Here is a 57,671-nt window from a genome sequence, read left to right as displayed (position 1 = left end):
TCGGGCAACCCCTGACACCCCGATTCCAGCGCTACCTGCCGGACGGGCGCGAGTACTATTTCTGGATCGATCGCTCGCTGCCCGACATCGAACACAGGGGCGGCCACTACCACATCCACAGACAGACGATCACGGTCCGCGTGCAGTGGCGCCGCAACACCGAGGACGACCTGCCGCGCGTCCTGTCCGCGCCAGGCCCCACCGAACCCCGGCCGGACGACCTGCTCACGCCCGACTTCGAACGGACCGGACAGCCCGGGTGGGCCGACGAACGGACCTATCCGGCCGACGGTGGTGGGACTGTCAGGATCCGCTCACAACGCCACTGCCGCCCCCACCCACCATGACGCCACCACAGGACACCGGGTGGCCCGTCAGAGCGACAGGGCGGCCATCCACCAGCACCGTGGAACCGCCCGGAGCAATGTTGCGGGTGTGGGTGGACTTGCCGGATTTCTTGTGCGGGGCCAGCGGGTCGCCCTCGCGCGCAACCGGGCGTCCGTTGACGAAGACCGTGGGACTGCCCGAGATCACGGGCGTTGGCGGGTAGCCGTCATGCCCGGTATCCAGGTCTCCCACGACCATGATCGTTTTGGACATGGTTCCTTCTCCCTTGTATTGGCTATCCAGACTGCATAGCCCCCGGCACCACGAGAGTCCATCGGCGGCCATGACAGCGTTTGATTCGAGGGTCGAGGCCGCCCTTCCGGGCGGCCTCGATCCGGATCAGGACTCCTCGGGCGAACGCCAGTCGTCGGTACCGGAGGTACCGGCCACTGTGTGCTCCCAGTCGACCTTGCGATAGGCCAGGCTGACGTTCACGAGCTGGGTGAACTCGGCCTTGGATGCGTCCTGCGCGTGCGGCATGCTGAGATCGATGTCCACGATGGTGGCGTCGGTCAGCGTGGTGGTGAAGAAATGCTCCTGCTTGCCGTCCGTGGAGGTGCGGTACCAGCGCAGGTCCACGGACGGCAGGGATTCACCCGCTGCCAGGGCGTTGTAGAGCAGCGGCACGGCCTTGTTCAGGGCGACGGTGACGATCAGCGGCTTGTGCGCGCGCTGACCGGAGGGCTGACCGGATTGCGGATCGGTCGGGACAGTCACCACGTGCTTGACCTCCTGGACAAGCATTTCGTCCTCGTGCCCTTCCACATAGATGTTGCCGACCGAATCGGGGGTGAACGCGCCAGCGGTGATGTTGCCCTGGGTTTGTCCCTGGATGCTGATGTAGCAAGGTGTTGGCATTGTCAGTTCCTTGTGACGTTGGTTGGTGAATGTCCCGGAGGACACCAAACGAAAAGCAGCTTCCGTGCCAATGCTGCCCCGTTCTTTGTGCGGCCTGAAAAACAATAAGTTGTCGCCCCAGTCAACCGAGTCTCCCCTCCCGTGGGCGAAGTCTTGCCCGGCATGGCGAGCAGGATGTTGCCTGCGGGCAACTTGTTACCCGGGCGCCGCACGGCCCCGGACCGTCCGCCCCGCCCCTTGCGCACCGAGGGACGGGGACGGAAACGGCAACAGGTGGAAGCCGGCCGTGCAGCCTGATGCCCCCGACCGGGACAAACCCGTCAGGGTCCCCAGTAGGCCGGTGCTTCGTAATGCATTACGTCCTTTGCATCCGTCCCCTGGCGCTCGAAGCCGGCACCTTCCAGACAACGGGCCGCTGCTTCGCAGACGACAGGCAGACGCGCGACACAGGGTTCCCCCCGAAAGGCCTCCCGGGTCTGTCTTAACAACCGACGGCCATAACCCCGCCCCCGCCACTGCTCGGGCACGCCGAAGAACCGTAGCTGCCACGCCGCTTCCGGTTGCGGCCGGCAGGCGAGCACGAACCCCAGCGGCTCGGTCGGGCGTGGGCACAGGCTCATCAGGCGCCCATCCCAGTGTTCGACCCCCTCATCGGCAACCTGCAGCCAAACGCCACTCTGGACCAGATGCTCCAACGCACGCCGAAACGTTGCGAGCTGTTGCTCTTCACGCAGCACCCAGGGAGAACAGCCTTGGTAATCGGCAAGCCGAACGGTCTCCAGAAACGCGTCCAGCATTTCCGCGGGCACGGGGCGCAGGCCCAACCCGGCCGCAGTGTCCCCGGCAGCCGCCGCGGGCGTTGCATCGCCCTGGCCACGACGCCGGAACCACCCCTCAACGCGTTTCAGCATTCCGGCTTCCCCCGTCGTGGTAAAGCGCTGTCGGCAAGTCGTAGTTCCGTGTCAGAGGCCGGGTGAAGGGGTTCCGGGAGCCCTTGGCGGTGAGCTCGTAGGTCATGTGCCCCCCATCAACGCCGAAGCGAAGTTTCAGCTCCCTTTCCCCGGCGGAGACGATCTCGGCGTGGTCCACCAGACGGAACCATGCCCATGCCCCGCGGAACGACACACTGCGTGGCGAGCGGTTGACCTGTCCCGGTACCAGGGTGATCCGGCTTTCGTTGGTATCGCGAAGGTTGTTGGGCCAGATCATGCGAACCCCTTCCGGCGCACCGTGGCGGTATTCCAGGAGTTGTCCGTCAACGTTGAGAATGCTTCGCCGCTTGTCGCTGCTCAGTGTTACGGGCTCTACAGTGAATTCCACGTCCAGGAGGCCATCACGACCGAAATAGGCTTCGCGAATCCATTGGGCCTGCTCGACCGACCGCAGCACGGCGGGGTTCAGCAGCGAAGCGCCATCCGCATCCTCGAGCAGTTCCGGCCCCTCGTCGATGAACGGCTGCAGCTTGTCCTGGAAGAAACCATCGATCACCCCGCCTTCCGCAAAGAATGCCTCGAAGTCCTCGAGTGCCGCCTCGCGGTCGGCCTCCGGATCGAGGGGATAACGTCCCGCCAGACCGCTCTCGAAAGGGGCCACCACTTCGTCCAGCCATTGCCGCTCGAGATAACGAATCGCCTCGGCGGTGATCAGCTGCCAGCTCTGTTGCGCCAGGTCGTCAAGGAATCGATCAACGGGGGCCGGCAGATCCCCCGCCAGACGCTCGACCGCCTCCACCGGGTCACCGCTCGACAGCAACAGACGGTCGCGTGCGTGCCGGAAGGCCGTACGCCCGGGCTCGCTGGACTGCTCGATCGCCCGAAGGTGATCCCGCAGCTCTGCCACCGCGGCCATCGCGCTTTCCAGGTCACTCGGGTCGTCCTCGTCGGCGCGGCCGACGGCGTGCAGGGCCTCGAAATGCCGGGCAACCTCGCCGGCCAGCTGGTAACGCGGCGAAGTCTTGAGCGCCTCGCGGGCGGCTTCGTCGTCCACCGGCAGGCGCGGGTAGAGATCGGTATGGCGCCCCGCCTCGAGCAACAGCCGATCCAGAGGACGACTCGCCCCCAATAGTGCATCCATCACCACAACGGCGTGGGACACATGCTCGAAATCGACCAGCCGGATGTTGTCCAGGGCCTGACGCCAGGTGACATGGTAATCGGCCACGTAGCGCTCGCGAAGCGCGTCGCGGAGCCGCTCCTCATCCCGGTCGCTGAAGGCGATATCGTCACGTCGGCCCAGAACCCACAGGTCCACCAGCGCCAGTTCGGTGGCCTCCTCGATGTCCTCCAGAAATACTTCCTCGAAGCCCTGCCGGGTCAGCAGCCCGGGGAGCCGAATGCTGGAGACGTCGCCATCCCGCGCCCGAAAGACCGTACTCCACCCGGGTCCGACCCGACGGTCGAGACGCAGCGCCCCGTCGCCACGGGCCTCGCCCTGCTTGCGCAGCAGGGAATAGACCCGTTCGTCAAGCGGCTGACGCGCGAGCACCTGCTGGGCCTCCCGAATACTGCCCTCCACCGGCTCCATCGCCGCCTGCGCACGGGGGTTGCCCTGCGACCACTCCGAGAGGAGATCCGTATGGGCCATGGCGTAATCCATGTGGGCCAGCAGCCGGCGCTGCAGCTCACCCTGGTTGGGGAACTGTCTCTGCCAGCGATCCGCCATGTAGGCATGCACGCGCTCCGGCTGGCGGCCGCTGGCATCGGAGATCATCCGGAGAATCCGCAATCGGGTGAGCTGTTCGTTGCTGCCGGGCGCCGCGGTGTTCATCTCGTCCGCAATACCGATCATCACCGCGGGCAGGAAGTGGTACTGCAACATGTCCAGATAGGCCTGATCGACCATCCGGCCCACGGTATACCCCTGATACAGGCCCATATCCGCCACGGCCGGCCAGCGCTGTCGATAGTCACCGAAAACCGCAGTCGCATCGCGCATCCGGTCCAGCAGATCAACCATGCTTTGCCCGGTGGGGTCGTCACGCTGCATCACCGAGGGCTGTACGTCCATCAGCCCATGGGCCTTGGCTTCCACCGCCTGCAGGGCAAGGGCGTTCTTCTGGTAGAAATGACCCCAGCCCAGCACCAGCGCCAGACCGCCGCCCAGGCACAGCGCAATCGTTGCCCGGTGCACCGTACGACGCTTCGCGACAGCATCGGCCGTTTCTCCGACCAACCCCGCCTCGGGAAACACCACGCGCTGGAGAAGCTGTTCGGAAAAATACGCGACCGAGCGCGCCGCCCTGTATGCCGGACGCGCTTCGCCCTTCATGCGATAACGCGCGCTTGCCGTTTCCGCAAAGGGGTCCACCGGCACGCCCTGTTGATACACGGACGTGAAATACACTCCGCGTACCTGCGGTTCCGTGGCGTATCGTCGGGCGCTGAGTGCTTCCTGGAGGGTCTCGCGCAGCACCTCGCCCAGCCCCGCCAGCTGGCGGGAGAAACGGAACACCGCCTCCCGTTCGGAACGGTCCCGCGACTCCGCCAGCCAGTTCAGAAGCCTTCGGTCGATGCGCTGGACCATCCCTTCGTACTCTTTGGCGAAGGCCTGCTCCCAGTGATCGGGCTGGTCCGCGACTCCGGGCTCGAAGGAGAAGCCCAGTGGCTCGCTGCGGGCATCCCGGCCGTAATGACGGAAGAATTCGTCAAACCCGAAAAGACCGTCCATCTTGGTCAGGACCACGTAGACCGGCACCCGGCTCCGATAGCGGGTTGTCAGATCCTGCAAGCGTCCGCGGACCATCTCGGCCTGTTGACGGCGCTTTGAAGGGTTGGCCGACGCCAGCCACGAAAGATCCAGCACCAGCAGGACCCCGTCCAGGGGGCGCCGGGGCCGCTGGACCCGGATCCAGTCAACCAGGTTGGACCAGAGCCCTTGGGACACCGCGTCCATCGCGTTTTCATCCCTTCCGGAATCGTGTTCGAGCAGGCCCTCTCCAGGCTCGACCAGCACCGCCTGATCACTCACCCACCAGTCCACACGCCGACCGCTGCCTTCATCCTCCTCCGGCTGCAGCACCGTCCGGGTCAGCGCGAAACGCAATCCCGACCGATTGATCAGGCTGGTCTTTCCGCTGTCGTCCGGGCCCAGCACCATGTACCAGGGGAGAGAATACATGGCCCGGCGGCGCCGCCCGAGGTGTCCGCGCAGCTGTTTAAGCCAGCGGGCCAGGCCCTGGGTCTGGTGCTCCACCGCAAGGGCTACCGGGTCGGGCTGGTCAGCCTGTCTGCGTTCCTCGTCAACCGCCTTCAAACGGGCGGCCAGACGCACACCCCATATCACGAGCACCGTTGCGACCACGGCCAGAATCACCGCGAGCCGGTTCGGCCAGGGTGCTAGCGGGTGGCTGTCGCCCACCTGCCAGGCCGGCCCCCATATCCAGATCACGGCCAGCACTGCAGCCAGCATCGCCACGAGCAACCAGAACCAGAGCTTGCCGGAGCCGCCCCCCTGACCCGCCGCCTTCCCGGCCCCACCGATGGCGGACGGCTTGAAGATGCTCCGTGCGAAGCGGGAGATGCCTTTCCTTGCGTGATTCCACATGTGTGCTTCCTGCGTGTTTTTCCGATTAGTTCCGACAGCCTGCACCGGCCGCCTTCAGGCGCTGAACGAGCTGGGGTTCCCAGTGTTCCAGTGCGAGGTCCTCGATCACGGCCTGTACCGCCCGGTACTGCTGCCGGGACAGAGCCTCCAGCCCGGCTTCCCCAAGCAGGTCGGCGCTGGCAAGACGCCAATAGGCCTCGTCACGCGGAGACCTGGCTGCCGCCAGCCCGCGGTCGAGAATGGAGAGTGCGGTGTTCAGACCATCGTCCTGGTCCAGGCAGGAGCGCGCCTCTGCAAGGGCCTGCTGCCATGGAGCATCCGCTGCCGGCAGTCCGCTGCTTTCCGTCCCGCCCGCCCGGGCCAGCCACTGGCGCGTGGTTTCATCCGCGAACGCGGTCCCGTCGCTGAACTGCAGTTCCACAAGCCCGGGTAGCCTGGTTACGAATCGGACGGTTTCCTCGTGAATCGCATCGGCGCAGTCATCGAACCCCAGGCGCTGCGCCAGCGTTGCACTGAGACGCTGCCCCTCGAGCCAGAAGGGGCTGACCGCCAGACTTTTCTCCAGTCGCTGCCAGAGGGCGTGGTTGCCACCGCGCTCCGCCCCTTCGCGATACTCCGCCATGCGGTCGGCGGCCACGGCCGCCAGCTCGGTACGTTGACCGTCACGGGTCGCGGGAACACCGTCGATCGGCGCCCACACCGCGTAGCGACGCAGCCGATAGCCGATGGGCTGATCGGGCGCCTGAGCGGCCAGATGATCGGCCATGCGAAGCAGCGCTTCCCGTTGCCCGCGTTCGTCCCCGGTGCGCAGCTCGATTCCGGCCAGCGCGGAGCCTTGATCCGCGGACAATGGGGCCCGCTCGGGAGGCGTTGGTCCGTGCTCCTCCTCCAGCTCCCCTGGGCCCTCGGGCGCTGCCGCCGCGAGACGGGTCAGCGTTTGTTCCAGCTCCTCCAGGGGGTCGACCGGCAATCCCGCCGCCCGCGCCTTCTCCTGCAATTGCTCGAGTATGTCGAGGTGCTCTTTGTACCCGCATTTCGTGCCGGCCGGGAGACCGGCGGCCAAGTGAACGGCGCGCTGCATGATGGTGCCGAACAGTTTCCGGCGCAGAGCCTTGCCGGGCTCGCCGGGTCGCGGGTAGGCGTTTTCCCACCATGTATCCAGTGCCCCGGAGAGCAACCGCAACGAGACTTCGAAGCGGGCCGGGTCACGCTCCTGCTGCAGACAATGAAGCAGATGGGCGAGCACCCGAATGTCCTTGCCCGCTTCACAGAGCAGCCGGATCGCGCGACTTTCCGCGCCGGCCCAGTCAATCTGGCCATGCCGCAGGGAGCCGACCTTCATCAGTTCCTCGTCCAGCCAGGCGTAGTCGGTACTGCCGGCCACTTCCTGACCAACCCCCGAGGGCCCGTCCACCGGCGCCAGCACCGCCTCCACGTGCGCACCGGATTCGACCCGGTCCATGTCTTCTACCAACGACATTTCGCCCTCAAAGGCCGAATCGCTTCGGCCAGGTCGTCGATCTCGAAGCGCAGCCCGTCCAGTGCCGGCAACGCCTCGCTGCCCAGCTCCAGATTCCCGCCCGCCAGCAACTGCCGCAGGGTTGCGATCGCGGGCAGGCCGCGCCCCCCACTCACGACCCGGCCGCCATCGCGCACGCGCCAGGTCTGCTGGATGCGGGTGCCGCCCTGGACGAGCTCCATGTCGACGCGACCCGCCGACGCCGGTAGCGGAAGATGGACCTGGAAATGGGTAATGTCCGAATAGCAGGCGACCACCAGCCGAGGCCGCGGCGGCGGCGTACCCAGTGCCGGGGCTGTGAGCAGCACCACCTCCTCGTATTCCCCGACACTGAGACGATGATCGTCCGTCGCGCGTCGGGCTTCCTGCCGCTCGACCACCTCCCACAGCGGGGGGGCCGGGTGCGACGCGCCGGGGTCGCCCGATTCGGAGCGGAAGAGGTCGTCATAACAGGCCAGACGATCGGCCCTTGCTTCGATCTCCACGCATGCGGAGACGGCTTCCGGGCCAACCGACTCGCTGGCCTGCAGGAGCCCTGCCGCCCAGGCGAGCGGCAGTAACAGAAGCCGTGCAGCATTTCCGTGCCTCATGTGAAATCCTTGTCCAACTCGAATTGCCGGCATTTGTACGCCAGCGTCCTTTTCGGAACGCCCAGGCTCAGCGCAGCCTTGGCGCGGTCTCCCTCGAACTGGCGCAGCTTCTCCCGGATCAGGCGCGCCTCGTAATCGCGCACCGCCTGCCGCAGGTTGACCGGCGCCTGCGCCGGATTGGAGGCTCCCGGGACGACCGGCTCCGTAGCCCTTGCCACCGGCAGCAACTCCGGCCGGATCACTTCGCCTTCGCTCGCCATCGCGCAGGCGTATTCCAGCGTATTGCGCAGCTCGCGCAGGTTCCCGGGGAACTCATACCCCTCCAGACAGGCGAGGGCTTCGTGGCTGATACTGATGCCGTCCCGTCCCTCGCGCGCGGCGAATTCGTCGACGAAATGCCGGGCCAGCTCGTCAATATCCTCCCGACGCTCCCGCAACGGCGGGAGATGGAGGGGGAACTGGTTCAGCCGGTAGTAGAGGTCGGCCCGGAAACGCCGATCGCGGATAAGCTCTACCAGCGGCTGGTGGGTTGCGGATACAAGACGGACATCCACCTCGTGCTCCCGCCCCCCGCCCAGCGGACGATACCGGCCACTCTCCAGCACCCGCAGCAGCTTCGCTTGCAGCGCCGACGGCATGTCGCCGATCTCGTCCAGAAACAGGGTCCCCCCGTCCGCCTCGGCCAGCAGACCGGCGCGATCGTGCGTCGCCCCGGAGTGGGCCCCACGCAGGTGGCCGAACAACTCCGATTCGAGCAGCGCCTCCGGGATGGCAGCGCAATTGATCGCCACAAATGCCTTTTCACGCCGCGCCGAGAATTCGTGGATTGCCCGTGCGACGTGCTCCTTTCCGGTCCCGGTCTCGCCCTGCAGGAGGACCGCGAGCCTGGTTTCCGCCGCGCGGATCACACGGGATCTCAGTTCGGCCATGGCCGGCGACCCCCCGATCAGTCGGCGGCCAAGCGCCTGTTCCAGGGAACGGGCCCGGGAGTCCTGTTGCAGGCGGTTCAGGGAATGGCGCAGATCCTCGTCACGGCGGTGCGCTCGCGCCTGGTTGAGCAGCCTGTACCAGGTGGTGCTGACAAGCCGCTCCAGCGCACCAAGGTCCGGAGCGGCCCGCAGCGCCCGCAAGCGGCCCGTGGGACCCGCGAGCGCCATGACTCCCAGCCAGTCGTTTCCGGCCGCTTCTCCACGCAGCGGCCGGCACTCGATCTCCCAGTCGCCGGGCAGATCCTCGATATCGGCCCGAAACTCCGGGTCATCCATGCGCCCTCGCAGGTCCGCCACGCGTGCTTGCAACGTACGCCCGGACCGGACCACATGCGCATAGGGATGCCGGAAGTCATCGCAGGCGTAGCGCGCCGCGTTGGCGTCGGCAGACATCCACCGCCCGCTGGCATCCAGCGCCAGGAGACGAACCCAGCCGGTCGGCACGGTTTCCTCGAGCAAACGGGCCGTGCGTCGGCGCAACTGTTCGGGTGATCGGCTTTCCACCAGTGGAACCACCGACACAAGCCCGCCGACGACATGGCCGTTCGCCTGCATGTCAGATTCGAGAGTCACGGTTGCGTGCAATCGCGGCGTGTCGTCAGGCGATATCAGCGCGGAATTCACCGCTCTCCGGGTCAATTCCGAGTTCCATGCGCTGGATCGTTTCCTTGCGGGCCAGATGCTCCAGCAGCTTCAACGACACCGGCGGCAACAGCTCGCCTTCGATGACGGATTCGAGCATGCGGGCACCGTTCTCGCTTCGCCGCGCCCGCCGGCAGATGGCCTGCGGCAACGCCGGCGCCACCTCGATTTCGGCACCCGCATGCTGCCGCCGGATACGCGTCACCAGGCCATCGAGTTTCGCCGTAACGATCTCCTCGAGGGTGCTGTCGGACAACGGCCGGTAAGGAACGATCTCCATCCGGGCCAGCAAGGCGGGCTTGAAGAACGCGGCGAGCTCCGGATAAAGCGCCTGCTCCAGGGCCTCCGGTTCCGCGTGATGCCGCACAATCTGTTCATACCCAAGGTTGGAAGTAAGGAAAAACAGAACGTTGCGACAGTCGATACAGCGACCTTCACCGTCACTGAGTTCCCCCTTGTCGAATGCCTGATAGAACAGGTTCAGGACGTCGGGGTGTGCCTTCTCGGCCTCGTCCAGCAGTACCACGGAGTACGGACGCTGGCGGAGGGCCTCGGTAAGCAGCCCGCCTTCGCCGAAACCGACATAGCCCGGCGGCGAACCGATCAGCCGCGCAACACTGTGCTTCTCCTGATACTCCGACAGGTTGATGGTGGTCAGGAACTGTCGCCCCCCGTAAAGCTGCTCGGCGACCTGATGGACCGTCTCGGTCTTCCCGACACCGCTCGGCCCCACCAGCAGGAACGCCCCCAGTGGACGCCCCGGCCGGCGCAGGTCCGCGCGCGCGGTCAACAGGTGCCGGTGAAGCTGTTCGATGGCTGCGTCCTGTCCCTTGATAGGTTCGCCAAGCAGAGCGGGAAGCCGCGTCAGACGGCCGAGCTCGTCGTCGCTCATGCGATCCACCGGAACGCCTGTCCAGTCCTCGATCACTTCTGCAACCCGGGGCGCCTCGACCGTCGCGCTGACCAGGGCATGGCGCGTCTGCAGCGCCTCGAGCCCGCGTTCGAATTGCGCAAGCCTTGCGGCCGCCGCATCGCGCTCGCCGTCCTGCCCCGCCGCTTCGCTCAGCAGCGGGGAGTGCAGGTCCAGGATCGCCCGAACCTTTTCACGCTGTTCCTGCCATGCCGCATCGAGTTCGGTGCGCCTGGCCCGGAGCTCCGCAAGATCCCGCGACAGTTCCGCCTCGCGATCCCCCGCATCCGCACGCCCCAGCAGTCGCTCCCGCTGCACCTGGTCCATCTCCCGCTCCATCGCGAGAACCTCGCTATCCAGGTGAACCAGTCCCCGCGGAGGCGACTGCAACGCCCGGGCCACTCTTGCACAAGCGGTGTCCAGCACCTCGATCGCCTTGTCGGGCAGCTGTCGCCCGGCGAGGTAACGTGCCGACAACTCCGCCGCCGCCCGGAGGGCACTTTCGCCGATGACAACGCCATGGCTCTCTTCGTATACATCCCGCAACCCGCGAAGGATCACCAGCGCCTGCTCCGGAGTCGGCTCGGCCACGCTGACGGGCTGGAAGCGGCGCGCCAGCGCCGGATCCTTCTCGATGTATTTCTTGTATTCGCGCCAGGTGGTAGCGGCGATCGTCCGCAGCTCCCCGCGGGCCAGGGCCGGCTTCAGCAGATTGGCAGCATCTCCCGAACCCTCCGGGTTCCCGGCCCCGATCAGGGTGTGCGCCTCGTCGATGAACAGCAGCACCGGGCACCGTGCCTCCGCCGCTTCCCGTATCACTGCCTTCAGGCGTTTCTCGAACTCGCCCTTCATCGCGGCGCCGGCCTGCAGGGCCCCGAGATCCAGCATCCGCAAATCCACTTCCTGCAGTGACGCGGGCACCTTGCCCTCGACAATGCGAAGGGCGAGTCCTTCAACGAGCGCGCTCTTGCCCACGCCCGCATCACCGACCACCACGGGGTTGTTCTTCCGGCGTCGGACCAGGATGTCGATCATCTGGTCGATTTCGAGATTCCGACAGAGCACCGGATCCAGTTCACCTTCGCGGGCCTGTTCGGTCAGGGAATGGGTAAAACGCCCCAGCGCACTGTCATCCCCGCTGGCGGCAACCGCTTCGGCGCCCTCCTTCCGGGGCTGCTCCGCGGACCCGGCGACAAGCCGGTCGAAATCGCGCAACAGTGCATGGCGATCGACGGCCGCCATCCGATACGCGTTGTCGTGATCGAGGTAGCGGTCCGGGTACTGCAGCAAGGCGAGCAGGATGGCGCCGCTGCGCAGTTGACTATGCTCCAGCTCCGTGCTGGCCATCAGCCAGGCATCCTGCAGAAGGGCGACCAGCGTCGGCGAAAAAGCCGGTGTGCCCTCCTCTTCCGGACGCATGGGCGCCGCTGCGGCCAGCAACCGGCCGCGCAGCTCCGAAACCTCCCCGAGGGCATCGCCCAGCAGGCAGCGGACGTCGCACAAGGGCTGATCGAGGAACGCTGCCAGCACATGCGCAGCACTCACCTCCGGTGCGCGCTGTTCAATACACAAACCGGCCGCGGCCTCCAGGCCCTGCCGTGCGACCGGATGCAGACGCTTGAGAAGTGCGCCGAGCTCTACCTTGAGCATGTCAATTCCCTTTTTGTTCGAACCATTGCGCCACGAGGGCGCTGACTTCACTCGCCTGCTGACCGAGGGACCAGGACATCGCCAGATAAAGGCCCACAGACACCACAGCAAAAAGTCCAACGATCATCCACACGGGAAACTCACCGCGCGAGTTCCAGCGACTTCGCGTCACATGCCGTTCCGGATCCGTCAGTGCTTCTTCACTGGTTTCGTGCAGGGACGACAGCTGATCCCCCAGCGCCTTGACGATACGTTGATACTCGTCGTGTCTTTCAGGCTGAATGCGATAACGCCCCTCGAAGCCCAAACAAAGACATACATAAATGAAAGTCAGCAGTCCTTCGTACCGCTGCGGTTCCTGTTGAAGCCGTGCGAGGATGGAAAAGACCTTCTCCCCTCCCCAGGTCTCGTCATGAAAACGGGCCAGCAGCGAATGTTCCGCCCAGTCGCTCTGCCCGCCCCATGAGGTGCTCATCACCGCCTCGTCGACGAACGAACACAGGACATAGCGATACGCCAGCACGGTTGGTCTGTCGTAGCCCTGCTCCGTGAGCTCGATGTCGATGGAGCGGATCTCCTCCACCACCTGGCGATACAGGGCTTCGCTGTCTCCCAGCCACTCCAGCTGCCGAACCCGGATTACCAGTCCAAAAAGAGGGCTGGCCGCATCGACCAGTGGATTGAGGCTGTATCCGCGCAGGCGGAACACCAATGCCTCGTCGCCATCCAGCATGCCCGGCTTCACCGTGGCTCCGGGGTCTCTCTCGCCGGACACCCTTCCCTGATCCTTCAGACTTTCCGCGATAGCCGTCATCGCTAGCTCCTGATCGCCCAGAACTGGATATCCAGCCCCGGGAATTTCCCGCCGACGTGAAATGCAAAGCCGCTACCGCCGGACAACGTCGACCATGCCTCACTACGCCGGTCGAGCTGGAAGTAGATGTGGCTTGCGTGGTATGGAAGCTGCCGTGGCGCCACGGGCAACGGGACCAGCGGCACGCCCGGCAACTGCAGGCTCACCAGGTCCGTGATGCGTTCAATGCTGGCCACCTTGGTCTGCTGCACGAACAGGCGACGCAGTTCCTCCACCGGCATATCGGCGTGCACGGCAACAATGAACTCCGCCTCCTCCAGCAGCCCCGGGTCGCTCAAGGGCGCAACCATCAGGCCATAGCGGCGATGCTCCAGCGGAATCGACACGGCCCGGGCTTCCAGCACGGTCGACAAGGCCAGGCGCAGTCCCTGCATGAGCGCCCGCAACGAGTCGTCCGGGTGGTCATGGTCGTAGGGTGGATAGGTCCGCGGAAGACGCGACTCGTCCGTGAAGGTCGCCAGTTCGCCGCAGGCCTCCAGCATGCAGGCATACAGCGTTTCCGGATGCAGACGGCGATGCCGGGCCAGGTGCAGGAACCGGGGCTGAAGACGGTTGAGCAGTTGCAGAAGCATGAAATCCGAGACATCGGCAACACCCGCCTGCTCGGGAGCTGCGAGACGCTGCGCGACGTTCCTGGCTCGCTCCTGCATCAGGCCGGCCATCTCGCCGAGAAAGCGCTGCAGGCTCGGGGCCACCCGGGTACTCAGCGCCGTCGGGACAAAATGGGGATCCAGAACCAGCCCGCCATCCGGACGGAGCTCGAGGATCCGGGCCAGCGCCAGGCAGGCATAACCACTGCGATCATCGCGCTCCAACAGCAGCCTTGGGGCCACCCTTGCCACGGACAGTTCCGTGGCATCGCCCCCGCGGGAGTGCAGGTCGCGGATTTCGCGCGGCTCCCGCCGAAACCGACCTTCGTATTCCGGCTGATCGGTGTCCGCCACCTCGGCCACGCTGTCGCGCGCAAGCGGAAGCGCAAGATAGACATGCTGGTTGGCAGCACTCGCCTCCGTGACCTCCAGCGGCTCCGGCTCCAGGTCATCCCCGGGAATGTCGAAGGTTGTCCCGTCCGGCAACACGCCACGTGCCCGGGTCAGTGCCACCCGGCCGAACCCGAGAAACTCCTGGTTGAGCGACAGCTCCACGAACCCGTGGTCATAGGCGCAAGCCGCCTCGAGCCGGAGATTGACCACCCCTTCAAGGCTGCGTTGCTGTTGCTGGAAATGCTGCGGCTTGATGAAGTCGCCTTCACGCCAGACTACTCGATTTCGACACACCATCAGTCCTCGTCCTTAAGGTCGGCTTCGTGCCTGCGCAAATGCACGAGAAGGTTGTAGTCGAGGCCTCGCGGTTCAACGCGCAGGGCCTTTTTCCACTGCGCTTCATCCGGCATCGCGTAATACGCCACCAAACCGATGTAGCGGGCATCCGAGTCCAGTTCATCCAGAAAAAAACTCTTGAACTGGCCTGGCAACAGGGTGAAGTCGTCGTGGTCCAGATAATTGGTCCCGAGCGCGTCTTCGAGCTCTTCCTCGAGCTCCTCATAGCTTGCGGCCATGAGCATTGAGTCATCCTTCAGTTGCATCACGCGAAACATCAGCGGTGTACCTTCGCCTTCGCTGTTGGGATTGACGTCCTCGTCGGCCACCAGGCTCAGGCGTACCGCAGAAGGCTGGTCTTCCGGATGGCCTACCGGAACGGACGGGTCCCAGATCACCTGCCCCAGCTTTCCTGCCGTTTCCAATGGCGTTGCACATCCGCTTACAAAAACTGCAAAAATCACCCACACCAGCAACCGACACCCCCGGCAGGAGATCATTTCGTCTCCCCTTGCCGACTCCGCACCGACTGGTCATACGCCTGTTCGAACACCTCCCAGAACAGCTTTGCAAAGCCCTGTTGCCGATCGGAATTCAACTCCGCGAAATAGTGGCGGTACATGCGCCATGACCAACCGTCGCCACGGGCCTCTGCGTCGTCTCCGGTTCGATATGCCGCGAACCGACGCTGCAGGGTGTCCGGCTCGAACGCCGACAGCAGCGTCTGCAGCCCGGCACTGATTGCGGTTTCCATTGCCTGCTGATGCCGGCTCATGAGCTCCAGCGACTCTGACACCGCCGCCGCCGGCGCGAGATGCACCGGACTCCGATCGGAAGAAAACATCGTCCGGACCGTTTCGTCATAGTCCTGGCCCAAACGCAACGGATTATCTTCAATCGGCTGCAGGCGACGGTCGCGCAACGGATATCGGGACTCATGCCGGGCACGGTGGAGTTCGCACAAGCCGGTCACCGTCGCCTTCACGGTCTCGCCGACGAGCGCCAGAAACTCTCTTTGCTCATCCGCGTCACGGAATTCCAGGTTCACACCCAACGCTCCGAGCAAGGGCTGGATACTCGCGCCACCGGCGGCGCCCGCGGTCGCGGTCGCCGTTTCCGGCCCCGACCATCGTTCCTCCAGGTGGGCCCCCACCGATTGCTCCAGCGCCTTCAGTTCGTCTTCGCGTGCTTCCGTGGACCGGGGTTGCGCCGGACTCATCATGGCACACTCCTCCCTGGACCGAAGGTCGCGGCCGCCGTCCGGCCCCGTCCACTCTCCGTTGACCGAACCACTCTTTTCGTTGCCCTCCATAGCCCCCTGCAATGCCTTGATCGGATCATCCACATGCCGGCCCGGATCGGACTGCCCACCCAACGCGACCAACGGGTCGCCTGCGTCATCCGCCTTCTCCGCCATCAACGGCCCGCCATCCGCCGTCATGACCGCCTCGGGACCTCCGGTCAGCGCCCCGGCCAAAGCGGAGATCCCGACATACTCGTTCCCGCTTCCGGCATGAACACGAACGTGGTAATCGCCGATCACCAGAGTGTCCCCATCGGACAGCGATACCTTCTGATCTCGCCCCAGCGGCTGTCTTCCATTGTTGATGCAGGTGTCGCCACCTTCTGCCTGCAGGATGAACCTGCCGTCCTCGTATCCGACAAAGGCATGTACTCCGCTGACTCGCCCCGCCGTGTCGGGCAGCCACCAATCACAGGCACCCTCATCGCTGCCAATGCAACCGCCATCCGTACCGAAGACATGGCTACTGCTGCACTGACCATCGAGCACTTCCGGATTGGTTACTACCATGGTCAGTTCCGTCGGTCGTTCCGCCACCACATCACTCCCTTGTCTGTATACGGACACGCCGCCTCTGGCGCATCGCTTCCGTTCGTGGAGAGAGAAAACTGGTCCATCCCAATTGACTCGTTTTCGGGCAGGAAAGCCGCATGCCATCGACCTCCTCTGGCTGCAGTTCCAGCTCCAGGTCATACGCGAGCGGTTCACGCAGGAGGAAATCCACCAGCGACTTCAATACGCGGAACTCCCTGCCACTGGGGAGAAAATCGCTCATTCGTGTGCGACTCAGTCCGGCAATGCGGATCACAAACTTCCCGTTGATGTCGCGCACCCGCTCTCCGATGGTGAAATCCTGGTTCAGCCGCATACCGGCGACACCACAACGACTACGTTGATCGGGCGATATCTGCACCGATCGGGCACACCAGGGAAGCACCGTCACCTGCTCGAGGTCGAAGTAATGCGCAAGGATTCCCCCCACGACTTCCGGAGCCCGGGAGCGCCCCGCCACCAGGCCGGCATACGCCAGCATCTTGCTCCAGTTGATCGGCGTCTCGCCGCGCATGCCCTCGTCCGCGAGGCCGGTCAGCGCAAACAGCACCGCCGAGAATCCGTCACCTGCACCGTCCTCGTAGCGGATGTGATGGCGGTACTTTCGCCACGAGAAATGGAAAAGTGTCAGCAGGCGGTGATGGAAAAAATCCAGAAGGTCCGCCGCAGCCCCCTCGTCGTGAGCGCGCGCCTGCGCTACCTGTTCCAGGTAGTAACCGGGCAGGGGTGACTGCGCGCCATGCAACCCCATGAACCCCACTTCCAGCGAATAGCCGCGCCGATCGCAATGCCCCAGACGAACGACATCACTTCCGGGAAATCCCAACGAGGGCGAAACACAGAACCGAAGGCCACGGACGACAGGCCGCGTGTCCACCTTCGGGTCGGGGTTCTCCCCGCGCACGCGAAACAACAGCTCCACCAACTGGAAGAAGTCGTAGTGATGCGCGCGGTCCCGAAGGGCCTCGGGCACTACATCAGCGGTTGTTGTCCGGGCTGCCACTTCCATGTGTAGCTCTGCTCGCTTTTCCGATTAATGACCTGCAACTCGTGAAACGAGTTGATGCTCGCGTACAACCCCAGAAACCTGGCCAGAACCGAGCCAAACTGATAAAGGCTCCCTTCATCCCCAAAGGCGTCTTCGTCCAGTTCCACAACCGAACGCAAACCCCGAACCGGCAACCCCTGGAACAGTCGGTCCGCCGCTTCCGTCCGAATCGAACGAATCCCGGCCAGCCGATTTTGCGAGACTCGCTCCGCCTGACGGTCTGCAAACGACCGGAAATCGTAGGCCCGCAATACCGAGCGGAGAGCATCCGTGCTCAGCAACGAGAGATAGTTGAGGGCCAGGTTCGACAGCAGCGTCCACAGCAGGCCGTCATCCAGGCGTGGCTGCAGCCGCGGCGTGGGTGCCGTGATGTTGCTTACCGTGGCCATGGCCGGCGAGTCGTCGGCGTATGTCGTCACGTCCCCGACCGTCAGTGCCTCAGGGAGGCGCCGGTTGGTACAGGTGAGCCGCAACGAGACGGTTTCCCGGTCTCCCAGTCGCTGGACCTCGTCGCCGCGCACAAAGGAGATGTCGTGGTCGAAGCCATCATTTCGCATGCTCTCGCGCGTGCGCACCCGATAGAACAACGATTCCCCGCCGCGATCCCGCTCCAGCTGATGCTGGAAACTTTCGAAGGGGAAATAACGCCTGGGCTTTCCACGAAAGCGCCCGTCCGCCTCGGTCAGCCAGCCCTCCACCTCGTCGACGCTGAACACTTCGTAATGCCCCGGGTTTCGACTGCTGGGCGTTATCCTGTACTCGCTCCGCTGACCGGTCAGATCGACCGGGTCCGCATCCATCTCGAACAGGTTCACGGCCGGCGTACAGTGCAGCTGAAAATTGTCGACCCCCGGACGCACATCGGACGGAAGGCTTCGCGAGAATCGGAACACCAACCTCACCTCCTCTGCCGCCCGGCTCGGGCAACTGGAGCTCACACCTTTCACTGCGACAAACCGGAACGCGTCCGGAAGGCACAGATACTCCTGCAGAATCCGGTAACCCTCGAAACTGTTCCTCGGATACGGCAAGACGGCCTGATCCCGTTCGAACCCCACCGGCCCAATGGCGTCAACGGACAATCTGTGTTGCTCGCCATCGATCCACAGGTGCAGGTCTTCCAGGTAATGCTGGAGCCAGAGGTAGAGCATCCGCGCCGAATATTCGTCGCCACCAAGGTAGAACCGCATGGACTCGGGAGCGACCGCATCCAGCGGCTGGTCTCCATGCACACGCAGGTGGAGGGTCAGCTCCGAGGAATTGCCCGAGTGGAGGTCTTCCACCTCCACCACCTCCAACGGGTTCAGGGTGACGTCATGGCTGGTTCGGAACCGGCACTCGGTACCCTCCACCGGAACACTGGACAGCATGGTGCCCCGCGGGATGCGGTAGGCCCCGGTCAATGCCTGCCACACCGGAGTGAACCGCACGATCGTCATGCTGGGCACCGGCCGCAGGTAGTTCGGCCACAAGGTGTTGATCAGCGAGTGAGTGAGTTCCGGAAACTCGTCCTCGACCTTCTCGCGCATGCGCCCGGTCAGAAAGGCAAAGCCCTCGAGCAAGCGCTCCACGTCCGGATCCGTTCCACGCTCGGAAAGGAAACGGCTCAGCTGAGGGTAGGCCTCGGCGAACTCGCGGCCCTGCTCCCGCAGGAAGTTCAGCTCGTCCCTGTAGTAACGGTTCAGCATCACTCAAACCCGGCCAACGCCGTCATTCGACGAGCCAGTACCGGCGATCGGCCAGCAACAGGTCCAGGGTGGTTTCGTCACGCCGGCCGTCCGACGCCAGCCGGGCACGCACCCGAAACTGAAGCCGTGTCGACTGGCTGCCGTTGTCCTGGACCTCCACGTTCACATCGGTGATGCGCGGTTCAAACCGCTCGATGCACGCCTGAACGGCCTGCCGCACACCAAGCTTGAGGTCCAGCGCGGCGCCCGTGGCATCGTTGAAATCCATCAGTCCGAGTTCCGGCACGCACGGACTGTGGCCCGGGCAGCTATTGAGCAGATCGGTCAAATGCCGCTTGATCGAGTCGACAAGCGCCTGGTCGCCGCCACCCGAAGGGTCCGGGTAACCCGGTGCGGCCAGACGCTCGAACAACCGGGGCCCATTGATGGTCTGAGACACCTCGGTCATCGGCCCTTACTCCTTGTCCAGACGACCGACAAGCGAGAGTTCGAAGTTCGCGCCCATGTACTTGAAGTGTGGCCGAACCGCCAGGGATACCTGATACCAGCCCGGGTCTCCCTCCACATCGGAAACATCGATCGCGGCAGCCCGAAGGGGACGGCGGCTTCGCACATCGGCGGGCGGATTTTCCTGGTCCGCCACATACTGTCGGATCCAGTCGTTGAGCTCCCGCTCAAGATCCTGCCGCTCCTTCCAGGCACCAATCTGCTCGCGTTGCAGCACCTTGATGTAGTGCGCAAGGCGATTGATGATGAACATGTACGGGAGCTGGGTGCCCAGCTTGAAATTGGTCTCGGCCGCCTGACCCTCCGGGGTATTCGGGAAGCGTTTCGGCTTCTGCACCGAGTTGGCGGAGAAAAAAGCCGCGTTGTCGCTGTCCTTGCGCATCGTCAGAGCGATGAAACCCTCTTCCGCGAGCTCGTACTCCCGACGGTCCGTAATCAGCACCTCGGTGGGAATCTTCGCCTGCAGCTGGCCCATGGCCTCGAAGGTGTGGACGGGAAGGTTCTCGACCGCTCCGCCACTTTGCGGGCCAATGATGTTGGGGCACCAGCGGTATTTGGCGAAGCTGTCGGTCAGGCGTTCGGCCAGGAGATAGGCCGTATTCCCCCAGAGATAATGCTCATGGCTTTGGCTTACCGTCTCGCGGTAGCTGAAGGTCTTGATCGGGTTCTCGACCGGATCGTAGGGCATCCGCAGCAGGAAACGGGGCGCGGTCAGCCCCAGGTACCGGGCATCCTCGCTCTCGCGAAGACTGCGCCAGCGCGCATACTGCGGACCTTCGAAGACTGCGGACAAGTCCTTGATATGGGGGAGCTCCTGGAAGCTCTCCACACCAAAGAATTCCGGTGCGACCGACGAAATGAACGGTGCATGCGCCACTGCGCCCACCGCAGCGGTGTACTGCAGCAGCTTGATGTCGGGCGTGCTGGGGTTGAACTCGTAAACCCCAATGACCCCGGCGACCGGGTCACCACCGAACTGGCCGTAGCCGGATGCATACACATGCTGATACAGCCCGCTCTGGGCAAGCTCGGGAGAGAACTCGAAGTCGTCGAGGAGTTCTTCCTTGGTGGCATGCAGCAGACTCAGGCGGATGTTCTCGCGAAAATCGGTGCGGTCCACGAGAAGCTTGAGCCCGCGCCATGCCGATTCGAGCTTCTGGAACCGGGGAAGATGCAGGACTTCGTCCACCTGCGCGCTGATCTTCCGGTCCAGTTCGACGATCATGCGATCCACGACCGCCTTGTTGACCTGAGGCGTTTCTTCGTCATCCCGCAGCAGTTCGCTGATGAAGGCGGCAACTCCCTTGCGCGCGACATCATAGCCTTCGTCCGCCGGCGCCATGCGGGTTTGCGCCATCACCTGATCCAGCAGGGACCCGGTGGCCACGCCGTCGCGGGACTGTTCCTCTACCACTTCATTCATTGCTTGTTACCTCGCTTCCGTTGCAAGCCCCGATTACTCGGTTTCATCCGTGGAGGGGGTGTCCTGTTCGAGTTCTTCCAGCAGCTGGTTTCGCGCCTCTTCGCTCTCCAGAAGCTCCTGCAGGCGTTCGCGAAACGCCGGCACATTGCCCAGCGGCCCCTTGAGGGCAACCAGTGCCTCGCGCAGCTCCACCAGCTTTCGCAGCTCGGGGACCTGCTGGGCGACCTTGTCCGGGGAAAAGTCGTCCAGCGCCTTGAAGGAGAGACTCACCGGAAGATCGCTGTCCTCATCGCCGTCCTGGAGACGGTTGGGCACCGAGGCCTCCAACCCGAGGCCCGCTTCGGCGAGCACGGACTGGAAGTTGTTCTTGTCGACCGAGACGGTGGAGCGTTCCTCGACCGGGGTATCCTCGGTGCCACCCTTGAAATCACCGACGACCAGGAGCTTCAGCGGAAGCTCGGTCTCCGCCTGCTGGTCTCCAGTGGCCGGGACATAACGAATGTTGATGCGCTCCCTGGGCGCAACCGTTCCTTCTTTGGACATGATTCACTCCTTGTGACCAGATGAAGTCTCGGTCAGACACGACAAACGCTCTGGCACCCACAAAGGTGCAGAACACTCGTGACGCTTGACGAGCTGACAAGAGGGAGACGTCGAAGTGGGAAATGCGGTGGCTACCGCGCATTGAGGGGGTCCTTTTCGTCCATGATTGTTGGTCGCCCCAGCGCCGGTGGGGGCAATTCGCTCTCGTCGCTTCGCCCCCCTGCAAGGAGCAAACCGAAAGGCGTTTTGAGCGCCCGATCATCCTGACCGGGAAACACCACTTTTTGTATCACTATGCGGAACCAGCCGTCCACACCAAAATCAGGGTTGTACCGACCTTCCAGAGACGTTAAGCACCGTTTCTGGAAATAGCGCACATTTTTGCGTTCCTCCGGCGCCAGGCTTTGCCCGCGCGGGTTCGCGGATCCAGGCCCCATCCAGGAGCGTCGTTCGGCACGGGGTTCATCCGGCTGACGGACAACGCGCGGGAAAGGTTGCAGGAACCCCTGGCTGCGCGCCTTCTCATTGCAAGTCGGGGGCATCTCGAACCCGGGCCGACAGGCTTCCGTCGTCCCCGCATACCTCCCAGCCAGCATCGACGCAGGCCTCGCACGGGCGTGGTAGTCAGCCGCGAGGCTTTCCAGCTGCAGCGCCTTCGCTACGGCCGGTCATCGCTTCCAGCCGCTCCGTCAACCGCACGTCGATGGCCTCCAGCTCGACGCGCAAGGACTCGAGGGCGTCCTCGTCGCCGCCGGATCGCTCCAGCTCCGCCAGCCGGTTGGCGACGTCGTCCCGTTCCTTCATGGCCTCCTGAATCGCGTCTACCTGGCGGCTTTGTGCCTCCCATTCGGCCTGCTCGACCTCGGCACGCCGGAGCAGACGGTGCCGTTGCCACACCCACAGCACTACCAGCAGCACTAACACGCCGCCGATCAACATGTGGATATTGATGTTCATCGACGCTCCTCCCCGATATCCATATCACACAACCTCTTCCATTACAGGGCTTTCTACCGCAGCCCCCTCCGAACCTCAAGCACCGTCGGCCGCCGCGGAAGATGGCGAGTGACTATGTTGCTGCCGGAGGCGAATCCGACCGAGCGCCTGAACGATCCCCCGGGATTCCCGATTTCGAGTGAGATCACCAAAGGCCGTCAGGCAATATGTCCCCCTCCAAACGGAGGTTTCTCCGTCCGGCTGACATCCGGTTTCATTGGTCGGTCGATGGTGCGGTTCACGCCACGCCCCGACGCACATATTCAGGCCAGCCACAAGGAGAAGCGAAGCCGTGGGTAACCAACTGGTATTCAAGAACTGGGGCACCCCGCTCATGGGGCTCTTCGTGCTCGTGATGAGCGTGATCTTCCTGACCACGTTCGGCCGCAGCACGCATCTCGCCTGCGGGGCGGAGGAGCGCTACTGCGAACTCACCCGATCGGCCCCGTTCGGCATCCATGAATCCACCGAGGGCCGCTACCCCCTGGAAGAGATCCAGCAGGCCACACTGGGCGAGAGTCGGAACAGCGACGGCGACCGCACCTACTCCGCCAACCTGCAGCTGGACGACAGCTCGGTGGATATCCTGGGCTACAGCCGGAGCGGCCGATCGGGCGTTCAATCCATCGTGGACGAGGTCAACACCGGCCTCGACGATGTCCGTCAGGGCGGAGACTTCCACATGAGCCACCAGGTCACGTTCGGCCTGTGGATGCCCCTGGCGATGAGCGTACTGGGTCTCTACCTGCTGCTGTTCCAGCGCAATGTCGTGGCCCTGTGGCTGCCGCCCGGAGTTAACCAGCTACAGGTCGCCGAACGGCGCTGGTGGCAGCCGGGGAGCCCCGGCAAGATCCGCGACATTCCCTTGCAGGACATCAGCCGGGTGGCCGTAGAGACGACCTGGTCGAGGTCACAGCGTTCCGGCCATAGCAAACCCGCCCACAGGCCGGTCATCTATCTGAAATCCGGGGAATCCATCCCCCTCTCCCGCACGCGCAGATCGGGCCAGGGCGCCTTCCGCCGGCAAGAGCAAGTGCGCCGCTTCCTCGAACAGGGCGGCGCATCGCTGGACGACGAGCCCGACGACCCCGCGTAACCGGGGTGAGGATCCGATCGGTGTCCCGGACAGACCCGCTCGGGCAGCTCGGGCAGGAACACCGGGGAGGGCGACGAACCGGCGCCCTCCCGGTGGTATCCGAGACTGCATGAGGGATTGCGAGTTACCCCCTGCGCTCCGCCTAGACTGCGTGCGGGTCACACAACCGGAGTCCCCAATGGAAAATCTTCATCTGCCGATCCGCGTCGACAAGCGCGAAAAGGGCAAGATCATCCAGCGCATCGAAGAGCTGGAGGGCGTGGAACTGGAATTCACCGATCTGGACGTGGGCGATTACGTCTTGCCCAACGGCGTCGTGATCGAACGCAAATCCGCGGCCGACATGGTCCTGAGCGTGGTTGACAAGAGCCTGTGGGAGAACGCCGCGAAGCTGAAGGCCAACTACCGGCAGGTGATCTACATCGTCGAAGGGGACCTGTACGAGCCGCGCTTCTACCAGCAGGCGCTGGACATCCACCGCGCCCTGGCCCACCTGACCATCGCCCTCGGCATCAGCGTGCTGCCCAGCCCGGATGCCGACAACAGCGGCATGCTCATCTACCTGACCGGCCTGAACGCACAGATCGAGCCGGATCCCGTCGACCGTGAGGCCGAGTCCGACAACCGGCGCAAGGTCGCCGAATTCATCCTCAGCGGCCTGCCCGGCGTCGCCGCGGACGAAGCCCGCGACCTGCTGCGCCACGTTGGCAGCGTGCGCGACGTCATCAACGCCGACGCCGCCACCCTTGCCCGGACCGATGTCCTCGACCCCGAACGCGCCGAACGCATCGAGTCCGTCGTCACCTACGGCAGCCGCAAAAGCTGAGCGATCGATGACCGGACCGCAACCCGACGTGCGTGGTCAACGCGACCTGTGCCGCACGAAGGAGCTCAAGGAATCATCGGCTTACAGCATCCTTTGACACACCCGAAAGACGCTGTAGAATACGCGTCTCGGACACGACAGGCGCGTAGCTCAGTTGTGCACCACCTTGACATAGTAGTCCGCATCCCCGCCCCCTCCCCTGAATACCCCATATCCCTCTCTTTTCTGGACATTTAAGGTCATCCCGGATCTTTTTGGGGCTAAAATTACCTCAGATTTTGTCCCAACCGTCTCTCCCCCCGCATGTAACATTGTGGCACTCTGAATGAATACCACTCAGCGTGACCGTCCCCATGCCTCAGACCCGCAAGCCTCAGTGGAAACAGGTGCCTCTCGACAGCGTTGTTGTCCCGCCGAACAGCCCTCAAGCCAGACTCCCCGAGTCAGCCATAAGGATCGCGATCCAGAAGCTTTCTCCACATCTTTCGACACTCGAGATCCTCTACCCGATCATCGTCAGTGACTCTGATTTAAGCCTCTGCGGGGGCCACCGCACGTACCGAATCATCCGTGCTTTAGCGGACCAACCAGGACGCCTTACATGGGTCGTCTCAGCCCCGTTCCCGAATCCCGAGGCGGTAGCGGTACTCGACGAATTGGTCACTCCTCTCCTTGGTTCTCCAACCGACGCGGAAACCATCTCCAGGTACATTAAGGCTGCCGATCAGCACGAAAAGTGGCTCCGATTTCTGTGGATTGACCCTTCGCGCGAGGGAATCGCGGATTTCCTCGGGGTGAGCAGGCAAACCGTTCAGAGAGTGGTGCGCAAAGGGGAAATCGATCCTCATGGGTGACCGACTCCACGAAGCGATCTGCAAACGATTGGGGCCAGAATTGTGTCGGCTCCAGGAAAGTTTGAAGGCCGACCTGCAGATCCCCGATGGCTGCGAAGGCTTGTTACCAATAGCCGGAAATCTGGTGGATCTCGAGCCGAAACTCGCCGATTTGGGACACGTCGTGGGCAACCGCACTGACCAAATCACGCGATGGGCGCGAGCGGTCGACACCCTCAAGGATGACGAACTCATTAGCATCCATTTCGCGGATCGATTCTACGGCCACCACGAGAAGGATCGAATCCGGCCACCATTACATGGCGTGTATACGGACCATGCCATTTGGGCGGCCATGTGGTTCCGCTATTGGAACGCCGATTCACAGCCTCAACGCCATAGCACGTACGGCTGGCTCCAAGCTCAGCTCCTTGTCGCCTCCGTATTGGCCGAAAAGAAATGGCACATGAGGTATATCCTTCCGAATCGCCGGAAAGCCGCCGGCCGGCTGGTCAGGAACCTGCATGACCGAGGAACCGAATGGATCCTTGATCGGCTTCAGGACGTCTGTCAGCGACCGCAAGAGTTGTCAGAATCGTTGACTGAAATGGGGAAACAAGTTAGCCCCGATTGGCAGGATTCGAGGTCTAATGCGCTCGACAGCGGTCGTTTCACGCGAAGATACCGATCGTTGCCATCGGACCTGAAAGCGTTCGGTGATCTCCTTGCGATCGCATACGGAATTTCGGACGACACGCCATTTGGCGATCCGAAACAGGGTCGAAAACGGAGGAACAAAGGCCGACTGCCCGCCCAGTTTTTGTACTCCCACCATGCGATGTACTGGACAATCCTTAAGCGCATGGAGGATGTGCAACTCTGGAAAGAAGCGCACGTTGAGATGGGACTATACGTCCCGGCGACCGAGACCCGTAGCGAGATACTCGATGCAGCCATCGACCCCACCGAGTTCGGTGTGCCCGAAGGCGCGGCCGTCTCATTTGACGATGTGCTCGGGTTTAACCTCGATGTATCTGACCTCGGCTCGTTGCCACACCTATCGACAGTTTTCGCTAAGGCGGCCCACAAAGCCCGCCACATCGCTGTCCAGAACCAGCGATTCCGGATCGCTCGTTCACGACCGAGGCTCCAGGAGATCAAGCGCCTGGTTAGCGGCCTGAACGACATCTACAGGATGGCGAGCTCCGGCCAACTGCCCAACGATATTTCCGATTCTGAGTGCGAAAAACTATGCCGTGCTCTGGAGATCGCCGCGGCGTGCTTGGTCACGGGTACGCCATCTCAAGATGTCAGGAATGCGCGAATCGTCAAGGGCACCGACGACGGGAATCAGCCAACGGACCTCAATATCGACCTGGCCTCTGGGGTGTGGGTTCGTAGTTACGAAGGACCGGAGCGACGCCACGTTCGAGAGGATGTCGCCAGTGAATTAGTACCGAGCAAGAAAGCGGTTGTCATTCCCGATGCCTGGGGCCTTCTTCGAAGGAAAAAGGCGACTGCGATCGGCGGCAAGCCGTTCGCCATACATCAACTGGACACTTACACCGACGTTTGGGACCGCCAGATTCGGCCTTTGCTCGACAGGATGGGCGTGTCCGGGCGTCACCAGACGTTTGACGGCATCGCCTCGGTGCTGCCGGCCTGGTTCAGGGGGCTGGAAGAAGGTGACCACATCAGCCCTGCGATGCTATTCGGACAGAAAGATCCGCTCGCTGCTACGCACCAGTTCTACACCGCCGTTAGCCGCGAGAAACTCGCGCAGAGGTTTCAAGAGGTCATGGATGATCTAGCCGCCGCAATCGATCTTCCATCGCTCGATCAAGGGAATGACACTGTCCTGGCCCGTTGCCCGGTGGGCTCATCCTCGAAGGTCGCAATCAGCTCGATCGAGAAAAGCTGGGTTGGAGATGATCGGACGCCCCGCGTCCTGCCGTTGCGGAAGGTCGTCAAGGACATCCGCGACTCGATCACTGCCACGGATGTTGGCTCATCGTATGCGTTCCACAACCGCCTCGCCCTGTACACAGCACTTGGCCTGGTTCTCGCGACCGGGGCCCGGGCGATACGTACACCCATCCCAGACCTCTCTGCGGTCCATGGGCCTACTCGAACGCTATGCCTGCAGGAGAAGGACCGCGGTGACGGGCTACACGCGCGTCTCGCGCTACTCCCGCAGCGCGTGTACGAACAGGTGCAGATCTATCTCGCGTGGCTGCAACGGAGCTTTCTCTCGGGTTCGTTGGATATGCCGACGGTGCTTCAAGTCAAGGCGACCAAAAGCCGGGACCGGAGCCGGTACGGGTCCGAGGGCTTCCTGCTGGACCTCAGGAAGTCAGTCTATTTTTGGCAAGAAGTGGCCCCAGGCAAGTGGAGTCCGGTGGAGTTGACCGGAAAAAGCCTACAACAGCAGTGCGAACAACTGAGCACGGGTTCCTGGCCCATCGAGAACCAGGCTCGCCATTTTCACCGAACGTATCTGACAGCCTTGGGGGTGGCACCAACCCTGATCAACACGATGATGGGCCATTGGCATTACAGCGAAGAGCCTTGGACTGCTTACTCGTCGATGGACCCGCATCGATTGCGGGGCGAAGTGGAGCCGATTCTGGATCGGATGCTAGACGACCTGCGATTTGAGGTCGTCCGGGTCTGATGTTTGAAGAAGAGACCACCGGTCAGGTCTGTGCGCTCTGGCGGCATCTTGCGGTGCCGATGGAAGACCTGCTGGCGCTGAGGGACCAGGTCTGGTGTGGTCGCCAAGAGCTTTCTTGGGGGCCCCGTTCTGAGCTTGGCGGGGTCATGTCGGCCATCGAAAAGCATCACCCAGACGTGCTTTGGAGAGACCGGATTCCCAAGTCGCCCTGGACCCGAGATCAGTTTGCGGCGTTCATGGACACGGTCCGTCGATCAGCGCCTCGGGGCTCTTCTTTTCGGGCACGCTGGCGGGTTGCCGAAGTGCTCGATGCGGGCAATCGATTGGGTGTGTGGAAAATCCCGCTGTACGACATTCCAGCTCCACTCCCACCCCCCGGAAGACCGGTTTTCCGCCCTGAACGCTTCGAGCGCATGGTTCAATACGAACCGTTGCATGCGCGCTTCGTGGAAGCGGTGGGGGCCGACGTCGGGTACCTCGATGATGGGCGTATGGCGTGGGGACAGATTCTGGGCTCCTTTCTGCTATACGGTGGTTTGGTTCAGCCCGCCTGGCTCGGCGCGGTCCCGCACTCCCTCGGAAACGCGCCGGCGCACCTGCATTGGCTGGATATTGAGAGGTCTTTGCCTGACAACCAACGGCCGGTGATTCGTCGGCATTACCTGGATCCGATCACGCGTTCGGTGGTGAAGTACTGGAAAGAGCGTGGCTGGCCGAAGATGCCGGCCAGTAAGGAGCGGGGTCCAGCGTTCCTCAAGCGACTCATCGGCTCTTACTTCCGGCGTTTGGACCCAAGCCTGCCGTTTCCGGACAACTGGACGGACCTCCGCGACGTCGTCGAAACCCGCTTGGCCTTGTACATTCCGCCGCACCTGATTGGATACGCAACGGGTTTCTATAACCCCGTCTCGTTGCCGCCGGAAGTGATGCAGCGAATCGAATTTCCACCGGCTGCGCTGCCGTACGGAGACGGCCTCGCCGTTACGGAGCCCAAAGGTATCGTTCCTGCTGAGCCCCAAGGGATGGCAGAAGATCGCGACGCAGACGACACTCTCTCAACTCCACCCGTGGGTCCGTGGATCCGCGAACTCGGGCGTTCAATCCGTGGAGGATCAACCGCGGATCCCAAACGCGTGTCGACCTGGCTGGAGCGCCACGCAGATCGTGGCAACGATGTTCATAGCCCGCTGCCACCGAGCATCATCCGAATGGGGGAATGGGCTCAACATTGGCTGCTTGCGAGCCGCGGTGGTTCTGGGCCGATGAAGCCCAAGACGGCCTACGATCGCTTCAATGCACTGGCAATCCCTCTCGCCGGCTTCCTGAGTGACGAGGATCCAGCCACTTTCGAAAGCGCGGATGACTTCATCGAGGTCTATACGGCAGTTCTTGAAACCGCAGATACATTGTCAAAGCGAAAGCGACTGGCAGCGGCGATTGCGAGCTTCCATGAATTCATGCGGAGTGCGCACAAGGCACCCGAGGTTGCATCCGCCGGCCTCTTCACCGTACATGGACGACAGCCACACGCCGTCGATGCCAATTTCATCGAACCGCGGGCCTTTGAATGGGCAGTTCGGTGGCTGGACTATCGTTACGCTGAGGATCCTGCGCTGCGGGAAACGCTCGTTTTGATCCCATGCCTCGGTTATTTCGCGGGATTGCGGCGTTCTGAAGCCGTTGGGCTGCTCATCGACGATCTGGACGGTGAGCCCGCGTGGGATTGCGTGGTGAGCCCCAACCGAAACCGAGGACTCAAGAGCTCAAGCGCTCACCGAGTCATCCCATTGGGTGTGCTTCTGCCCGAGCGCTATCTGGAGCGACTGAAACACTGGTGGGCCACCCGCCGACAAACGGTGATTGCGGATGGCGGTGATCCTGCGCAGATTTCGATGTTCGACCGCCCACGGAAGAAGGAAGCGGACAACGACAATCTTCGGCGTTTCGATCGCGATCTGGAACAAATTACGGACGCGTTAATACGGGTGACGGGAGATGCAGGTCTGCGCTATCACCATCTGCGGCACTCCTTCGCTAATCAGCTCTTGCTCGCACTATGGCGCCACGAACACGCCGACGATGCGCTGGTAGTCGACCGTATTGATCCCCTGATCGGCTTTGAAGACGTCGCGACGTTGCGAACCACCCTTCTCGGCAATTCCCCGGTTCAGCGCCGAAGCCTGCGGCTGATCAGTGCTTTGATGGGGCACTTGACGACCGAGATCACAATGAATCATTACATCCATCTGACGGACCTTCTTTGGGGCCAAGCCGTGCGGGAAGCCCTTCCCAGACTCGAGCTCCAAGATGTGGCTCGTCTACTCGGTGTATCCATCAAACACGTTCAGCGAAGCAAACGGAATTTCGACATAGGGAACCCGGTGGTTTTGTTAGAGAAGATGCTGGACCAACACCTAGGCACCCCCGTCCCTGCGGACACGGATGCAGGAGAGCCCAAGCAATTACTCCCGCCACGTGATCCTCATGCGGCACTCCTGTCGCTCACGGACTATCTAAATTCCCCTTCGGAGGACCACCCGAAGGACGCGCAATTCCTGCCTCCTTGGGATTGCTCTGATATCGAGGCAGTGCGGGAATGGATCGCTGCCTTACCCGAACATTTTCGCCAACCGCCAACAGGCACCACCGAACGCGTTATTGCTCCGCCCCGCACGCAGCAGGGACGTCGCCTATCGAAGGCCACGATCCAGATCCTTCAATTTGGCGAAACACCATGGAGTGCGACACAGCGCGACCAGCTCACACGGCTCTTCCGGTCACACAAGCTAGCTAGCGGCCCCCTGAATGTCGTCGTACCCACGGTATCGATGCTCAAACTCTGGTGGCGATTCCTCCATGAGCTTCAGCTCGACCAGGCATTCGACTTCGTCCACTTCTCCGCCCTGGGGGGTGGCCGTGAGAGCCCCATGGGGCAGTATCAATACTGGGCCCGACACACTCCGGTCGAACTCGAGTCCGGTGACGCTCGACGCGAGGAATTGAAAGGCATTGAACCCACATCAAGGAGAGGACTTGTATTGGTGCGCCATCGGGGCAGTGGAGAAGCCGCACGAAACGCTCGATGGGTTTACGGTGTGTGTTGGGCGCTCACAATGCTCGCCGCGCTTAAAGAGACTCCAAGATGTTCATTGACCATTGAATAGCATTGTCACTCACTTCTCCAAACACGGCGCGGATGAAGACATCCATTCGGTGGCGGCACAGGCAATTGTACAGGATCGGGTCACCGATGAAGAACCTTTGGGGAAGCGTCAACCGCTGAACCCAAAACGGACATTCTGATGCATATCACCAAGGAGAAGGGCACGGAGCCCACAGTCCTGCACTCTCAACTCTTCCAGCCATGCTGGAAGTATTTATTCGCGAGCTCCCCGTAGGTTTCTTGAAACCACTTTCTATCTGCATCCCAGTGAGCCACCGCCACGTGGTAGTTCCGGCGACTCCGCCTTTGGTTAGCCAGCATTTCGAGATGCCGCATAATCATCAAATACCGCTTATAGGAGCCGGGGCCACCCCACTTCCTCACGTATCCCTGTGGTAAGACATCTGGCAGTTCGGCATACCACGTATAATAAATAACCTCGCGTCTCTGTTTTTCAGGCAAACCGTTAGTCTTACCGACCTTATAGCCAAAGCACGCTAGAGGGGAAAAATCATTCTGCCCTAAGAAATGGTCTTTTCCGCTACGGACCTCTGCCTCAAATCGTTCTAAAGACCGAACCATGTGGCTCGGTAGCGCCTTCACCAATTCCTTTTGTCGAATTTGCTCCAATTCCGCCTTTTCCGCTTTCCGCTCCTCTCGATTCAGCCACCAATTTCGAACGCTCTCATAGATACGAAAAATGACGAATAATATAGCTACTACCGCCAACAGCCCGATCCACCCCTCCATAGTTGGTCCCATACACCTCTGAAGCCACCAATGACTGCGATCTGAGCCTTGCCGCTACACGATCCAGCAGATCAGACATAAAACTTAGAAAAAATGGTCTCGCAAGACCACGAAAGAACGCAACGTCCACAATACACAAACTATTTAATGAAACACATGCTGCCGGTGAAAACGGAGGAACTCCTTCATTTGCGCTGGCACTTTTCTCAGGCGAGCGCTCTTGTCGACGCATAGTATGCGTAAGCAGTCGTCGGACAGCCGATCAGAAAACTGAATTTTTCCGTCATCGCCGAAGGTAATAAAACCCTTATCAAAAAGGTGATCCAGGGCCGGAGTCAGAAGAAGACCATTCATCGCGTCCAACCTCTCTTCATTCGTGCAACTACGCCAGGGTTTTATGTGCGAAGCGCGCAACAACGACACCTCACCCAACCCGGTCACTGAGCAAGACTGCCAAAGGTCAATCACCCGATCTCGAAAACGTCCTTGCCCGAGACGACTCTTGATCACTGCGTCCTTATCGGTTTCGTTTAACGAAGCATATTCATCAGAATGTTGCTCGATTTCGGTGATCGGGTCTAGAGGTTCTTCGCCGCCGGCCAGGGAGAACACGAACCGACTCGGGACGTCAGTATGTAGCTCGTACGATAAGAGATGGATTTCTCCGTAATAAACGAAGGGCGAGTGGTGAACTTCCCGATAAAACAAATGAATCTGCTCACCACGATCTCGGGCATGGATAATTCGATCGTCATTGGAATGCTTAGCCTCTCCTTCCCAATACAATCGATCACCATCTATGTAGTCGACGTACTGGGTTAGGGCTTGCTGCTTTTCTTTAGTTACAAAAAGGATGATTACGTTGCTGTCCGATGGTGTTACTACTCCTCGAGAAATCGCCTGATATCCTTTGTAACCCCATAGGTCTGCGAGTTCTGGGCGTTCGTATTCTTTTCCGACCACAAGGTTGTCGAAGTTTACGGGCAAGATTCCACCTTTCGTGTTTTTGTGTGCAGAGAACAACGTTTATCGAGGATGTCGGTACACACGTGTGGGAATAAACCACCGACACCTGCGAGATCGACCATCTTAAGAATGTGGGGGCAGAAGTGAGATCTGCCAATCCTCCGGCGCGTCCTCTGGCAGTGCCTGATCGAGATAGGCGATCAGGTCTTCCTGGCGAGGCTGACCGAACACCATCCGGTAGAGAGCAAGCTGGCGTTTCATCTGCTGGAGTCGTCCGACATCGCGGCTGAGCGGGAGAAGCAACACGCGCCGGAGGATTCGGGCATCTCCCGCCTCGTAGATCCACCAGGGCGCAAGGTCAGACTGCTGGCCGAAGTCGGTGGTTTCGGCGCACTCGAACAGCCGCTCCCACGGATCTCCCTCGCCCTGCCAACCGGACAGCCCGTCCAGTCCAATATCCTGAGCGACGTTTCGGCGAACCGCGTGCCCCTTGTAGCGGTGCACGCGCCCCTCGCGTTGCTCCATGTCGACCGGGTTCGACGGCAGGTTCCAGTGCACCACGGAGTGGCACCAGGTGTGGAAGTCCAGACCTTCCTGGCCGGCCGACGTACTCGACAGCACAAACGGCCGGAAGGGTGAGTTGAACGCCGCGCGCACGGCATCAGCGCGCGCGATGGGGCCACTGCTGTCATCGCGCATATCCCCGAAGCGCAGCGCGAAACGACAACGGATGGAGAAGTCATCCACATCGACCTGCCGCCCCTTCGCCTGGACCTCATCCACCTTGAGCTGCGCCGAACGCATCGACAGCGATTCCGCGATCGCCCGTGCCACGCCGTCGATGCGCTCGGCGGGGGCCGCGTCCACCAGGCCAAGCTGTTCCGGCAACACATGCACATGCTCGTCCAGCACCGCCTGCAGGTTGCCTTCGGCCGCATAGTCCAGCGCCTGGCGCCAGTACGGCAGATTGTCCCGATTCTGGATCAGAACCACGCTCTCGGGGAGGTTGAACAGGGTACGGAAGCCATTCGCGACCTGCGCGGCGCCTGAAAGCAACGCCGGGTCGTTCCAGTCCACATCCGGTGCTACCCGCCGTAGAGCACGCACCCCGCAGGCCCCCGGTCCGCCCAATGCGAACCGGGCCACCACCTCGGCCAGATCCGGCGGTCGCCGCCCCAGGTCGACGCCGCCCTGCATCGCCTCGATCATGTGATCGACGTGGGCATGAAACTGGTCGCCGCTTTCGCGTTCGGGAATGGCCTCGGACCAGCCGCTCGCCGACCGCATCCACTCCACAAGGTGATCGTCGTGTTCCAGCATGGCGATGGTGGCCCAGTACCAACGCTCATCCACTCTTCCATGAACTTCGCCCTCGGGAAGCTCAGCGAGCAGTTCGCGACATCGCCTGGCAGCGGCTGCAAGAAGCGTGTCCAGACTCGGCGGATCGCCATTCGAGAGATCCATGGACAAGCGAAGCGGATCCAGCTCGCGCGCCAGACGAGGGGCCGGCATGATCCGCGCCAGTGCCGGCATCCCGGTCAGTCGACCGTCCGCATCCGTATGGAACCGCAGGAGGGGCCGAACGCGCTCATAGGTATTGCTGTAGGTGACGTCTTCGCCGTCCTGACCAAACGCCCGGGCCTGGGCCTCGTACGAGCAAAGGGTTGCGATCGCATCCGGCACCGCGTTCCAGGCCGAAAACACGAGTTGTTTGGTGACCTGCCCGGCGCGTGCCCAGGGCCCCGCGAGCTGCGTGTACGGCAATGAAGGCGGAAGCCACAAGAGCTCCCAGAGACCGGAATCCACGGTTTCGTTGACGAACGCGCGCATCCGCGCGTGAGGGATTTCCAGCGACTGATAGTTCTCCACACGCTGGCGGTCGATCGTGCTTAGCCCATTCCCATCCCTGATTGCGCGCTTCAGCTCAGCCGGCGGCGCCTCGCCGATCGCGTCCAGCTCCCGGCGCAACTGGTAGTCGCGCATATAACTGAGCATGTACGGAATCGACTTCCAGTACTCGATCACATCGGGCAGACCGGCCGCACGCGCCGTCGCGTCGATGTTCCGCGCGTACTCGAGATCCGAAGGCGACAAAGTGACCACCCGCTCATCCCCGTCCAGCATGGCATCCCGCCGCCGCGTCAGGCCCACCCGCTCGGTCCGGCACATCACCTTCATCAAATGGGATTGCAGGCGTTCGCGCGCCTCATGGAGCCCCTCGTGATGTCCCTCCGCGAGTTGTCGGCAGCCGCGTCGATACGCCTCGAGATGGTATCCCAGGCGATCGCTTTCATTCGGGTCGCCGTACAGGAACCCCACCGTGTTCCGAAACTCCTCGTGGTGACCCTCGTCAGACTCGCCGTGCATGCTCAGCATCCGGTACGGGGTCGCCGACAACAGGAGCAGTCGCACCCCGTCCAGCGAGAAAAGGTCGTTGGCCAGTACCGCCTCTTCCGTCTCCCCGTTCAACAGGTCGGAAAAGCGCTGAAACTCGTCCAGGATCACCAACGAGGGACGCAGGGCCGCCAGGCAGACCCGGGCAAGCTGGCGGCGTAGCTCACCCACCACGGCATTGCGCTCGGCGTTCGCCTCCGGGCCACGCTCGGCTTCAGGGGCTTCGTAGACCTCGCAGATACGCCGAAGCCGTTCGCGCAGATGCACCTGCTGGCGCAGGTGCTCGACGAACGCCTCCGCCAGGTCCGGATCGATCGCCTCCGGGCGTTTCTCCAGCCACTGGGGCCAGGTTTCGCCGACGCTGCACTGGAGAGCCTTGCTCAGCCCCACCGAACTCAGCCCCTCCAGCCCGTCGAGCAGATGGAACAGCAACACCCGCTCCTGCACCTTGCCCGTGCTGGAGCGCAGATTGAACGTCGTCCCGGGTGTCAGGCTGATGAAATTGACCGGGTTGCGGTTGAGATGATGCACCGTCTGCGGCAGCAGCGTCAGTCGACTGGCAAGGGCGAACCCGCCCTCTTCCATCACGTTCATTCGACGCACGTTCTGCTCGGCAATCGCCGCATTCGAGCACACGTAGATGATGTCGATGCGCTCCCCTCGTCCGCTTAACGCCTCCAGGGTGCGTGCGATGACGCCACGAGCGACCAGGGTCTTGCCGAGCCCCACCTCGTCGGCCACCAGGAAACGCCCGCTGCCCGCCGGGTCGAACAGCCGCTGGAAGGCGTAATCCACGGTGCGTCGCTGAAACGGCTTGAGCCCGTCCAGCACCGGCCCGGCATCGAAGCCTTCGATCTCATCCATCGCGGCGCTCCATCGCTTCCTGGTACGTACGCCAAAGAGCCTCGAACTCCGGCGGCACCAACTCGGAGCTACCGACGCGTCTTTGCAAGCGTTCGATCATCTCCGCAATATCCTGCAGGCGTTCCGGTTCGCGGCTGTAACAGCGGGTCATCTCCTCCAGCAGCGGCAGCTCATCCAGCGCGGCCTTGTGCCAGTGTCCATGGCCGCTTCCCGCGATCGGCATGAAGGCCGCCGCGGAGGCATCATCGCCGGCCAACAGCAGCATCAGATAGCGCAGGAACCCGTCGCGGTTCTCCACCACGGCACGCAGAATCGCCGCCTCGCGGTCCTCCGCGGGCAAGCCCTCGATCGGCAGGTTCAGTGCAAAACGCAGCGGCTCCGCGGCCGGATCCGTCAGCTCGAAGGCAATCACACCGGTCAGGTACGCGGGTCCACCATGGGCCAGCTCCGTCCGATGTTCTTCCGGACCCGCCTCAAGCGTCACCGCCTCATTCGGCCGCCGGCTCACCGGCCACGCGCGGCAGGCCACCGATTCCGGCACCTCGACGCCCCCGGCCAGCCACAAACGCCACATACCCTCGGCACTGCCGGGCTCGCACACGACCTTCAACCCGCCACGGGCCAGCGCCGTCCGGGCCTGCTCCAGCCGCTCGCGCGCCCGCACCTTTTCCACGTCCTCGTCGGGCACATCCTCCCCGGGCGCCCAGTGCTGGAGCACACTCCCGAGCCCCTTTTCGCCCAGCAGGTCGTCGATACCGCCCAGCTTGCGTCGCGGCCCGGTCAAAGTCGCCATCACCTCGAGGTTGTGCTGCGCCAGCAATGCGGCATCCGTCACGTTCGCCGAGCCCAGGGTGATCGACGTGCGCGTCCCCTGCTCACGGATCCACGCCTTGGCGTGCAGGCCGTGAGTGTCGTGGTCGATCTCACCCTCGTTGTCTTCTGTCTCCGCCGCTTCATGCAGCACATAACAAGCATCGAACGCACCGCAGACTTCCGGCGATACCTGCTCCAGCTCCTCCGGCCGCGAAATCAACGCCACCGGTTTGGAACTGGAGTCGGCCAGCCGACGCAGCGCCGCATCCTTCAGAAACGGCGAGATCACCGCCAGGCGGTCGCCCGGCTCGGGTTCCCAGCGCGTACCCGGCAGTCCCGGAACCGCAAACTCCAGGTTCTCGGCGCCATCGGGCAACGCGAAGTCGCAAGTCATCAGATCGCGGGCCAGCTCCCGGGCCTGCACGCGCCGATCCGCATCCACTTCCCGCGTCGCCAGCCCCGGCAGACTCTCCACCAACCGCGCCAGGGGCCGGTTAGCCTCAATGCTTTCCTCGCCCAGCACGCCATCAAGCTGCAGCGAGAGGTCCCAGGAGCGATCATCGGTGACATTGCGCGACAGGATCGCCACCCGAAGCAGCGGCGGTTCCTGTACCCCCGGGTCCGGCTGGAAGCGCAGCACCCAGACCTTGGGATGAAACACCCCGTCGCCGGGCGGCTCCACCTCCACCATGCACGGCTCCAGCAGCCCGAAAAGATGGTTGCCGTCCTTCGGCGCGCGCATCTGGCCGCGCTGGAGATAGAGCGTCACCCGATCCATCGTGCGCCGGACCGATTCGTACACCGCGATTCCGTCATCGCTCCGCCCGGCTCCGAGCAACGACAGATGGACCGGGATGGTCAGCAGCGTGGGAATGTCGAGCGAGAAAGTGGTGCCCAGCGCCTGGTCCAGCGAGTAACCGGGCGGTGGCGTAAGCAGGCTGGTGTACAGGTTGCGCCCGTTGGGGTCCAGCATTACCCCTCCTCGCCGTACAACGCCGTGTGCAGATCCCGGTGGAAACGCATCACCGTCGGCCACCGATAGTTGTAACGATGGGCTCCCGACTGGCCGCTCCACTGCGTCAGCGCCTGTAGGTTGGTAAAGCGCGAGCGCGCCTTTTTCAGCAGTGTTTCGCGCCGCCGTACCAGATCACGCGCCGCCTCATCGGCCCGCAACCGCGCCCCGTCGCTGCCGCAAGCCACGACGCGTTCACGCCAGTCCCGCAAAAAGCGCCTTGCGCCCTCGGGCACCCGCAGCGCCCCCGCCTCGGTCAGCGCGAAGAGTTCATCGAGGCTCCATTCCGCTAATGGCAATACCTGAGCCGACTCGGTCCAGTCGTCCAGCCACTGCTGGTAGTACTTCACCCAATCCTCGCGTTCGCGCCTCTCGGACAGCGCCAGGTTGTAGAGCAGGAACGCCCCCTGGGCGAGCACCGCAAGTTTCTCCGCCTGATCCAGCAGTGCCTGCTGCCGCTCACTGAAACTCGCCCGATCGGGATGCTCCCAGGGATAAGTCACGTCCGCCGGGGAGCAACCTTCGAACAAGTGAGCCAGCAGACTGGTCGGATGGCTCTCGCGCACCCGGTCCAGCAGAAACTCCGCTTCCTCAACCTCGAGCGCCAGGGACACCCCGCCCGGGAAGCCGTCGGGTGCCTTTGGCAAGCCCGGGTGCCAGGTGCGGTACTCCGAATCCCCCGAACCAGCGCCACTCTGCCCCTCCAGGCGACCATACTCTCGGCGCTGCTCCACCAGGCCGGCCACACTCCGGTGGTAACGCTCCTGCGACAGCGGCACCTCCCGGATGCCCCACGAAGCCAGCCCCGCCCAATACACCGAACTGGGTAATCGCTGCAGTGTACGGCCGGATCCGATGCCGAACACTCCGGCTCGATCATCCGACTCGCGCAGCGCATCCACAATGCGAAACTCCAAATCCGCCGCCCGCGCCGGCACCTTCTCAGCCGCAAGCGCCCCGTGCGCCAACTCCGCCTCTACCTGCTGATACACCCACGCCACCAGCAGCATGTAGCGCAAGCGCGTCTGGATCGTACTCGTGCCCGGAAAAAGCAGATCCGCCAGGTTGTCCCGAATCGCACCGAGACCCAGCTCATCGCGAGTGTCCCGCTCCCCGAACATCGCCAGCACGCGCATACTGCGCTCGCGCGCATCCGCATCGTGATCAAGCCAAGCGAGTTTCGACTGGAGCATTCGTTCCCCCTCTCCGTGCACCCGATTCCCTTCATACCAGCGCTGATACAGGCAACGCGCCACATAACATGGAGTTGCACTTATTGGTTGAATACAAGCTTCGATTTCGCCTAATCAGCAAAAAATTCTCAGCCCCCTACTCTAATACAGACAAATATCCAGTAGCGTGTTGACGCCCCGGAAGCAGCCCGCTAAACCTTCTCACGCCGCAGGCGCATCAGCTAACGACCACCCCACCCTGTGCCCAGAGTGCGCCCGAAGATAACTCTTTACCGCAAATTATTCGCCAACTTATCCAAAACATCTTGGGCCTTACGCTTTTCTACCTCCGGGTCCTCCGTCTGTAAATATTCTACAGCCGAAAGATCATCACCTCGTTTTCGATTTTGCCGAGGCTCTAAGGCTTCAATCAAAATGGCCTCAAGCGCAGGGACAATCTTATCTGCTCCGTACACCCCTGGTTGACATTGCAGACCACCTTCCTCTGATACAGGCAAAACCCCGAACCAAGAGAATCTATCCCATCTGGTTGCCAGCCGGTCTAAAGTGTGTTCATAAAGCCGTCGACCAAGAGGGCGATCCACCGATCGCCCAACATACACAACCTCCCTCCCATCATAGAGCAGGTAAATTCCGAGCTGCCCATAGAAATCGACCGGGTCGGACCCTAGCTGCTGAATACCAAGAATCTTTGGTGTCCGTGTCCATACAACATAATCCCGACGCCAAAACATTCCAAATGATGAGACTATATCGTACTGCTGCTCCTCGTCCCCTTCGTCCGCTTCCACTTTTGCTTCTAGTTGACTAGCATTTTTTGATGCGCCCATTGGCGAATTTTTTTGTAGCATATAAACGCCGCGCCCGACTTTTCGAAAGGGCGATTTCTCACCGTCTTTGCTTATCGACGCCGAAATATTAGCATTTACAGTTGTGGGTGGGGTGGCACCAACATTCTTCCTTAAACCCTCCGCGACAATTTGCTCAGCAATATCTGTATAATGCATCGCTCCGCCAGAGTCGGAGAGCACTCGCTCGATAGCCTTACGCCACGTTAATTCACTCATATTTTCTCCCAAAGGTCAGACATCGCACATTAGATAAGATATAGTGGCGACGATGAGGAAATCATCGGACATCGACCGCAATATGGAACCAAGACTAGAGAAGCCAAACCCTGACCAATCGAATAGAATTCTTAAACAGCTTTCGCAAAACCGCCATTACCGAACCAACAGCTACCGCACGCCCTTCAGTCTGTCCGATGCACCCCACTTCCAAATGGCCTCCAGAGATATTCTAAGTCGCGGCTCCTTTCAGCACCCAATTTCCCGACGGACGGCACACCCGAACTCCCTTATTACCGGTGACACAGAGGACACCTAGAACACCGATCTTACGCACAGGCTGGCAAAATCACGTCCAAATACAAACTCCATCCGTCATGGCACTGGTAAGCACCCAAAACACACGATTCAGGTAACGTTTAAAACGGCTTACCCGCCGCGCTCTATTCCCTCCGAAACAAGCGTCTAGTAGCATCCTGTTCGCGCTTCTCTTCTTCACGCCTTTGAGCCAACTCTTCCTCTAGGTCTTCCACTTCTGCTCTCAATGTATCGTTTTCTTCTATTAGATCTTCCTTCTTCTCTAACAACCCATCCACCTCTTCCGACACAACCTTCTCGACCACCGCGGCGTCGGGAGAAATGAGGAACGTGCCTACCCAGGTTTGGGTGAGGTATCTGAAGCCTACCGCCATTGCCACTACTAGAGCCAATACTACTATGATGACCAGCACGATCGTACTGGCGTTTCCCCGCTCGTCTTTCCTCGTCACTTTAGCCCCCAAGCTACAAACACTATTCAATTCTCAAAGATAGCCAAGCCGTCTCACGGCCCGTCCCCCACCACTCAATCAGAGGAGATTAAAACTGCAACAACCCGGACACTTCTAGGCCATCGCCGCTCTATCAACCTATTATAATGGCAATCCAGGTTTGACACCTGATTGCGTCTCCCCACGACCACCGAGCAGCCTTCCGAATCACCAAAGTCAGATATCATGTTTACTAACGGCGATCCTCACCCACATCATTCTTCGAATCCTTACTCTGTGTTGACTCGTGAGGCTCGTCCGGTTCCTCCTGGCCCTCAGGCATATGACCCGTCCCCTCCTCCCCTTGGGACCGTTCATTATCGACACTGAAAAACGCCTTGATTGCTCTCCATACTGGCTCCACCAGATTGCACAAAAACCGGAGAGGCGTGAAAAAGTATGGCGCGAGCCATTTATAGACCCTTGAGGCAGGAGCTTCAAATAGGGCGGCCCCACGGCTTAGCAACCCCCTCTGCAAGAACACGAGAGGAACCGAGAACGCCAATAACTTCAGTGCATTAAGAACCAAAACAAAGAGATAAAATATATAATAAGCGGAATGAGATTCGGACTTACTCACACCAAACGCCATCAACATCTCATTAGCCGCCGCGAGCTTGAAACTGTCAAACATCACGTACAGGTTAATGAAGACACGTGAGACAGAATTGAACTCACCCGAAGGAACCCCTCGCTCCAATGCGTAAGAACGAAAATTTGAGAAGTCCACGTCAGCCACAAAGAACGTAAATAGATCTTTTGCGCTCAGCAAAAGTGCGAATATAATATTAATTACAATTATGGCAGCGATTAGACTTAAGAAGCTTACATCTAGATTGCTTTCCGGATTATATTTGTCGGCCTCTTTAGCCACGGAAGCGGTCGTTGCCTCCGGTCGAAGGTAGCGTCGTTCAAGCTTAGACAGATCGGGGTGCGAGGCAAGACGACCAGAGACCCACCAAGTAAGCAGAAAGACGAAAACCACTACAGGAATCAAGCCATGGTTTATCTCAATTCCTTTAGCGACTGTAAGAAAGGAAACGCCCAAAATAACCGCGATGCCGCCACTAAATAGTTGCTGTCCTATGGTTTTAGGTTGGTTAAGGAATGCATAGAGTATAGATTCTTGCTGGACAGCAGTCTTCGAAACGTTCCGCAACGTCATCTGGCCAATCAATATAGTAGGGTAAAGAAAAACGATCGATGCGGCCAGTATTGAGAGAGAAAACCAATCGTTGGCGCCGAAGGCCAGAACGCTTAAAAAGAAGAAGATCGTTGCGTAAATGGCGGATTTTAATGGCTGACTCATCACCGGCTCCAGTACCGCGCTTTATTTAAAACTGTATTTGCTGTATTTGAAGATGCGAACTCAACTCCCCAATACTCTCGGCACCTGATCTTAGAGTTTATTTTTTGGTAGTGCAGCTAGGTGCAGCATGGGCCGCCTATCGATCACAATGTATCCCCGGCGGTGCATCACGAGGATATCTCCGTACGATATCCTAGGTGGGCATACTTCAGTTCCTGCGCGATGGCCTCCCTCAGAGGCGCCGGCTTCAGGACGTTCACGCCGGCCCCCAGGCCCAGTAACCACCACTTCAGGCGTGCTGTGTCGCGGACGGTGGCCGACACGCGGAAGTGCTCACCGTAGGCTTCACTCTCGATGGTCTGGTCGTCAGACAGGCGCGCCTCGTGCAGATGGTAGGCGACCGCGGGACTCACCCTGAGTTCGATGTGGATAGTTTCGCCCTCGGGGTAATCGAACGCGCCTTCCTTGATGAGTTGGTCGAGATCAAAGCCGGCGGCCGGATCCAGCGCCGGCTTCTCGGTCAGGGCCGCAGCCTCGATCCGGTGCGCCGCGAGGTGCAGCACGTCCTGATGCGGTTCGATGGTGGCCAGCAGGTAGGTCACCGGCTCGCGGAACACCATCGCCAGAGGGTGGATACGGTGGTCTCGAACCCGTTCCTTCGAGCGTGAGCGGTAGGTGATGTCAAGGCAGCGGCGTTCCAAAAGCCCCTGCTGCAGGGTCGTGAACACGCCTTCAGGGATGGCCGGCGGGTCCAGCGGGGGACCATTGGAGAGGATACGGACCCGCTCTGGCCACAGACTCAGGCCGGACGACTGCCCCGTGGCTTCCAGTACCTCCCGCGCACGGGCGACCTGCGGCGCCAGCCGTTCCCGGGCGGACGGAGGCAGCAGGCGCGCTGCGTGAGCATCCAGGATCTGCAGGGTGAGCGCCGTCTCGGGATCCAGGGCAGGCATGTCCTGCAACGGGGCGTCGGCCAGCCAGTACCAGCCATACGGACGGTCCCGCTCGTCGCGTCCGAGCGGTAGAAATGCCGAAAGCGCTTCCAGGTCCCGTTCGATGGTTCGCAGGGTCGTATCCAGCCCCCGCGCCTGCAGGCGTTCAACCAGTTCCGGCGCACTGACCCGGCGGGGCTGCCTTGGCACCATGCCCAGCAGCAGCATCCGCCGCTGCAGCGTCGCACGCATTCCGTTGCCCTGGGTCATCTCCCGTCCATCCCCTGTCCCTGTGCACGCCGGCTCATGTGGGAGACTGCCAGCCGGTGATCGTCCGTGCAAAGATGCAACGCCAACATTTTGAGGCCGCGGCACCCCCTTCAGCGTGACCCGTCGATTTCATACCGAATGCGTCCGTCCGTATCGCGAACCCGCGTCGGTGCCGAGCCAGGGCCGTCCTCCACAGTGCCGAGGATCCGGCCGTCCGCACCGCGGATGTAGGTGGGCCCCGGGGGCTGCTCGTCGATGTAGCCGGTGATGCGCCCGTCGGCATCCCGGATCAGCGGCTGCCCTGGCGACGGGACGTTACTCCCAAATGTCGGCGCGACGGCACAGCCGGACAATGCGACGCCGAGCAGGACAGCAAGACAGGCGCTCGGATAATCCATCACGCACCCCTGATGAATGTGGTCAGCACATCCTCACCCATTCAGGCGTCCATTTGTGTCGCCTGCGACATTCCGAGCTCCCCGTTACCGGGATGCTGACTGCCGACCTCGTGGAACTCCGGGTTGGCACCGTCGTTATCGAGGACCGCCCGAAACGCCAATCGATGCTCGATTAGGAGCAAACGCAGGTTCGGCCCTGATTGGCCGGCCCGCAGCCCGCGAAATCCTTCACGACCCACCAAAGATCCGGAATGAAGCGGTGTCCGTCGATACCTGCGAATGCTCCCCCACCTGCTCGCCCCATGCATCGAGAACGGCATCCAGGTACCGATCCAATGACTCGTTCGCCCGGCATTTCACGGCCTCCCGTTCCGCGAGCAACGCCCATTCCAGCTCCTGCGTGAGTTCCGAGGCCCTCACCTGCTCCTGCCGGTACACATGAACTCCCTCGGCAACGGTCGCAAGTACGAAGACCGTACCCCTCACTACACCCGCCATCGCCCAGTTCTGACAGTGGCAGAGGTCGCTTCGCCATATCACCCGGTGAGCCGCGCAACGAACCAACGTCAAAAACCGTCGCCTGGCTGTGCAAGGCTTGAGCTCCATTCGTCGAGGAGTCCTGGCCATGCCCGTCAGCAAACGCCGCCGCTCACGCAAGTCCTTCCGCTCCGCCCGCCGGGGGGAGCTGCCCGGCAACCTTGGAGGCATCCGGGCCCTCTGGGCCCTGCGTGTCCTGCGCCATGCCCTGACCATGGACCTGACCGGGACGCTCCTGCGTTCGCTGGATGACGATATGCTTCAGGCGCTGGGCGTGGACCACGACGGAGACGTCTGGGACGACACGGAACGGGTGGAGGCGGTCATCGAGCGGGCCGACGCGGTCGAACAGCAGGCAGGCCCATTGCAGCGGGATCACCCAATCGCCCGTAACGTCCGCCTTTTCGGGGAGCCCCTGGGCCTTTCGGAATGCGAACGCGAGGTCCTGCAGATCCTGGCACTGAATGCCTCTCATCACCCCTTCGCCTCGTTGCTCTCCAGCGTGCGCGACACGGTGGACCTGACCGCGGAGGAAATCGTGGCGGTCGCCCTGGGCCGTTCACTGCGTGAGGTCCGGGAAGCCCTGTCGCCCCGCAACACGCTGGTGCGTTCCGGCCTCGTCGAGACCGAGGGCCGCGGCATGCTGATGTCGAACCAGCTCGGTTTCGACCTGCTCGGCGATCTGGCGTCGGAACTGGTCGGGCGGATGGAGTCAGCCGAGCCGGTCTTCAGCGCGTTTTTCCGCCCGATGCCCGAACCGGAGGGGGATCAGATGGCCCTGGCCCACCTGGAGCAGCCGCTGGCACGGCTGCGGGCCCTGCTCGGCCAGGCCGCTTCGCAAAACGTTCCGGGGGTCAATATCCTGCTCTACGGGCCACCCGGCACCGGAAAGACGCAGCTCGTGCGGCGCCTCGCACAGGAGCTCGGGCTGGAAGGCCGCGAGGTCAATCACGAGACCCCCGATGGCACACCGATGGACGCGCCGCACCGGCAGCGGGCCTATCAGCTCTGCCAGTATCTCCTGAGGCGGGCTCCCCGCTCCCTTGTCGCCTTCGACGAGATCGAAGACGTGTTCGGGCAGGATCCGCTGGCCGCCCTGTTCGGCAACACCCGGCGCGGACCCCGTACCGGCGGCAAGGCCTGGACCAACCAGATGCTCGAGGATAACCCGGTCCCGGCGATCTGGATCACGAACCACCCGAAGCAACTGGATCCGGCCTATCTGCGGCGCTTCGATTTCACCCTGGAGGTCGGTCATCCCCCGCGCTCGGTCCGCCGCGCCCTGATGGCGCGCGCCTGCGAGGGGCTGGAGGTCAGTGACGAATGGCTGGACCACATGGCCGGCATCGAGGGCCTCACGCCGGCCGAGATCCAGGGCTCCGCGCGGGTCGCGCGCCTGCTGGATCAGGCTGCCCATGGCGAATCGGCGGAATCCGTCATCACCGACCATCTGTCCGAGCAGGCCGAGCTCCAGGGGCGGCCCCCGCTTGCCATGCCCCGGGCGTACGACGCACTCGAATACGGTCTCGAGAACCTCAACACGGAGGGGGACGTGGATTCGCTCCTGGAGGATCTGGTCCTCGCGGGCTCCGGTTCCCTGCTGGCTCACGGTCCTCCGGGGACCGGCAAGACCGCGCTGGCCCATCACCTGGCACAACGGGCGGACCGCCCCCTGCGCAAGCGCACCGCCTCGGAGCTCATCTCCCCTTACGTGGGCCAGACCGAGAAGAACCTCGCACGGGCCTTTCGCGAGGCGCGACGGGAAGGCGCGGTGTTGCTGCTGGACGAAGCCGACAGTTTCCTGACCGACCGTTCCGGCGCTCGCCACTCCTGGGAGACGACCCGCACCAACGAACTGCTGGTCCAGATCGAGGCGTTCAGCGAGATCCTGGTGTGCGCCACGAATTTCCTGGAAGCGCTGGATCCGGCCGCCCTGCGACGGTTCGACCACAAACTGGAACTGCGTCCGCTGACCATGGAGCAGCGGGTACGGCTGTTCGAGCGACTGGTGGAACGGCTGCAGCCGGTCGATGCCAGCGATGGCTGCGCTACGGAATCCGCCCGCGCAACCATCCAAAGGCTCGAGGACCTCACACCCGGCGATTTCGCGACGGTCGTGCGAGCGCATACCCGCCGGCAGGGTACCGGCGACCTGACCCAGGAGGCCCTGGCCGAGGCCCTGGCGGCCGAGCAGCGCATCAAGCCCGGGGCCGGACGCCGCGCGGCGGGCTTCGCCTAAGCCCACACCCCTTCGAACGGACCGGGGCCTGACGGCCCGTGGATATGGAGAGAACACATGGACGACATCTCGCGACCGAACCGGGATCATTTGATCCAGCGCCTGAGGGCCGAGCGCGATCAGCTCCTCACCCTGCTCAAGGCTTTGCCCGACATCTCGTTCGTGATCGACGAGGACGGGCTGTACGTTCGGGTCATCGGCGGGGCGAACGAAGCCATGTACGTGAGCGGCAAGGGACTGGAGGGGCACAGCGTCACCGAAGCGCTGCCCCCGACTGTCGCCGAAGCATGTCTCGAGGCGATCCGAACCGCCCTGCGGACCGGCGACATGCAGACCCTGGAGTACCAGCTCCGCGTCGACGATGTGGCCGGTCTCCCGCCCTCGGCTCGAGAAGCCACGCAGGATGGGGTCGAACAGTGTTTTGAAGGCCGTGTCCTGCCCCTGCCCGGTTACGATCATCCCAAGCCCGTGGTCCTGTGGGTCGCGGTCAACATCACGCCGCGCAAAGAGCTCGAGCAGTACTGGCGCCAGGCGGCAGAGACCGATCCGCTGACCGGGATCGCCAACCGGCGTGCTCTGTTCGAACGGGCCCACTCGGAAGTCGAGCGCGCCCGCCGCTACGGGCACCCGCTGTCGCTTCTCATCCTGGACATCGACCACTTCAAGAGCATCAACACCCGCTTCGGACATGCGCGGGGGGATGAAGCACTGCGGTGCTTCACGCAGGCCTGCGCCGAGCTGCTGCGCACCAGCGACTGTCTGGGGCGGATTGGAGGCGAAGAGTTCGTGATCCTGCTGCCGGACACCGACCTTTCCGGCGCAGCCAGCCTGGGGAAAAGAGTCGTGGAGCAAACCCGATCCATTACTGTCGCCGACACCTCCATCGGCCCAACCCTGACCGTTTCGGCGGGGACGGCTTCTTTGGACCATGGTGAAGGGTTTGAGGAGGCTCTTCGCCGCGCCGACGCCGCCCTCTCCAGGGCCAAGGAACGTGGTCGCAACCGTCTGGAAACGGACGAAACCTCGGCCGGCCCGGATGAGCAGCAGACCCCCGCAGACTGAGGCACAGCATATGCCCCCGAACAACACGACGTCCGATACGCAGGACCCGGTCGATGGGCTAACACTGCACCCCGAGTTCGTCCGCATCGCGGACGGCTCGCGCGTGGTCCTGCTGCGGGAAAGCGAGTTCGTGCAGATGCTTGCAGCGCTTTACCAGTACGAAGCCCTACGCGATTACCTGGGCGGCGATCCGTTGGTGAACACGCAGAACGAATGAGAGCCGGACGAACCCTTTGGCGATCGATGCAACCAACGTTGAGTCGTCTTCGGCCGGCCAGTTCACCCGGGTGGACACCGGACGATTTTGCGGGGCCTCGGGGTCAGACGTTGCAGTTGCTCTGCAACACCAGGGTTCAACTAAGGCGGCCAAAGTTGTTTAGTGAAGACACACCGTTACTTTGCATTATCGTGGTTGACCGAAAGTAAAGACAAAACGATCACCATTAAGCTCTCCATGCCCCGTACCCCTGTTTCCCGTGGAGACGAACTCGAAGGGACCGGATCGACCATCGTCACACGTAAACACCCCTTCGCCTTTTCTCGAGGTCACATAAGTGAAATTACCTTCGCAAACGACTCCCTCGCTCGATTCGATCTTGAGATCACCAGCGCCATCCATGTAGCCAGTCGCTGTACCGCTAAAGGACTCGCCTGTTTCGCGGACCTCACCTTCTACCGGCAAGGTCAGGCTACAAGCTGTTAGGGGCGCAAATAATATTATTGCTACGCATGCGCGACGCAAACTCAAGGCACTTTCCTTTTTGATTATCAGTTTATCAATCGACGACAATCCTGAGACTCCTCGAGACGGCACCGACTTCCAGAGGACTAACCGTATCTACGTGGCCAAGACTAGAATCCTCGTCGCCTCGTCAACGATCCGTCTTCCAAGGCCGCAGGCCTCCGATGAGCGCTCGATGGCAGAACAGAACCAACAACAGCCTACACACATAGGCATTACTGTGTCATCCGCCCCGATGGGCTTCCAGTCACGGATCGGCCGACTAACCCAGCCTCCGGCTTTGCGGCCCTGGTCTGCATGGAGCGGTCCTTTCGGCGAGCCCATCGAGCCGGCCACAAGCATTTCCCCGATTACGCTCCGGGCTTTTGCCTGTCAACGTGAAGTACACGCCAAGATGATTGATGAGCCTTAGAATAAACCGTACTCGCCATGCGGTCCGCCCCCGTCCATCCATCGGCGACATAACACATCCACTCTCGACCATGAAACTGGGGTGCCTTCTCTCGCGGGATGGAACCAGCCGAAACCTGACAACTAGACAGACACCTAGACACCCCATAAGTACGCGCGATAGACCTCAGCACGTGACAGAAAAAAGAGGCCAGACCTGACATTTATGAATGCGAATGGAAGCCTCTGACTATCCAGAAAGCAGCCATTCCAAAGAACACAATCAGTGCCAATGGCCGTGCCCAGTACACGCCGAGGAAAGCCACAGCCGTCCGGACAGGCTGGCCCTCATTTTCCCTTGCGCAAACTGAGTTAACGTTCTCAGGATCAATCTCAAGCCGACGACGTTCACGAATTTGTTCGACCCGTATCTCGCGGATTTCCCCAGCGATCTCTGCCGCGGCTTCGGTCTCACCACGCTCACGAGTCCTGGCAAGTTTTCTCCCTTTCTTTGCAAGTTCGCTTTGAGGCTCGCGCGGCTCCATGGGATCAATCTCGAATTCGTCGAAACGATCTGGCTCGGTGTCGAGCAGATCGCGCCTTGATCGATCGTCCCCTCGGCCCTCAATTGGCTCGTCCCACCACGAGCGCCATCGCTCAGAACAATAATTCTAGACTGCCTGTGCATGCGACTCTTCTGGAACGATTTCAACAGCCACTTTACCGGTTACCGGTAGAAACAACACGATCGCGACCACGGCCCATAACCTCAGAAACACGCGAGCGGCGCCCGGCTTCATCGTGAACATACTGCCACCACCTATCATGACTCGGAGACGCACATGAAGTGAGGGTACAATAGGCGTTCGTCGGTAATCTCCTCTGGCCCGGCTCAGGGCGGTAATCATTGCCGGCCGCACCCGTCTGCTTTCTGGGACACAGGTGGGGAGGGCTACCTTCACCTTGATTCTCCGAGTTCACGGGTAGGCTACCCCGACTGTCCGTTATCCGGTGGCGCGAGGGCCCCGCTCAACACTGAGGGGCAGGAATCCCAGCTACATCGCCCCGAGCCGGACCATGCCAGGCAAACAGAAGCAGCGGTACACGGTTCTGGGCAAGATCGACAGCCTCACGCCCGAGGCATGTAAACCCACCAGGTTGTTCACATCGGGGCCGAGGATGCTGACGGGCGATTGGTATCCGAGGCTGGCGCGAGGTCGATGCCGTTTGTACTGGTGCAGCCAGACGGGCGGGTGCGCGTTGCGCTGGATTGAGTGGTCGTAGCACCGGGCATACGTCCACTCGCGCAGGACCTCGGCCAGCGCCCGGCAGGCACGGCGGGCAGTCTCGTCGGAGTGCACGGTACTCAACGCGAGGCGGGACGTATCGTCGACGGCAACATGAACGTAGTCCCAACCGACCCCGTCGGAGGCGTTGCGGCGGTCACCGGTCACCCGATGGCCCGGCCGCCGGAAGCGCCCGAGCTTCTTGATGTCCAGGTGCAGTCGCTGCCCGAGTTGATCCCACGCGTAGCGTCGGACTGGCCGTGGCGGGTCGAGCACCGACAGGCGGTTGAGCTCGGCCCGCTGCAGCACCCGACCGATGGTGGCCATCGCCACCCGGGTCTGTTGATTGATCTGGCGGTAAGTGCGGCGTTCGCGCCGCAGCGCGATGATTTGGTCACGCACCGCGTCGGGCGTCTGGTGCGGACAGGCTGCCGGCCGCGAGGGGCGATCCTGTAGCCCGGCCTCGCCTTCATCGGGATAGCGCCGGTACCACTTGAAGGCGGTGCGTACGTGGGGTGCGTCCTCGACGCGAAGCCCCTCGGTCATCATCCGACGGACCAACAGGGCTCGACCATAGGGCGTAAGTCGGGCATGTTTGTGCGTGTTCATTCGGGGTCTCCCTCAAGTGGACTGGGTCGCACCTGAAGCTTCGGGGACTCCACCCCGGATGAACGACCTACTGAGAGATCACAGCTAGGGACTACAAAATTTCCGTGGAGTGCAGGTGCAAGCTCCCTTGACAGCCACGGTGTTCGGAGAGTGAGGAGATGTCGAAAAAGGACCCAGAAGACCACTTGGAAGATTTTTTTGAGGAACAGCGCCTGCAACAGGCGGACAGCTACGGACGCTTCTCGATATTTGTTTGGTGGGCTTTTGGTATTTACCTATTTTACATGGATGGATTTCTTTCGTTTATATCTTGGCAAGCATTTGTTTTCTTCATAATTGGCACATTTGCCGCCTCAGGAATACTTGGGGGAATTTTTTTCTGATTGGATCAGCGCTCGCTAAGCTATACTCTAATTTTGTTAACCCCCATAATTGGTCTCTATCTTCTATGTTCGCGGTATATGGAACCGCCGTCATTCTGCGTGTATCTCAAATAGCCGTGACTGCTTTAGCGGCGTATTATTCAGCTTTTTTTCTATCTCAATTCTGAAACTTGTCCCGCGGCATGGTGAATTCGCCATGCTTCGCCATGCGTCTATTTGGTTTGTGAGGACCGGAGATCGTCCAGACGACGACTGGGTGGACGTGGAGCGCCAAGGCATAATCCGGGGCGAACCAAGGAGCAAAACCGATGGTGGTCTAGCAAGCTGCATCCGCCCAGAACCGAACCGGGCAACATCCGCAACGCAGACAGGTGGCGCAAGTGTAGCCGGACGCTGACCGGCGGCATGGAAGCTCGAGACCCCGATGGCTGGACTCCGCAGCCGGGCGGCCTAAGGGTGCGTAAAACGTACCGTCCAATGATGAGCCGTGCGTCAGTCAATCGGCAAATGATGCGGGATCAGGCGGTGGACGGACCGCTGCTGAACCGCGTCCCGCACCACCAGCGAGGCCCCCTCCTCTCGAGGATGTCCATGGCCTTGGACGTAACGCATGCCGCAGGCCACCGCCCCGTCGGTTTGCACCCACCATGTTCAATGGAGCAACCTGCCGGTGTTTCGGACGGATGCGCCTTCGGGTACGTTTGACGTAGCGACTGGGGAAAGGAAGCAAACCCATGCCAGTAACAATCGACGATTTTGAAGCGATAACCGGGCGCTCACCCTATCCCTGGCAACGCCGCTGCTTCGCACGGTTGCTGGACGGCGAGATCCCCGATGAGCTGGCACTGCCGACCGGCACAGGAAAAACGTCGGTCGTTCCGCTCTACCTTCTGGCATTGGCCGCCGGGGCGCCGCTGCCTCGGCGTCTGGTGTACGTTGTGGACCGCCGCGCTATCGTGGACCAGACGACTGCGCAGTTACGGACGTGGATCGACGCTCTAGCTGAGATGAACGAGGCGCGGGAGGCGCTGGAAGAAAAAGCGGCCTTCCGGCACCCGGATGCAGGACCGGTCGCGATCGGCACCTTGCGGGGCGGGCTGATGGACAGCGGCGAGTGGCGGCTTGACCCCGCCCGGCCCGCCGTCCTCGTCGGCACCGTGGACATGATCGGTTCCCGGCTACTGTTTTCGGGGTACGGCGATGGCCGAAGTCGCCGAGCCCTGCACGCCGGGCTTCTCGGGGTCGACACCACCGTCGTGCTTGACGAGTCGCACCTCAGCCCGGCTTTTGCCCAAACCCTCCGTCAGGTCGAGCAGCTTCAGGAGCGCCCGACCCGTCACGGCTTCCGCGCAATGACCATGTCGGCGACCCCAAGGGAGGTGGGCGAGGCGACGCTTGAATCCGCCGATGAAGCAGACCCGGTTCTCGGGAGGCGCCTGCGGGCCGTGAAACGGCTCCACCTCCGGAAGGTGGAAGGCAAAGCCCAGTGGCGGGAGACGATGGTCAGCCACGCACTGGCGCGGGAAACCGGCAAGACCCTGCTGTTTACCCGTTCGGCTCAGGAAGCGCAGCGCCTCCATCATGATCTGCTCAAGGCGCTGGGTACGGACAGCGGCGATCGCGTGGGACTTTTCACGGGGACGCTGCGCGGCGCCGAACGCGAGGCCCTGACCGACAGCCCGCTGTGGAAATGCTTTTCCGAGCCGGACACGGAGCCACCCGGCGGCGAACCGGTATATCTGGTGGCCACGGCGGCCGCGGAAGTGGGTGTCGACCTCGATGCCGATGACATGATCATGGATCTGGCGCCCTTGGACACCGTCATCCAGCGTCTGGGCCGCCTCAACCGCGCTGGATCGCACTCCGACAGTGGCGTGACGATCGTTTACACGCCCGAGGATACCGATTACAAGGCCAACAACAGCGGATGGAAGCACCGCTACGCCGCCGCCTGCGAAAGAACCCTGGAGCTCCTCCAGAGCCTGCCCAACCTTGCTCCGATGGACCTCCTGGGCGTTCCCATGGAATCGATTCAGGAGGCTTCCTCACCCGCCCCGCTGTTCACACCACTCGAACACGACCGCATCGAGCTGCTGGCAGGGACCAGTGCTGGGATCGGGCTTCCGCCTGTGGCGCCTCTCCTCCGTGGCATATCCGACGAGCCGGAAACCGCGGACGTACATGTCCTGTGGCGCGCCGATCTGGGTCTGCTGCTCGAGCAGGGCCCTGGCGCCTGTCAGGACGCCCTCACGCTCCTGCCGCCCCGGCCGCGCGAAACGCTGAGGATTCCCGCGATAGCGGCGGGCAAGGAACTGGCGAAGATGGCGGAGACAACGGGCGGTTTCGAGGGTGTATTGAGACGGCCGGATGGCAGCGTCGGCCGGTTCCAGATCACGTCCGACAGCCAGGGGCTGGCCTCGACGCTCGCTTACGGGACGCTCGTACTGCCCGCCGAAGTGGGTGGACTGTCCGAAGCCGGATTTCTGGACGCGCGAAAAGCCGGTAAAGCCGTTGCCGATCTGGCCGACGACGGAGACGCCCTGCGGTTCGAGAAAACCGCGGGGGAGCATCCCGAGGACCTGCCGGAATGGGTGGACGGCGCCGTCCAATGGTGGGTCCCTCTGCACGATGAGGACGATGAGGATGCCGAGCCCCGCTGGTGGGTGTACGCGCGCCGTCGAGCCGGAGAACTCGCACTCCAGGCCGAAACGGACCTCACCCGTCTGGCTCGCAGGGCCGAGCCGCTGGAGACGCACAATGCCCGGGTCGGCGATGCCGCTGCCCGCATCGGCCATGCGTTGGGACTCGATGACTGGGTCGTGGCCGCGCTCCGCAAGGGCGGCGACGGTCATGACGACGGAAAGGCCGCCCGGATATGGCAACGCGCCGCGGGCAATCCGGGGCAGGAACCACCGGTCGCGAAGAGTGTCCGCGGGCGGTTTCGGCCAGGGCTGCTCGGCGGATACCGCCATGAATTCGGATCCCTGGCACGCGTGGACCGCGCCCTGCCGGTTTCGCACACGGATGAAGACCTGCAGCGGGAACTGGTCCTGCACCTCATCGCGGCCCACCACGGCCACGCGCGGCCCGGCTTCCCGGACCGGCGGCAGTGGGATCCCGAGCTGCCGGACGCGCAATCGGAACACCTGGCGAGGGATGCCGAGCGTCGTTATGCGCGGCTCCAGGCCAGATTCGGTCCCTGGGGGCTGGCATGGCTCGAAGCCATCCTGAAATGCGCGGACGCCTGGGTTTCCAGCGGCTACGCCGATCTGGAGGAAGAATGATGGCCGAACGGTTCCCCGTCGACCCGACCAACCCCGGCGAAATCCTCGCCTGCGCCGCCATCACCCGTCTTGCCGAAGAAGAAACCGGCCCGAACGACTGCGGTTTCATCCAGAGCGACGCACGCTGGTACTTCGAGGCCCCATTGCCTCACGCCACCCTCACCCGTCTCCTCGAAACGGAACCGCGAGAGGAGGATGGTGCTGTCTGGCTCGACGACCAGCGTCTCGACTGGTTCCAGCACCCCTACGGCCTGAACACCGGCTTCAAGTTCTGGGCAGGACAGCAGTCGGCCCGTTCGGTGCTCACCAACCTTGTCGAAGCCGCCCGGACCGGTGACCCTGCCGACTGGCTTACGCACGAGGCCCCAACCACGGGACGCCTCGGCGTGGATCCTCAGGGGACCTGGAACAGTCTGGGGCTGGGCTGGTCCGTCAACGAACATAACCGCCTCAAATACCTTTGCCGGCCCTACGTCGAACTGCTCGCTTTTCTCGGGCTACAGCACTTCCCCGTTCAGGGGGACCGAGGCGAGGGATTCCGCTACCACCTCTGGCAGCCCGCTCCCGCCCTCATCGCCCGCTTTGCCATCGCCGGCGCAAGCCGGTACAGCCTCCAGGGCTGGCGCACCGAAATCGCAGGTGCCGGAAGCAACCGATTCCTCAAACCCGCGCACCCGTTAAGGGAGGAACCATGACGAACATCAAGGCGCTACTCGAAAACGCGGGGACCGTTGCCCTGCGCGTCAATCAGGGACTGGAGCCGATGGAGGGGTGGGAGGTCCCGGTTTTTCCCGCCACCTACCCTGCCGCGGACAAGGCCGGTCACCGGCACGACACCCCCTACACCGTGAATCAGCTCAGGGATGGCCGCTGGGTGGCGACCCTGGATACGGTCCAGAGCCAGGCGAACCGGATGGAAGCGAGCTTCTCCGGGGAGCTGGCGCACACCGTCCCGACCGTATCGATCACCGCGGGCGAGCGCACGATTGGCCTCCCCGATCTGCCCCACCGGCTCGCGGATGCGGCCATCCGCACCAGTGACCTTCACGACGAGATCCGCGCCGCATTCGAGGCCTATGATGCGGGCGACCCCCTTCCCGTCGCTCAACTCGGTCCGACCTCGCTCGTCTATGGTGCGTGGGACAGCCGTGACACCCGGGTGAAGATCCCCCGCATGATCCGCAGCGAGATCTACGCATGGGACGTCGACATCTTTACCCGCTCCGCGCAGTTCACCTCCGCATTCTCCCGTGAGGACCTTGGCCTGACGGAAAACGAATGGAAGAAAGGAGCGGAGGTCGGTTTTGCCCCGACGCCATCGGTGGACCAGCACGGGGGCGTTGTGGTCCACGGTGAAATCCGCCAGATCATGACCCTGCATCTCGGGGCCTGCCGACAGCTCGAGCAGGCTCGACCCGGTCTCGGGACTTACCTTCTTGGTCTCGCTCTGGCCGGGTACTGGGTCGGCGGGCGCGCTTATGACCTGCGCACCGGCTGCTGGCTGATCCCACAGGGCACCCCCTCCATCGAGGCGATCCAGCGCGACGGCACGCGCTCGGAGCTGGAGCTCGATGAGGAACAGGTGACCCGGTTCCTCAACGACACCGCCGTACCCGCCGCCGCCACGCTCGATATCCGGACCGGACCGGATCCGATCCACCAGGCCACGTTCGATCCGAAGGCCGGCAAGGCGCTGCTTAAGAAAGGCGCCGGTGAGTGACATGCCGACCCTGCAACTGACGGTCCGCTGGCTCGCCGAAGGGGAGGGACTGCCTGCTTACCACGGCAGAGAGTGGCCACCCTCGCCTGCGCGCGTGTTCCGGGCTTTGCTTGCGGGCGCGAGCCGGCCGGGTGGCAGTGGTGCGCGCGGCCGGGAGGCTCTGCGGCGGCTGGAGCAGCTCGATGCCCCGGAAATTAGCGGCCCGGTTCCGGAACGGCTCGAGCCCGTCGCCACGGCGGTGCCGAACAACGATTCCGACGTGGTGATGGAACTCCACCGTAAGGGCATACCCGAGCAGGCCCGCAAGAAACAGGCCGCGCTACGCACCATTCGGTCGCGTCAGGGATGGTCCGTTCCCGGGCCGGTCACCTATCTCTGGCGGTTCCCCGAACCAGACCCGGACCCTGAAGCATTCTCGCTCCTTGCCGACGGCCTGACCCTGCTCGGTCAGGGAACGGACCTGGTCAGCGCCGAAGCCCGATGGGCCGAGGACGCGGCCCCGCAGTCCGGCTACCGGTGGCGTCCCGACGAGGACCAGGGTGGACTCGCGATGCCCGTTCCCGGTCCGGGAGAGGTGGAACGCATGGAGTCGCTCCACGAGAGTGCACGGTCGCGCATCCGCGGGGAACATGTCGGCGGCGCCCAGGAACCGCCCGCAGCGCTCGCCGCGTACCATGATCCAATGGCCCCGCCCACCCTGCGATGGGGCGCCTTCACGCTCCGGCTGCCGGACGACAGCGGCCCCTGGTCAGTGCCGGGTGAGGAAGCCATGCGTGTCACCGGAATGGTGCGCCATGCCCTCCACCAGGCGGCCAGGCAGGCGGGACTGGGAGATAAAGCAATCGGCGCCCTGATGGGACACGACGGCCCGGGCCGACTGTATGCCCTGCCGGTTCCGAACGTCGCCCACAAATGGGCAGACGGTCGGATACGGCGCGTCCTCATCGCGGCTCCCCCCGCGGTCGACTCCGATACCTGGCATGCCGTCCTGCTGCGGATGGTTTCAGCCGAGCTGATCGAGGCGGGGACGGGCGAACTCAAGGGAATGCTGGCCCCTGTTCCGCGGCCGGAGGATGACCGGATCCTGTGGCGGTTTACCGATGCGGCCTCGGCATGGTCGGCGGCCTCACCCATCATCCTGCCGGGTTTCGACACCAGACGCGGCCGACCGCGCCCCGGGAAGTCCGTCCGTCGCCTGCTCCGGCATGCCGGGATCCCGGAAGAAGCCGTTCGGCGGGTACGCCTCGACGAGGCACCCCAACTTCCGGGGGCCCAGCCGGCGCGGGCGGTGGAGGTCCCGCATTACCTGCGTTCCTACCCGCGTCGGTTCGTCTCGATCGAGTTCCACACGCCCGTTCCCGGGCCGTTGATTCTCGGAGCGGGTGAGGGGTGCGGTCTCGGACTGCTGACCCATCGCGAGCACCCGAGTGGCGCGCCGGCACCCCGGGAGCACTCGCAGGATGCGAACGATCGATAATTCAAAGACTTGTTAGGGATACTGAATCCCAGCCAAGATGACAAAGGCGAATGGAGACCCGATTCAGCGCCACCACTCGCGAAAGCACGTTGAGAGAGGCATTATCAGGGCGTCGTACGCGAGCCTGTGTTCCCCGGTTTCTGGCCGGGGTGGAATTGAAGCACGGGGCCGGCGAGGATGTTTTCCGCCGCCCGCATGTGTTCCCCGGTTTCTGGCCGGGGTGGAATTGAAGC

The 57,671-nt window shown here is 62.5% G+C and carries 43 protein-coding genes and 1 pseudogene (1 of these 44 running past the window's edge); 13 read left to right on the top strand and 31 right to left on the bottom strand.

What is annotated here, in order from left to right:
* Positions 1-347, top strand: partial view of a hypothetical protein gene (locus C998_RS15055; protein WP_018870970.1) — the 3' portion only. 307 nt of this gene lie to the left of the window's left edge; only the last 347 of its 654 coding nucleotides appear in the window; its start codon lies beyond the left edge, outside the window; it ends in the stop codon at positions 345-347.
* Here the strand turns inward: C998_RS15055 and C998_RS0111255 are convergent.
* The 18 genes from C998_RS0111255 to C998_RS0111170 all read right to left on the bottom strand — a co-directional run bounded on the left by C998_RS0111255 (position 304) and on the right by C998_RS0111170 (position 22,301).
* Positions 304-600 (bottom strand): type VI secretion system PAAR protein, encoded by a 297-nt coding sequence (locus C998_RS0111255; RefSeq protein ID WP_024329552.1) that lies wholly within the window; start codon positions 598-600, stop codon positions 304-306. The genes C998_RS15055 and C998_RS0111255 overlap by 44 nt on opposite strands.
* A gap of 126 nt (positions 601-726) precedes the next feature.
* Positions 727-1,245: an Hcp family type VI secretion system effector gene (locus C998_RS0111250; RefSeq protein ID WP_018870968.1), complete on the bottom strand. Its 519-nt coding sequence runs from the start codon at positions 1,243-1,245 to the stop codon at positions 727-729.
* 320 nt (positions 1,246-1,565) lie between these two features.
* Positions 1,566-2,156 carry a GNAT family N-acetyltransferase gene (locus tag C998_RS0111245; RefSeq protein WP_018870967.1) on the bottom strand — a complete coding sequence of 197 codons (591 nt, stop codon included), beginning with the start codon at positions 2,154-2,156 and terminating at the stop codon, positions 1,566-1,568.
* Entirely contained in the window at positions 2,140-5,787 is a 3,648-nt protein-coding gene (gene tssM / locus C998_RS0111240; protein ID WP_018870966.1) for a type VI secretion system membrane subunit TssM, read from the bottom strand. The genes C998_RS0111245 and tssM overlap by 17 nt, the downstream gene beginning before the upstream one ends.
* 25 nt (positions 5,788-5,812) lie before the next feature.
* On the bottom strand, positions 5,813-7,267 hold the full coding sequence (gene tssA, locus C998_RS0111235; RefSeq protein WP_231364984.1) for a type VI secretion system protein TssA: 1,455 nt from the start codon (positions 7,265-7,267) through the stop codon (positions 5,813-5,815).
* A complete protein-coding gene (gene vasI, locus C998_RS0111230) occupies positions 7,255-7,896 on the bottom strand; it encodes a type VI secretion system-associated protein VasI (RefSeq protein WP_231363070.1) in 642 nt (213 codons plus the stop codon). The genes tssA and vasI overlap by 13 nt, the downstream gene beginning before the upstream one ends.
* On the bottom strand, positions 7,893-9,509 hold the full coding sequence (locus tag C998_RS0111225; RefSeq protein ID WP_231363069.1) for a sigma-54-dependent Fis family transcriptional regulator: 1,617 nt from the start codon (positions 9,507-9,509) through the stop codon (positions 7,893-7,895). Before C998_RS0111225 ends, vasI begins: the two co-directional genes overlap by 4 nt.
* Positions 9,484-12,087 (bottom strand): type VI secretion system ATPase TssH, encoded by a 2,604-nt coding sequence (gene tssH / locus C998_RS0111220; protein ID WP_018870962.1) that lies wholly within the window; start codon positions 12,085-12,087, stop codon positions 9,484-9,486. The genes C998_RS0111225 and tssH overlap by 26 nt, the downstream gene beginning before the upstream one ends.
* Before the next feature lies 1 nt (position 12,088).
* The gene (icmH, locus tag C998_RS0111215) at positions 12,089-12,901 is read right to left on the bottom strand and encodes a type IVB secretion system protein IcmH/DotU (RefSeq protein ID WP_231364983.1); all 813 of its coding nucleotides are present in this window, start codon (positions 12,899-12,901) and stop codon (positions 12,089-12,091) included.
* A gap of 2 nt (positions 12,902-12,903) precedes the next feature.
* Positions 12,904-14,241 (bottom strand): type VI secretion system baseplate subunit TssK, encoded by a 1,338-nt coding sequence (gene tssK, locus C998_RS0111210; protein WP_018870960.1) that lies wholly within the window; start codon positions 14,239-14,241, stop codon positions 12,904-12,906.
* Complete coding sequence (gene tssJ, locus C998_RS0111205) at positions 14,241-14,780, bottom strand: type VI secretion system lipoprotein TssJ (protein WP_081617437.1); 540 nt, start codon at positions 14,778-14,780, stop codon at positions 14,241-14,243. The genes tssK and tssJ overlap by 1 nt, the downstream gene beginning before the upstream one ends.
* Positions 14,777-16,093 (bottom strand): type VI secretion system-associated FHA domain protein TagH, encoded by a 1,317-nt coding sequence (gene tagH, locus C998_RS0111200; RefSeq protein WP_018870958.1) that lies wholly within the window; start codon positions 16,091-16,093, stop codon positions 14,777-14,779. Before tagH ends, tssJ begins: the two co-directional genes overlap by 4 nt.
* Before the next feature lie 31 nt (positions 16,094-16,124).
* The gene (gene tssG, locus C998_RS0111195) at positions 16,125-17,144 is read right to left on the bottom strand and encodes a type VI secretion system baseplate subunit TssG (RefSeq protein WP_026279587.1); all 1,020 of its coding nucleotides are present in this window, start codon (positions 17,142-17,144) and stop codon (positions 16,125-16,127) included.
* Positions 17,108-18,871 (bottom strand): type VI secretion system baseplate subunit TssF, encoded by a 1,764-nt coding sequence (gene tssF / locus C998_RS0111190; protein WP_018870956.1) that lies wholly within the window; start codon positions 18,869-18,871, stop codon positions 17,108-17,110. Before tssF ends, tssG begins: the two co-directional genes overlap by 37 nt.
* A gap of 22 nt (positions 18,872-18,893) precedes the next feature.
* On the bottom strand, positions 18,894-19,319 hold the full coding sequence (tssE, locus tag C998_RS0111185) for a type VI secretion system baseplate subunit TssE (protein ID WP_018870955.1): 426 nt from the start codon (positions 19,317-19,319) through the stop codon (positions 18,894-18,896).
* 6 nt (positions 19,320-19,325) lie between these two features.
* A complete protein-coding gene (tssC, locus tag C998_RS0111180; RefSeq protein WP_018870954.1) occupies positions 19,326-20,801 on the bottom strand; it encodes a type VI secretion system contractile sheath large subunit in 1,476 nt (491 codons plus the stop codon).
* A 33-nt stretch (positions 20,802-20,834) separates the two neighbouring features.
* Positions 20,835-21,344, bottom strand: coding sequence for a type VI secretion system contractile sheath small subunit (gene tssB, locus C998_RS0111175; protein WP_018870953.1), 510 nt, complete (start codon positions 21,342-21,344; stop codon positions 20,835-20,837).
* Positions 21,345-21,968: 624 nt separating this feature from the next.
* On the bottom strand, positions 21,969-22,301 hold the full coding sequence (locus tag C998_RS0111170) for a hypothetical protein (RefSeq protein WP_018870952.1): 333 nt from the start codon (positions 22,299-22,301) through the stop codon (positions 21,969-21,971).
* Between the two features lie 331 nt (positions 22,302-22,632).
* On the opposite strand from C998_RS0111170, the gene C998_RS0111165 reads away from it, so the two are divergent.
* From C998_RS0111165 to C998_RS15215, 4 genes are all read left to right on the top strand, one after another.
* The gene (locus C998_RS0111165) at positions 22,633-23,436 is read left to right on the top strand and encodes a hypothetical protein (protein WP_018870951.1); all 804 of its coding nucleotides are present in this window, start codon (positions 22,633-22,635) and stop codon (positions 23,434-23,436) included.
* Positions 23,437-23,614: 178 nt separating this feature from the next.
* Positions 23,615-24,262: an ERCC4 domain-containing protein gene (locus C998_RS0111160; protein WP_018870950.1), complete on the top strand. Its 648-nt coding sequence runs from the start codon at positions 23,615-23,617 to the stop codon at positions 24,260-24,262.
* An 846-nt stretch (positions 24,263-25,108) separates the two neighbouring features.
* On the top strand, positions 25,109-27,769 hold the full coding sequence (locus tag C998_RS14110; RefSeq protein WP_038082019.1) for a hypothetical protein: 2,661 nt from the start codon (positions 25,109-25,111) through the stop codon (positions 27,767-27,769).
* Positions 27,769-30,933, top strand: coding sequence for a site-specific integrase (locus C998_RS15215; protein WP_081617436.1), 3,165 nt, complete (start codon positions 27,769-27,771; stop codon positions 30,931-30,933). The genes C998_RS14110 and C998_RS15215 overlap by 1 nt, the downstream gene beginning before the upstream one ends.
* A 185-nt stretch (positions 30,934-31,118) precedes the next feature.
* Here the strand turns inward: C998_RS15215 and C998_RS14865 are convergent, their stop codons facing one another.
* From C998_RS14865 to C998_RS15210, 11 genes are all read right to left on the bottom strand, one after another.
* Positions 31,119-31,682 carry a hypothetical protein gene (locus C998_RS14865; RefSeq protein ID WP_156001290.1) on the bottom strand — a complete coding sequence of 188 codons (564 nt, stop codon included), beginning with the start codon at positions 31,680-31,682 and terminating at the stop codon, positions 31,119-31,121.
* Positions 31,683-31,826: 144 nt separating this feature from the next.
* Entirely contained in the window at positions 31,827-32,669 is an 843-nt protein-coding gene (locus C998_RS14575; RefSeq protein WP_196799387.1) for an HNH endonuclease, read from the bottom strand.
* 102 nt (positions 32,670-32,771) lie between these two features.
* The gene (locus C998_RS0111135) at positions 32,772-35,906 is read right to left on the bottom strand and encodes a helicase-related protein (RefSeq protein WP_018870945.1); all 3,135 of its coding nucleotides are present in this window, start codon (positions 35,904-35,906) and stop codon (positions 32,772-32,774) included.
* On the bottom strand, positions 35,899-37,692 hold the full coding sequence (locus C998_RS0111130) for a phospholipase D family protein (protein WP_018870944.1): 1,794 nt from the start codon (positions 37,690-37,692) through the stop codon (positions 35,899-35,901). Before C998_RS0111130 ends, C998_RS0111135 begins: the two co-directional genes overlap by 8 nt.
* Positions 37,692-38,924 (bottom strand): DUF6361 family protein, encoded by a 1,233-nt coding sequence (locus C998_RS0111125; protein ID WP_018870943.1) that lies wholly within the window; start codon positions 38,922-38,924, stop codon positions 37,692-37,694. The genes C998_RS0111130 and C998_RS0111125 overlap by 1 nt, the downstream gene beginning before the upstream one ends.
* Positions 38,925-39,193: 269 nt before the next feature.
* Positions 39,194-39,991: an HTH domain-containing protein gene (locus tag C998_RS14570; protein WP_081617434.1), complete on the bottom strand. Its 798-nt coding sequence runs from the start codon at positions 39,989-39,991 to the stop codon at positions 39,194-39,196.
* Between the two features lie 443 nt (positions 39,992-40,434).
* Positions 40,435-40,761, bottom strand: a complete 327-nt coding sequence (locus C998_RS0111120; RefSeq protein WP_018870942.1) for a hypothetical protein — start codon at positions 40,759-40,761, stop codon at positions 40,435-40,437.
* Between the two features lie 232 nt (positions 40,762-40,993).
* Positions 40,994-42,109, bottom strand: coding sequence for a hypothetical protein (locus tag C998_RS14565; RefSeq protein ID WP_196799386.1), 1,116 nt, complete (start codon positions 42,107-42,109; stop codon positions 40,994-40,996).
* A gap of 167 nt (positions 42,110-42,276) precedes the next feature.
* The gene (locus C998_RS0111115) at positions 42,277-43,311 is read right to left on the bottom strand and encodes a YafY family protein (RefSeq protein WP_018870941.1); all 1,035 of its coding nucleotides are present in this window, start codon (positions 43,309-43,311) and stop codon (positions 42,277-42,279) included.
* A gap of 110 nt (positions 43,312-43,421) precedes the next feature.
* On the bottom strand, positions 43,422-43,709 hold the full coding sequence (locus C998_RS0111110; RefSeq protein ID WP_018870940.1) for a hypothetical protein: 288 nt from the start codon (positions 43,707-43,709) through the stop codon (positions 43,422-43,424).
* Between the two features lie 228 nt (positions 43,710-43,937).
* Positions 43,938-44,147, bottom strand: a complete 210-nt coding sequence (locus C998_RS15210; RefSeq protein ID WP_018870938.1) for a hypothetical protein — start codon at positions 44,145-44,147, stop codon at positions 43,938-43,940.
* Between the two features lie 187 nt (positions 44,148-44,334).
* On the opposite strand from C998_RS15210, the gene C998_RS0111095 reads away from it, so the two are divergent.
* The 3 genes from C998_RS0111095 to C998_RS0111085 are packed head-to-tail and all read left to right on the top strand — an operon-like array spanning position 44,335 to position 47,764.
* Entirely contained in the window at positions 44,335-46,485 is a 2,151-nt protein-coding gene (locus C998_RS0111095) for an ATP-binding protein (protein ID WP_018870937.1), read from the top strand.
* Positions 46,486-46,542: 57 nt separating this feature from the next.
* Entirely contained in the window at positions 46,543-47,547 is a 1,005-nt protein-coding gene (locus C998_RS0111090; RefSeq protein ID WP_018870936.1) for a sensor domain-containing diguanylate cyclase, read from the top strand.
* Between the two features lie 10 nt (positions 47,548-47,557).
* Positions 47,558-47,764 carry a hypothetical protein gene (locus C998_RS0111085; protein WP_018870935.1) on the top strand — a complete coding sequence of 69 codons (207 nt, stop codon included), beginning with the start codon at positions 47,558-47,560 and terminating at the stop codon, positions 47,762-47,764.
* A 1,139-nt stretch (positions 47,765-48,903) separates the two neighbouring features.
* Here C998_RS0111085 and C998_RS14860 read toward each other — a convergent pair.
* Both C998_RS14860 and C998_RS0111075 read right to left on the bottom strand, forming a co-directional pair.
* A complete protein-coding gene (locus C998_RS14860; protein WP_155986654.1) occupies positions 48,904-49,224 on the bottom strand; it encodes a hypothetical protein in 321 nt (106 codons plus the stop codon).
* Between the two features lie 594 nt (positions 49,225-49,818).
* Positions 49,819-50,574 (bottom strand): annotated as a pseudogene (locus tag C998_RS0111075) (leucine zipper domain-containing protein); the annotation flags it as partial.
* A gap of 158 nt (positions 50,575-50,732) precedes the next feature.
* Here C998_RS0111075 and C998_RS14855 point away from each other — a divergent pair.
* The 5 genes from C998_RS14855 to csb2 all read left to right on the top strand — a co-directional run bounded on the left by C998_RS14855 (position 50,733) and on the right by csb2 (position 57,438).
* Positions 50,733-50,957: a hypothetical protein gene (locus C998_RS14855; protein ID WP_156001287.1), complete on the top strand. Its 225-nt coding sequence runs from the start codon at positions 50,733-50,735 to the stop codon at positions 50,955-50,957.
* 734 nt (positions 50,958-51,691) lie between these two features.
* Complete coding sequence (cas3u, locus tag C998_RS0111070; protein ID WP_026279584.1) at positions 51,692-54,241, top strand: type I-U CRISPR-associated helicase/endonuclease Cas3; 2,550 nt, start codon at positions 51,692-51,694, stop codon at positions 54,239-54,241.
* Positions 54,238-54,936, top strand: a complete 699-nt coding sequence (locus C998_RS0111065; protein ID WP_018870931.1) for a hypothetical protein — start codon at positions 54,238-54,240, stop codon at positions 54,934-54,936. The genes cas3u and C998_RS0111065 overlap by 4 nt, the downstream gene beginning before the upstream one ends.
* Positions 54,933-55,961, top strand: coding sequence for a type I-U CRISPR-associated RAMP protein Csb1/Cas7u (gene cas7u / locus C998_RS0111060; RefSeq protein ID WP_018870930.1), 1,029 nt, complete (start codon positions 54,933-54,935; stop codon positions 55,959-55,961). Before C998_RS0111065 ends, cas7u begins: the two co-directional genes overlap by 4 nt.
* Position 55,962: 1 nt before the next feature.
* Complete coding sequence (gene csb2, locus C998_RS0111055; protein ID WP_019022501.1) at positions 55,963-57,438, top strand: type I-U CRISPR-associated protein Csb2; 1,476 nt, start codon at positions 55,963-55,965, stop codon at positions 57,436-57,438.
* The last annotated feature ends 233 nt before the right edge of the window (positions 57,439-57,671 follow it).

It is taken from the genome of Thioalkalivibrio sp. ALgr3 (assembly GCF_000377325.1).
Classification (GTDB): Bacteria; Pseudomonadota; Gammaproteobacteria; order Ectothiorhodospirales; family Ectothiorhodospiraceae; genus Thioalkalivibrio.
This window is presented reverse-complemented; position numbering and strand designations above follow the sequence as displayed.

What these genes read in the sequence shown, in the direction of transcription:
- C998_RS0111255 (WP_024329552.1), bottom strand. Translation starts at nt 600, where the DNA reads ATGTCCAAAACGATCATGGTCGTGGGAGACCTGGATACCGGGCATGAC.
- C998_RS0111250 (WP_018870968.1), bottom strand. Translation starts at nt 1,245, where the DNA reads ATGCCAACACCTTGCTACATCAGCATCCAGGGACAAACCCAGGGCAAC.
- C998_RS0111245 (WP_018870967.1), bottom strand. Translation starts at nt 2,156, where the DNA reads ATGCTGAAACGCGTTGAGGGGTGGTTCCGGCGTCGTGGCCAGGGCGAT.
- tssM (WP_018870966.1), bottom strand. Translation starts at nt 5,787, where the DNA reads ATGTGGAATCACGCAAGGAAAGGCATCTCCCGCTTCGCACGGAGCATC.
- tssA (WP_231364984.1), bottom strand. Translation starts at nt 7,267, where the DNA reads ATGTCGTTGGTAGAAGACATGGACCGGGTCGAATCCGGTGCGCACGTG.
- vasI (WP_231363070.1), bottom strand. Translation starts at nt 7,896, where the DNA reads ATGAGGCACGGAAATGCTGCACGGCTTCTGTTACTGCCGCTCGCCTGG.
- tssH (WP_018870962.1), bottom strand. Translation starts at nt 12,087, where the DNA reads ATGCTCAAGGTAGAGCTCGGCGCACTTCTCAAGCGTCTGCATCCGGTC.
- icmH (WP_231364983.1), bottom strand. Translation starts at nt 12,901, where the DNA reads ATGACGGCTATCGCGGAAAGTCTGAAGGATCAGGGAAGGGTGTCCGGC.
- tssK (WP_018870960.1), bottom strand. Translation starts at nt 14,241, where the DNA reads ATGGTGTGTCGAAATCGAGTAGTCTGGCGTGAAGGCGACTTCATCAAG.
- tssJ (WP_081617437.1), bottom strand. Translation starts at nt 14,780, where the DNA reads ATGATCTCCTGCCGGGGGTGTCGGTTGCTGGTGTGGGTGATTTTTGCA.
- tagH (WP_018870958.1), bottom strand. Translation starts at nt 16,093, where the DNA reads ATGGTAGTAACCAATCCGGAAGTGCTCGATGGTCAGTGCAGCAGTAGC.
- tssG (WP_026279587.1), bottom strand. Translation starts at nt 17,144, where the DNA reads ATGGAAGTGGCAGCCCGGACAACAACCGCTGATGTAGTGCCCGAGGCC.
- tssF (WP_018870956.1), bottom strand. Translation starts at nt 18,871, where the DNA reads ATGCTGAACCGTTACTACAGGGACGAGCTGAACTTCCTGCGGGAGCAG.
- tssE (WP_018870955.1), bottom strand. Translation starts at nt 19,319, where the DNA reads ATGACCGAGGTGTCTCAGACCATCAATGGGCCCCGGTTGTTCGAGCGT.
- tssC (WP_018870954.1), bottom strand. Translation starts at nt 20,801, where the DNA reads ATGAATGAAGTGGTAGAGGAACAGTCCCGCGACGGCGTGGCCACCGGG.
- tssB (WP_018870953.1), bottom strand. Translation starts at nt 21,344, where the DNA reads ATGTCCAAAGAAGGAACGGTTGCGCCCAGGGAGCGCATCAACATTCGT.
- C998_RS0111170 (WP_018870952.1), bottom strand. Translation starts at nt 22,301, where the DNA reads ATGAACATCAATATCCACATGTTGATCGGCGGCGTGTTAGTGCTGCTG.
- C998_RS0111160 (WP_018870950.1), top strand. Translation starts at nt 23,615, where the DNA reads ATGGAAAATCTTCATCTGCCGATCCGCGTCGACAAGCGCGAAAAGGGC.
- C998_RS14110 (WP_038082019.1), top strand. Translation starts at nt 25,109, where the DNA reads ATGGGTGACCGACTCCACGAAGCGATCTGCAAACGATTGGGGCCAGAA.
- C998_RS15215 (WP_081617436.1), top strand. Translation starts at nt 27,769, where the DNA reads ATGTTTGAAGAAGAGACCACCGGTCAGGTCTGTGCGCTCTGGCGGCAT.
- C998_RS14865 (WP_156001290.1), bottom strand. Translation starts at nt 31,682, where the DNA reads ATGGAGGGGTGGATCGGGCTGTTGGCGGTAGTAGCTATATTATTCGTC.
- C998_RS0111135 (WP_018870945.1), bottom strand. Translation starts at nt 35,906, where the DNA reads ATGGATGAGATCGAAGGCTTCGATGCCGGGCCGGTGCTGGACGGGCTC.
- C998_RS0111130 (WP_018870944.1), bottom strand. Translation starts at nt 37,692, where the DNA reads ATGCTGGACCCCAACGGGCGCAACCTGTACACCAGCCTGCTTACGCCA.
- C998_RS0111125 (WP_018870943.1), bottom strand. Translation starts at nt 38,924, where the DNA reads ATGCTCCAGTCGAAACTCGCTTGGCTTGATCACGATGCGGATGCGCGC.
- C998_RS14570 (WP_081617434.1), bottom strand. Translation starts at nt 39,991, where the DNA reads ATGAGTGAATTAACGTGGCGTAAGGCTATCGAGCGAGTGCTCTCCGAC.
- C998_RS14565 (WP_196799386.1), bottom strand. Translation starts at nt 42,109, where the DNA reads ATGAGTCAGCCATTAAAATCCGCCATTTACGCAACGATCTTCTTCTTT.
- C998_RS0111115 (WP_018870941.1), bottom strand. Translation starts at nt 43,311, where the DNA reads ATGACCCAGGGCAACGGAATGCGTGCGACGCTGCAGCGGCGGATGCTG.
- C998_RS0111110 (WP_018870940.1), bottom strand. Translation starts at nt 43,709, where the DNA reads ATGGATTATCCGAGCGCCTGTCTTGCTGTCCTGCTCGGCGTCGCATTG.
- C998_RS0111095 (WP_018870937.1), top strand. Translation starts at nt 44,335, where the DNA reads ATGCCCGTCAGCAAACGCCGCCGCTCACGCAAGTCCTTCCGCTCCGCC.
- C998_RS0111090 (WP_018870936.1), top strand. Translation starts at nt 46,543, where the DNA reads ATGGACGACATCTCGCGACCGAACCGGGATCATTTGATCCAGCGCCTG.
- C998_RS0111085 (WP_018870935.1), top strand. Translation starts at nt 47,558, where the DNA reads ATGCCCCCGAACAACACGACGTCCGATACGCAGGACCCGGTCGATGGG.
- C998_RS14860 (WP_155986654.1), bottom strand. Translation starts at nt 49,224, where the DNA reads ATGGAGCCGCGCGAGCCTCAAAGCGAACTTGCAAAGAAAGGGAGAAAA.
- C998_RS14855 (WP_156001287.1), top strand. Translation starts at nt 50,733, where the DNA reads ATGTCGAAAAAGGACCCAGAAGACCACTTGGAAGATTTTTTTGAGGAA.
- cas3u (WP_026279584.1), top strand. Translation starts at nt 51,692, where the DNA reads ATGCCAGTAACAATCGACGATTTTGAAGCGATAACCGGGCGCTCACCC.
- C998_RS0111065 (WP_018870931.1), top strand. Translation starts at nt 54,238, where the DNA reads ATGATGGCCGAACGGTTCCCCGTCGACCCGACCAACCCCGGCGAAATC.
- cas7u (WP_018870930.1), top strand. Translation starts at nt 54,933, where the DNA reads ATGACGAACATCAAGGCGCTACTCGAAAACGCGGGGACCGTTGCCCTG.
- csb2 (WP_019022501.1), top strand. Translation starts at nt 55,963, where the DNA reads ATGCCGACCCTGCAACTGACGGTCCGCTGGCTCGCCGAAGGGGAGGGA.